The organism is Maricaulis salignorans (assembly GCF_900103475.1).
GTDB lineage: Bacteria > Pseudomonadota > Alphaproteobacteria > Caulobacterales > Maricaulaceae > Maricaulis > Maricaulis salignorans.
Genome location: NZ_FNHG01000016.1, coordinates 1 through 55,430, shown reverse-complemented (window position 1 = coordinate 55,430; position 55,430 = coordinate 1). Strand labels below are relative to the sequence as shown.

Sequence of the window (55,430 nt, the reverse complement as noted above, 5' to 3'; positions counted from 1 at the left end):
AAGCTCGGTGCCGCCGTCGGCGCCTCGCGCGCTGCGGTCGACGCCGGCTTCGTGCCGAATGATTACCAGGTCGGCCAGACCGGCAAGATCGTCGCGCCTGACCTTTATATCGCGGTCGGCATTTCCGGTGCGATCCAGCATCTCGCCGGCATGAAGGATTCCAAGGTCATTGTTGCCATCAACAAGGACGAGGAAGCCCCGATCTTCCAGGTTGCCGATTACGGCCTCGTCGCAGACCTGTTCGTGGCCCTGCCCGAGCTCGACGCGGCGCTGGGCTAGACCGACTTCGCATCGAAACGATCAAGGCCCGGCTGTTTCAGCCGGGCCTTTTTCTTGGCGGTTTACCGTCAGTGTATCGCCCGGGTGTGCTGTCCCAGACGCCACCAGGTGCGCAGTGATGAGGGGTGATGTCCCGCCTCTTCAAGGGCCGTCAGCGTGTCAAAATCAAGCCAGCGCCCATCGCGCATCACTGCGTCGATCTCGTAGAGCCATGCGATGTCCTGCGTTGGATCGCCTGCGACCAGGACAAGGTCGGCGGCGCAGCCCGGCGCCAGGCAACCGATCTGCCCGTCCAGCCCCAACACCTCCGCCCCGTTCAGCGTCGCGGCGCGGATCGCCTCGGACGGGGTCAGTCCGGCATCAACCAGTATCTCCATTTCGCGCACGGTCGAGATGCCGTGCGGCGTTGCCATGACACCGGAATCCGTCCCGACTGTCAGGCGCACACCGGCGGCGTGCAGGGCGCCGGTGACCTCGACATAGAAGGCCTGCATGCGGGAGCGGTCATCCGGCTGGTATTGCGACCAGAATTCGAAATTCTCCTGCTCATACCCGGCAATCACCGGATTATAGCTCGCCATGGCGGGGCGGGTGATATGAGCCCCCTCGGTCTCCACGATCCGCGCCAGGTTTTCATGCACCACCAATGTCGGATCGATCATCGTGCCTGAGGCAGCGATCTGCTCGGCAAGCTGTCGAACGCCCTCCGGCTCAGTCTCGTCATTCAACGCGTGCCAGACGATTGACTCGGTGTGTTCGAGCGTCTGGAAACCCGCATCCAGCGAGGCCGCGAAGTCGACCGGATCGGCCTGTGTGCCTTCGACCGGGTGTCCGCCCATCGTCATGCCCAGAACGGCCGCCTCGTCGCGGATTGCCGCGAAGCTTTCCCGGGAGAGGTTCGAGTAGAGTTTGAGATGGCGAAAACCGGCCGCGTATTGCCGGCGCACACTGGCCCGCGCCTCGTCCGCGCCGTCGACCGCTTCATGCAGGGCATTGCCATTGCGGCCACCAACCTCATTGAGGATCGGACCGGTCGTCAACAGGCGCGGCCCCAGTATTTCCCCGCGCTCAACTTGCGAGGCAAGCGGCAGGTGAAAGGGAAAGCCGCCCATATTGCGCACCGTCGTGACGCCGCGGGCCAGGCCCGCCGCCAGATCCGTCTCGTCGAAAACATGGACATGCACATCAATCAGGCCCGGCATCAGGACGCGCCCGCCTGCATCGATCTGCGCGATACCGCCGGGCCGTGCCGGCAGGGGCCCCGTCCCGACGAGATCGATCCGCCCGTCGATCACCATGACATGACCATTTGCCTGCACACTCCCTGCCGCGGGGTCGAGCAGGCTTGCATTGGTGATCAGATAGGATCGCGGCGCCTCACGATCCGGACGCATCACCGCCGGCAATTGATGCGCCCAAGCGACGAGCAACGCGGCGGCGATACTGACGAGAAGCCCGAAGGCCATAAAAAGTCGAAGCATGTCTGTCTCCCGATTGATGACGGGATGACAGGATCACAGGCATCCGGACGGATCGCCCGAGATCCGGATTCCGGACGTGCGGAATGCGTCAGCTGTCGGCCGAACCGGATTTCGCACCTGTTGGCGCGGCATCCCTGGCGGCCGCGAAGGCCGATGGCGTCAGGCCGGTCTCGCGCTTGAAGACCGCGTTGAAAACGGACTTGGAGCTGAAGCCGGCCGTGAAGGCGAGGTCAATCACACGCTGGCGCGTCCCCGTCCGGGCATCTTCCTGCATCATCGCGCAGACATCCTCGATCCGAAGCGAGTTGATATAGTCATTGAAATTCCGCCCCGTCGCCGACTTGATGGCCAGGGTCACGGCGCGTTCGGTCAGGCCGGAGGCCGCCGCGACCTCCTGCCGGGTCAGCCGGGGTTCGGTGTAGAGCGCCCCATCGCGGACTGCGGTCTCGACCCGCTTGAAATCCGCGATCGCAGCCGCGCCGGCAACGGCCGCGTCATCGGGCGATTGTGAAGCGGCACGCCCTTCGGCCCAGGCCTCCAGGACCCGGTCATCGAGGCCCGCAAACAGGCGGGTATGCTGGACGGCCAGAACGACCAGGACACCGACGAAAACCAGCGACACCGCGATCTGGAAAACATAGGCCGACGACGTGCCCAGCCAAGGCCAGTAGGAGTGCAGCCAGTGGGCATCCATACGCAAAATATCAAACACACCGTCCAGGACGTAGAAGGCGATCATCGCGACCATCCAGTTTAACTGGATGGTCCGCGCATCGGAGCGCATGTCCCGGGTCGCGTGGTGAAAACGACGGACCAGCAGGAGGGCGGCGGCGGAATAGGCAAACAGACTGATCCGGGCAGCGTGTTCGACCAGCTCGATCTGCGATGTCAGCGCGAGCGCGGCCAGGAATGGCAGGGCGTGTGGCCAGTCGCGCCAGCGCAGGGCCGGCCCGGCAATCATCACGCCGCGCACCAGCAGATAGACCAGAGGCGGATAGGCCAGTCGAAAAGCCGGCGTGACCAGCCATATCTGCCGGAAGCCGGATGTCTCTTCCAGAAAATTGAAGACCATCCAGATCGCCGACATGGCCAGCACGGCCGACACGGCCCGCAATCTCGGCTGGGTCACGGTCAGAGCGACACCCAGACCGGCCACCGCGATCAGGGCAAATTGCAGGAGATTGACAGCGAACAGGGTCATAACGAGAGACTAGCCGCCCCCGGAACGAAGGCAATCTCCGGCCATCAAACTTTCCAGCCCCGGAACTCGCGATACTCGCGGATCGCGGTGAGCGTTTGCGCTCTCGTGCGAGGGGTCCCGTCCTCCATCGCCGAGATGACCAGCCGAAAGAGGTGTTCCGGTGCCTCGCGCAGCGCATCGGCATCGGCCTGCGCCAGGCCCATGGTCTCGCCGTGCTCCGGTGTATCGGCCAGGGATTGCTCGATACGCCACAGACAGGCCTTTAGCCCGCTATCGCGCGAGCGATAGCGCAGGGCCAGGAAAACCAGGATCAGGACGAGGACGATCGGGACGAGCAAGGCCATCCCGACTGTCTAGTCCGCGATGGCACTCGCCTCAATCGCCGCGATCACAGACCGCGAATCAACAAACTTGAAACTCTGCCCGCCCGTATCGGTCTGATCATCCTGGACCATCAGGACATCCGCCGGGGCACCAGCTACCACGCCAGTCCGGCTGGATCTGGAATGCGGCGCCCGGCCTACGCTGCATCGTCGGATCCGGCGCATCGGACCTGACGTGACGGCCCCTATTTTGTCTGGATACGCCGCAAAAGCGTCGCACTGTCGTCATCAAACCGTCGTGCGCCGCGCCTAGTCAGGATCCCGAAACTATCCCTCCCCGGATCAGTCTCACTGCTCGGTATCCCTCCGGGCCAGATACACGACTCGGGCCGTCCTGCGGGGCGGCCCGTTTTTTTTAGCCGCGATTGATCGCCGCCTGCACAAGGCGGTGCGCGTCCTCACTGTCCCAGTCGGCCGGGGCCGGCATGCGGCCAATCTCGCGGCCCCGGGTGTCATAGAGGATCGACATGGGCAGGCCGAGCGCGCCAACCAGATTATGGCTGGTGAAGCTGGCATCGCGCAGGGCCGGCAAGGCATCGATTTCCTCACGCTCGAAGAATTCGATAATCGGGTCAAAGGACCGGTCGAAGCTGATGGTGACGACGTCAAAATCATCGCCTCCCATTTGCTGCTGCAGCCGGTTGAGCGCGGGCATTTCCTCGACGCAGGGCCCGCACCAGGTCGCCCACAGATTCAACAGGATCACCTTGCCGCGATAATTCGACAGCAAGTGCTCACCGCCATCCGGATCGGTATAGACCATCGCCGGTTGGGCCGGCGCATCATCCAGGGTGACGAATCCGCCCATCTCCCCGCGCGCATAGCTGTCCAGCGAGCCGGTTTCACTCTTGCCCGTGCCGGATATGAACACGTATAGAAACCCGACCAGTCCGATGACGAGCATGGCCGTGATACCGGCTTTGACGGGCGATATTTGCATTTCATTCTCCTGATCGGCGGGGCGCTCATGGCAGACGACACCAAAAAGACACCAACATCCAGTGCGAGCGCCATGTGGGGCGGCCGTTTTGCGGCCGGACCCTCGGCGGTGATGGAAGCGATCAATGCCTCGATCGATATCGATCAGCGCATGGCCGAAGAAGATATCGCCGGATCGCTGGCTCATGCCGCGATGTTGGCGGCGACCGGGGTGATATCAAGTGCCGATGCTGCGGAGATCACGCGCGGGCTGACACAAGTGCGTGAAGAGATCCGCGCCGGCAACTTTCCCTGGTCGGCCGCGCTTGAAGACGTGCACATGAATGTCGAATCCCGCCTGAAGGATATCATCGGCGAACCGGCGGGACGCCTGCACACGGCACGCTCGCGCAATGACCAGGTCGCGACCGATTTCCGCCTCTGGCTGCGCGCCGCCTGTGACCGCATTGATGCCGGGCTCGAGGCCTATCAGCGCGCACTCGTCGAACAGGCCGAAAAGCATATCGACCAGGTGATGCCCGGCTTTACGCATCTGCAGACCGCCCAGCCGGTCTCGCTGGCACATCATCTCCTGAGCTATGTCGAACTGGCGCAACGCGATCGCGGCCGCTTTGCCGACGCTCGCAAACGCCTCAATGAAAGTCCGCTTGGTTGCGCCGCCCTGGCCGGAACGGCCTTCCCGATCGACCGCGACATGACCGCCAGGGCACTCGGCTTTGACCGGCCGATGGCCAATTCGCTCGACGGTGTCGCGGCGCGTGATTTCGCGCTGGAGGTGATGGCAGCCGCCGCGATCTGTGCCGTGAACCTGTCCCGTTTTGCCGAAGAGATCGTGCTGTGGTGCACGCGCCGCTTCGGCTTCGCCACCCTGTCAGATGCCTGGTCGACCGGCTCCTCCATCATGCCGCAAAAACGCAATCCGGACGCTGCCGAACTCGTTCGCGCCAAGCCGGGCCGGATTATCGGTTCGCTGACCGGACTGCTGGTCGTGGTGAAGGGCCTGCCGCTGGCCTATTCCAAAGACCTGCAGGAAGACAAGGCGCCCGCCTTCCAGGCCGTCGATGATCTGGAACTGGCCCTGGCGGCCATGGCTGGCATGGCGGCCGATCTCACCTTCTATGGCGATGCGATGGAAGAAGCCGCGGGCGAAGCCTATTCCGATGCGACTGATCTGGCCGATTTCGTCGTGCGCGAACTGGGCAAGCCCTTCCGCGATGCCCATCACATCTCCGGATCGATTGTCCGCCTCGCCGAAGCGGCCGGCGTGCCACTGGCTGAACTGCCACTGGAGACCATGCAATCGGTCGAGCCCGGCCTCGACGAACGCATCTATTCAGTGTTGAGTGCACGCGCCTCGATGCAGAGCCGCACCAGCTTTGGCGGCACCTCGCCGGTGCGGGTGCGCGAGCAGGTCGAAGCCTGGAAAGCCCGCCTGTCGGCATAAAGGAAAGCATGATGAAACGCCTGTATAGCCTGATCCTGATCCTCCTCGGCACCGCATCGCTGGCGGCCTGCGGCCTGCGCGGCGATCTCGAACGGCCCGAGCCGATGTGGGGCCATCCGCAGGACGCGGAAACTGCGGCCGACACGCCGGATGACAGTGCCGGTCGATAACGCATTGCCCGCAGACGTCCCACTTCAACAAAACGTAATGCTTACCGCGCTATCCGGCGCGCCGCAGCGTGCTAGATTTGATCCATGCACCGTCGGTCCCTGATCGTCGCATGGTGCGCTCTGATGTGGGAGCGCGCTGTGCCTGTGGTCTGGCCAGGCCTTGCCTGGGCAGCGAGCTTTGCCGTGCTTGCCCTGCTGGGGCTGTGGGAAATGATCGGCGACCCCTGGCGCGCCATTTATGCACTCGCAACACTGGCCGGCGCCGTCTGGCTGACCCGCAAGGGCCTCAATGGTTTTGCCTGGCCGCAGGTTGAAGACCTCGCCCGCCGCGTTGAAGAAGATTCCGGTATCAGTGCCCGGCCGCACGAAGCCCTGCTTGATACCCCCCCCACCAATGATCCCGTCGCGCTCCAGGTCTGGCACGAACACCAGGCCCGTATGGCCCGGCGGCTGGACCTGGCCCGGGCTCGTCGGCCCAAGGCTGCCTGGGCGCAACAGGACCGCTGGGCGCTGCGCGGAAGCCTGACCCTGGCCCTGCTGGTCTCCTGGTTCATGGCCGGACCGGCAGCACAGGACCGTCTCGGCGAAGCCTTCAGCCTCGCGCCAATCCAGGTCGGCGGGCTGGATGTCAGCGTAGATGCCTGGATCGATCCGCCGGCCTATACCGGCCGCGCGCCGATCTTCCTGTCGGCGGAAACCCGCACGGTGGACGTCCCGGCCGGATCGAGCTTCATCGCCCGTATCGCCGGCAGCCGCCGCGCCCCGGTGCTGACGCGCCGCGACGACGCCGGTTCGGAACGTGCCACTGCCAGCGCGATCGGCGACAGCGTCTGGGATAGCCGCCTGGCGATTACCAATGATGCGACCATCCGGCTTGCCGCGGGCCCGACCCGCCAGAACTGGACCCTGACCGTCATCCCCGACCGCGCGCCCATTGTGCGCCTGCTCGCCGTGCCCGACGCCAATTCCAGCGGCGAGATCGACCTGCAATTCTCCGTCGTCGATGATTATGGCGCGACCGCCTATGCGCTGGAATTGCGGCCCGAGACCGAGCCCGACGCGCCCTGGGAACGCATCGAAGTTACCCCGGCCGGCATCACCAATCTCGACACGGAGAACGGCGTACGCACCCTGCTTGAAACCGCACAGCACAAACTGGCCGGCAGCCGGGTCACGATCCGCATCGCCGCCGATGATGCCGGCGGCAATACCGGCCGCTCGCCGGAACTGGGGATCACGCTCCCGTCGCGGGTATTCCTTGATGCACTCGCTCGCGCCGTTGCCGAACAACGCCGCAATGTCCTCATGGCCGATCAGGCCTATGCGCCGCTGCCGGTCCGGCCTGTGCTGTATCCCGAGGATATCGCACCGGGGATGGCCTATCTCGCCGACGAACCGGAGCGCCGTATTGAGCGTGCGCCGGAGGGCCTGCAATTCGCTGCCCGCGCGCTGGATGCCATCACCGATGCGCCGGCGCGCTTTTTTGAGGATGCCGTCGTCTATCTTGGCCTGCGCGCCAGCGTTCAACGGCTGCGGCGCTCGCGCCGGCAGGCAGACCTGACCGGGCTGGACGCCGATTTATGGCAGATCGCCCTGCGCGCCGAACTGGGCTCACTGGCCGATGCGGAGGCCGCCCTGCGCGCTGCCGAGCGTGCCCTGATGGAAGCGCTCGCGCGCGGCGCTGACGAGACCGAGCTGGCCGCCCTGTTCGACGCTTTCCAGGAAGCGATGGATAATTACATGGCGGCGATGGCCGCCGAAGCCGCACGGCGCGGCGAGAGTGACGATGCCGAAGGCCCGTCTCTCGACGACAGCGCGCTACAGGAGATGCTCGATGCCCTGCGCGAAGCCGCCGAGCTTGGCGACACCGCCGATGCCCGCCAGGCCTTGCAGCAATTAAGCGAATTGCTGCGCAATATGCAGATGCAAATGGGACAGGGCTCTGGCGAGGGCGAACAGAGCGATGCGGTTTCCGAGGCGATCCAGCAAGCGCTCGAGGAGCTTGGGGACGTCATCGGCAACCAGCGCGATTTGCAAGACCAGACTTTCGGGCTCAATCAGGAGCAGGAATCCGGTGGTGCCTCACAGCCCCAGTCGGGCGGCCAGACCGGTCAGCAGGACGGAAACATGCCGCAAAGCCTGGCGGAGAACCAGAATGGCGGCGGTGCCAGTGCGCAATCGCTCGGCGCCATGCAGGATGCGCTGGCCCAGCAGCTCGCCGAGGCCCAGCAAGCCCTGCCGGATGGCGGCAGCGATTCTCTCGCCCAGGCCGGAGACGCGATGCGGGCGGCGGCTGATGCACTCGGCGAAGGTGATGCGGCAGCCGCTCTGGAAGCCCAGGATGATGCCTTGGCCGATCTGCGCGCCGGGGCTGAACAATTGGCCGAGGAATTGCTCGAGCGTATGCAGGATGCCCAGGGCGAGGCTGGCGAAGGCGAGCAGGAACGCGACCCGCTCGGCCGTCCGTCGGAAGGCGCCTTTGCCGACGGTACCGGCGTTGAAATTCCCGAGGAAATGTCCCGGGCCCGTGCACGCAGCATTCTTGAGGAATTACGCCGCCGCGCAGCCGAAGCCGGCCGCCCCCAGGACGAGCTCGACTATATCGAACGCCTGCTCGACCGCTTCTAGCGTCGGCGAACGCATCCATTCACCAGAAATCAGTGGTGACCGGTGTCCGGTTCCGGCGCGTGACCGGCAGCGGGTGCCGCGTGCGTATCGCTGGCGGCAACCTGTTCGGGTGTATGCGCGCCCTCGGGGGTGGCGCGGTGAACCGGCATGGCATCCGCGACCAGCACAACCTCAACCTCAGCCGAGGCCGGCGGTGGGTCGCTCACCACGGTGCGGAATTCGCGGACCTGGCCGGCCGGGACAGCAGCGCCCTGCAGGCCCACACTCCATTCCAGCAGTGACTCGCTGTTTTCGTCCCGCAGTATGGCGCGCAGGGCGGGCAGCGCCCGCGACCGGCGGTCGAGATTGCTGATCGTGCCTTCAATCACCAGCAGCGGCACGCCATGGGCGTTGTCACGCGTGACGGTGAGCTCGCCGACGGTGAAGCCATAGGCATTCACTTCCGCGCCAATCGCGGCATAGGCAGAGGATGCGCGGGGCCACAGGGTGACGATATCAACGCGGAACATCCAGGACGCGGTCAGCAACAGGGCACAGGCAATGGCAAGTCCACCCCAGGCGCTGCCGGCAACGGCGGCCGACATGGTCCGGCGTTTCTTGGCCTGACGTTCACGAAAAGCTGTGTGCGGTTTGCTCTCGGCCGCGGGCTCGGCTTCTGGGGGTGCCGGTTGCAGTGTCGGCAGATCCGAGGGATCCTCGGCTTCGGCGGTCCAGACATGGGCGCAGGACGCGCAACGCACGCGGCGGCCATTCAGGCCAATCGCATGCGGATCGGCGCGATACCGCGTAGAACATGAAGGGCAGCTGAGTACTATGCTCATCTGAGTCGCTTACGCCTTATCCGGTTCATCCGCGCCCATGGAGACATTCCATCGACCCGAGCCTTGCACAATCGCCAAACAGCGCCGCAGAACCGGTAATCCGCTTCGACAATGTCGGAATGCGGTACGGGCACGGTCCCGAAGTGCTGCGTGATCTCTCATTTGATTTACCACGTGGTTCTTTCCAATTCCTCACCGGACCGTCCGGTGCCGGCAAGACATCGCTTTTGCGGCTGATCTATCTTGCCGCCAAACCATCGAGCGGCCGGATATCCTATTTCGGACGCGATGCGGCAGAGCTGACGCGCAAGGAAATGCCCCTCCTGCGGCGACGCATCGGCGTGGTCTTTCAGGAATTCCGGTTACTCAATCATCTCAGCGTGTTCGACAATGTCGCCCTGCCCCTGCGCATCGCCGGTCGACGGCGCCAGGACTATGCCGAGGACGTCGCCGAATTACTCGCCTGGGTCGGACTGGGCGAGAAAATGGATGTCGTGCCCGCCACATTGTCCGGCGGCGAACAACAGCGCGTCGCCATCGCCCGCGCCGTTGTCGGGCAACCGGAAATCCTCATCGCCGATGAACCGACCGGCAATGTCGATCCGGAAATGGGCATGCGGCTGCTGCGGCTGTTCGCCGAACTCAACAAGCTGGGTACCACCATCATCATCGCGACGCATGACCTCTCCCTGGTGCGCATGCTCGACGCGCCGGTAATGTCGCTGTCGAACGGGCACCTGCATATCCGCGCACCGCGCAGCCAGCGCCAGGCACAGGCCAATGCCGCCCCGGAAGAAGCTGCTGCCGAAACCGCGGCCATGGAGACGCCCGATGAGTAACCGGGTTCCACCACCGCCGGCCGGCGGCGCCGGGGCATTGCTGCCCCCCGATTCCGGACGTGACCGTCCGCTTTTCGTGGTTGCTGCCATCCTGGTCTTCCTGGCCTGTATTGCGGCCCTCGGCGCACGCGGCGCCTGGCTGCAGGCCCAGAACTGGACCTCGGATCTGGAGAGCAGCATCACCATCCAGATCCGGCCGGTCGAACTGCGCGACGCCCAGCTCGATGCCGAAGAAGCGGCCCGAATCGCCCTGACCGTGCCCGGCATTCTCAGCGCGACAGCGCATGATCGCGCTCATGCCGAGGCCTTGTTGGCGCCGTGGCTGGGCTCGGGAAACCTGCCCGACGACCTGCCCTTGCCGCTCATGGTCGAGGTCCAGCTGGACCCGCAATTGCCGCCGCCGGGCGATGCCCTCCAGGCGGCCCTCGACGCGGCCGGTCTGTCGGCATCGGTCGATGATAACAGCCGCTGGGCCGGCGCGGTCCGCCGTGCAGCGCGAACTGCGCAGACGCTTGGCCTCGCAATGATGTTCCTGCTGGCTGGCGCTGCCGCTGCGGTCGTCGCCTTTGCCGCCCGGGCGAGTCTGGCGGCCCGGATCAATGTGATCGATGCCCTGCATATCTGCGGCGCCGAGGACCGCTTCGTCGCCGGTCTGTTTGAGCGCCGTTTCTTCATGCTCGGGCTGAAGGCCGGCATCGCCGGAGCAGCCTGCGCCGGACTGGTCGCCGTGCTCGCGAGCCTTGGCCAGGGCCCGGCCGACATGGCTTTCTTCCTCCCCCATTGGGCGATGGACCCGTTCGAGCTTGCCCTGCTGCTGCTCGCGCCCGTCCTGGCCGGAGCCACAGCCGCTATTTCGGCCCGGCTTGCTGTTGCCTCGGACTTGCGGGGGCGGTGGTAATGGCCAAAATCGGCCTCAATCGCAGCAATAAATGGTCTGTCGATATTTACGACGGGTCAGGCATGTCAGCTCATGCCTTTACGCCAGAGCGAGTGAACGCATGACACAGGGCATCGGTATCTTTCGGGCCTTGGCCTTTGTGATCCTGGCAGCGAGCCTGATCGGCTTCGCGGCCTATGCCGGACTCGTCTCCAGCTATGCCCTGCCCGATGAAGACCTCAGCGCCGATGGCATTGTTGTGCTGACCGGCGACCAGGGCCGGCTGACGGCCGGCGCGCGATTGCTGCAGGACGGGCGCTCGGCGCATTTGCTGATTTCCGGCGTTCATGCCTCGGTGACGACCGAACAACTGCGCGCCCACACCACACTTTCAAACGAGCAATTCACCTGCTGCGTCGAGCTCGGCCGCCAGGCGAGCGACACGGTTGGCAATGCCCGCGAAACGGCGCAATGGGTGCGCACGAACGGCTATCGGCGCTTGATCATCGTGACCTCAGACTATCATCTGCCCCGCAGTCTGATCGAGATGGATATGGCCATGCCCGACGTTGAATTCATCGCCTATCCGGTCCGCACAACCCCGCCCTGGCGTAATCCCCGTTCGGCCCGGCTCTGGCTGCAGGAATACGCGAAATACGCGACGGTCCGGCTTGGCCGCATCCTGCTGCCGTCACAGGACACCGCATCATGACCGCCATCCGTTCGATTATCTTCCAGATCTACATGTATGGGCTGATGGCGATCATGGGCTTGGCGGGTACACCGCTTCTGCTCGGTCCGCGGCGCTGGGCGCGCAATTATCTACGGCTCTACCTCGCCATCATCTGGTTCGGCCTGCGCTGGATCTGCGGTGTCCGTTTCGAGGTTCGCGGCCGCGAACACCTGCCCGAGGGCGGCGCGCTGATTGCCTCGAAACATCAGAGCATGTGGGAGACGCTGGCCTTCTGGGGCATTCTCGATGATCCGGCGATCATCCTGAAGCGTTCGCTGATCTTCATGCCTTTCTTCGGCTGGTTCGCGGTCAAGCTGGGCAATATCAATGTGGATCGCACCGCCGGCTCAAAGGCGCTGCGCAAAATGCTGCGCGATGCGGCCACGCGCGGCAGCGAGGGCCGTCAGGTCCTGATCTTCCCGGAAGGCACGCGGGTCGATCCCGGTGAGCATCCCGATTTCAAGCCCGGCATTGCCGGTCTCTACGGGTCGATGAACCTGCCCTGCGTCCCGGTAGCGCTCAATTCCGGCGTCCATCTCCAACCCTATTGCGGGCTGAAAAAGCCGGGTCTGATCGTGGTCGAATTTCTCGAGCCGATCGCCCCCGGCCTCCCCAAGGCCCAATTCATGCAAACCCTGCATGAGCGTATCAATCTGGCTGCCGACGCCCTGCTCGAACAGCCAGAAGAGACTGCCGACCAGGAGAGCCTTGCGTGAGTATTCCAAAGCGTTTTTTGTTTCCGGTTCTCGGCATTCTGGTTGTTCTGGTCCTCTATACGGCCTACTGGCTGCACGCCAAGAGCACGATCGAGCGCGAAGTCGGCGTCTGGATCGCGCGCCAGGAAAGCGCCGGCTATCTCATCGAGCAGGAGCGGGTACGCGTCACCGGCTTCCCCTATCGCTTCCAGGTCGAACTGACGGCACCGCGCATGCAGGCGCCGCAAAGCGATGGCGGCTGGAATGCGCGGCTGGAAATGCTCAAGGCGCACGCCCTCTTCTACGACTTCCGTCACTGGATCATTGAATTCGACGGGCCACTCTGGCTGGAATACGACGCCGAAACGCCAACATCGCTGGAAATTGACGCGGAACTCGCGCTGGTCAGCCTCGCCAGCAATGACCGCGGCGTGACGGTCCGGATCGGGGCCGAATTCAACGATATGCGGATCGCGACCCGTTCGGGTCGGGCGCCCGGCCTCGAAGCCGTGGAGAGCCTGTTGTTTTCCGGCGTCGTCGCCGAGGATGACACATTGCGCCTCCGGCTCGAGGCCACAGGCCTGTCAGCCAGCCCGACCGTTATTTCGCCCGAGATCGAGCGCGCATTCGGGAATTCGGCCGACCTGGCGCGAATGGACCTGACCGTGACGCAATGGGCGACGCTGGCCATTGATGCCGATGCCGCCGCATGGAGCCGTGCCGGCGGGCAATTGCTGATCGCCGAATCGGCCCTGGAATGGGGTCCGGCTCAATTGTCGGGCGTTGGCGAATTCACCCTCGATGCGAGCGCAGAGCCCGATGGCCGCCTTTCCCTGCACATCACCGACCCGGACGCGCTCGCCGACGCCTTGGTACAGGCGCGTCTGGTGCCGACCGAGAATGAACAGGCGCTGCGCCTGGCGGCGATGATGGCACCGCGCGGCCCGGACGGCGTCGCCCTGCCCTTCCGTATTCGCGATGGCGGCGTCTATCTCGGACCGGTCAGGCTCGGCGATCTGGAGAATTGACGACTGGCGGTCTGGCCGCCGGCCGCAATCACTGCCCCATGAACTCGGTCAGCGCATCCACCAGCCGCCGGTTATCCGCTTCCTTGCCAACCGTGATGCGGAGCGCATCAGGCAGGCCATAGGGCGCGACACCGCGAACAATCAACCCGTTCCGGGTCAGGAAGGCATCGGCATCGGCGGCCGTCTTGCCAGCCGTTTGCGGGAAATGCACCAGTACGAAATTACACACGCTCGGCGTCACTTCCAGACCGAGTCCGCCAATCTGCTGGCGCAGGAAATCAACCCAGGTCGCGTTGTGCTGCGCGGAGCGCTGCATGAAATCGCGGTCCGCAATCGCCGCAGCCCCGGCTTCGATCGCCGGCAGATTGACGTTGAACGGGCCGCGCACACGGTTGAGCACGTCGATAATGGCCTTGGAGCCATAACCCCAGCCCAGGCGCAAACCGGCCAGACCATGAATCTTGGAGAAGGTTCGCGTCACGATGACATCGTCGCGCTCGCGCGCCAGCGCCATGCCGGAATCATAATCCTCGGCATCGACAAATTCCGTGTAGGCAGCGTCGATGACCAGCAAGGTGGTCGGCGGCAGTGCGTCACGCAAACGGCGGATTTCTGCGTCGGAGATATAGGTGCCGGTGGGGTTATTGGGATTTGCGATGAAGACGATGCGGGTGTCGTCCCCGGCCGCCGCGATGACCGCATCGACATCGGTCGTATAGCCACGCTCGGGAGCTGAAACGAGGCGGGCACAGCTTTGCATCGCGACGAGGCGGTAGACCAGGAAGCCGTATTGCGACTGCACGACCTTGTCGCCGGGATTGAGATAGGCGCGACCGAGCAATTGCAGGATCTCATCGGAGCCTGTGCCGCAGACGATATGGTCGGCATCAATCCCCTCTTCCCGGGCGATGGCATCGCGCAGACGGCTGGCGCCACCATCGGGATAGCGGTGCAGACGGGAGGCGGCGGTCTCGAAGGCCTTCACTGCCTTGAGCGAACAACCCAGCGCATTCTCGTTCGAGGAGAGTTTGGCCGGATTGGCCACACCGGGTGCATCAGCAGCGCCTGGCTTGTAGGGCTGGATGTCGAGAATGCCGGCGCGCGGTTCGATGGCCATGGGATTTCCTCAGCTGTCCGAAAGGTCGGAAGGGTTGTCGTGACGGGATAACGCGGGCCGGGTTCGTGCTTCAAGGGGTTTGGCGCGGACGGGCGCAGTTGCCGGACGCGGACGCAGTGCCATCGTGCGCTTCACGGCCTCGACCAGGACCACACCCCCCAGCGCTGGCCAGGCCCGCTCACCTGTCTCCTCCCACATCCGCGCGATACGCGTATGAGTGCTCCATTTCCAGGGCGGCGCATAAAGGGCCCGCGACCAGGCGGTCGGCTCGAACAAGGCGTCATCAAGCAATTGCGAGAGCTGGGCCCGGGAAAACGGCCGGCCATGGCCGAAGGGAGTCGAGTCCAGCCAGGCCCAGATGCCCGATCTCGCGGCGGTGACAATCACCACCCGGCCTTCCGGCGCCAGCACCCGCCAGATTTCGCGCAAGGTGGCCTGAAGGGAATCGGCCTCTTCCAGGGCGTGAACCAGCAGCACACGGTCAAACAGGGCCTCGGGAAAGGGCAGATGTGTCTCATCGCCCAGCGCGATGCCGGAACAGCCCGTATTGGCCACCACCGCGCCCTGGGAGGCCGGCATGAAGCAGACAGTGCGCCGGGCGGTGTCGCGATAGGCCTCCAGATACGGCGTCGCGAACCCGAGTCCGAGCATGTCGAGCCCCCTGGCATCGGGCCAGATCGCAGCCAGACGGCGGCCGATCATCTCGCGTGCCACCAGTCCCTGGCGGCTGCGATAGAAACGGTCCAGTTCAAGAGCTTCGCGACGCACCCTTCACACTCCACGGTTTTACCCCGATCATGGGGATTCCAGCGCAACACTAACCATAGCGGCGAAATCGACAATGAGCGAACTGAGCATCCGGCAATTTCCCTGCCTGTCCGACAATTACGGCTTTCTCATCCACGACGCGGCAAGCGGCGAAACCGCCACGATCGACACGCCGGACCCCGACCGCATCCTCGCCGAGGCGAAGGCGGCGGGTTGGACCATTACCCAGATCTGGAACACGCATCACCATTTCGACCATGCCGGCGGCAATGCCGCGATCAAGGCGGCGACCGGAGCCCGCATCGTGGCGCCTGCCTATGAGAGTGATCGCATCCCCGGTATTGATCAGCCGGTCTCGGACGGCGACAGTGTCTGGCTTGGAAAGACCGAGGCGAAAGTGATCTTCACACCCGGCCATACCAGCGGGCATATCGTCTACAACCTGCCAGGCGAGCAGGTCGCCTTTGTCGGCGACACCCTGTTCGCGCTGGGCTGTGGCCGCCTGTTCGAGGGCACACCGCAGCAGATGTGGACCAGCCTGTCACGGCTGGCGATGCTGCCGGACGACACGGTGATCTATTGCGCGCATGAATACACCCAGGCCAATGCCCGTTTCGCGCTGAGCGTCGATCCGGATAATCCCGCACTGCAGGCCTACGCCGCCACGGTCGAAGCCCGGCGGGCGCGCGGCGAAGCGACGGTGCCGACGACAATCGCGCATGAGAAGGCAGCCAATCCCTTCCTGCGTCCCGCTGACCGCGCCATCCGCGACCGGCTTGGCCTGGCCGATGCGAGCGATACCGATGTGTTTGCCGAAATACGACGCCGCAAGGATATATTCTGATGGCCGCGGCCAACGCCATCATCCAGGCGCTCGGCATGCAGCCCCACCCTGAAGGCGGCTGGTATGTCGAGACCTGGCGCGATGCGGCGGGGCCCGACGGGCGATCACGCGGCACGGCGATCTATTATCTGCTGGAAGCAGGCGACCGCTCACACTGGCACCGGGTCGATGCAACCGAGATCTGGCACTGGCATGCCGGAGCGGCCCTGCAGCTGGACCTCAGCACGGACGGCCTGCAGCAGACCGGTCTCACACTCGGGCCGGATATCGAAACGGGGCAGCGACCCCAGGCGCTGGTAATGCCACATGTCTGGCAGAGCGCGCATGCCCTCGGCGCGTGGAGTCTGGTCGGTTGCACAGTCACGCCGGGATTCGAGTTCTCGGGGTTTGAAATGGCCGCGCCGGGCTGGCAGCCCGGCAAGACGTCGACCTGATCAGGTCGGCCGGTCTTCGGCCAGCAAGGATCGCGCAATGAAGGCCGACGAAGAACGGCCGGCAAAGCCGAATTCCGGTGCGATCACGACGATCAGGCTGTTGCCGCGCCGATAGGCTGCGGGTTGCTCACCGATCGAGATCTCGACCCGGTCGATGCCGCGCAGGCGCCGGCGCTCATTGCGCAGCGAGCGAAAAGCCAGGGCAATCATGTGCAGGCTGTCGTGCTGGACGCCCAGCCCGGCGCGCGGTGCGGGGGCGTAACCAACAGAAATACTGCGGTCCAGCTCAGCCGTCAGCTCATTGGCCAGATCTTCCGCCCGCAACCGCACTTCCTCGGTCGAGCGCGGCGGCGGGGCAAGCCCGCCCGCCTCGCTGGCGAAATCGGCGATAACCCCGTTGGGCGCATCTGTGGGAAAATAGGTCGCGCCGCCCAATCCGGTCAGACGGACAACTTCGCGGCCGGTATCGGTCACATAGGCGGTGCCCCCGCCCGGTGCACGGTTGGCGAACAGAACCAGGACCTCGCCCGTCGGATCATCACGCTCACTCAGGAGGGCAACCGTATTCGACCGGTCGAACAGGAAGAACTCGCCGGTATCGGCGCGCTGATACCAACCCACGACTTCCTGGGCTCGTTCATTGCGAAGCAGGCGATCGCGCAACGGGTTCTGAAACCCGATGGCGGCACCCGCGCACAAGGCCGCGGTGAGTATTACAATCAGCAAACGGGTCATCGAGGTCAGCATTGACACTGGCAAGACGGCAATTTTTGGGCAGACGCCACATCAACTGTCATGCCATGTACTGCCCGCCATTGATCGTCAGCACCGATCCGGTCATGAAACCAGCGGCATCAGAGGCCAGATACGTCACCAGGCCACCGATTTCCGAGGCTTCACCGAGCCGGTTTACCGGAATGCCCGCGATGATGGATTGCAGCACATTGGCCGGCACTGCAGCGACCATCTCGGTATTGATATAACCCGGAGCGATGCAATTGACCGTGATACCCTTGCGGGCCGTCTCCTGTGCCAGAGCCTTGGTGAACCCGATCACTCCGGCCTTCGCCGCGGAGTAGTTGACCTGGCCCATCTGACCCTTCTGGCCATTGATCGAGGAGATATTGATGATGCGCCCGAACCCGCGCTCGCGCATGCCATCAATGACTGGTCGCGTCATGTTGAACATCGAGGTCAGATCGATCCGGATGACTTCATTCCAGTGCTCCGGCGTCATCTTGTGGAACATGCCGTCGCGCGTGATGCCGGCATTGTTGACAAGGATGTCAAAGGGCGCACCGGCTTTGGCTTCGGCCGCAGCAATGCCGTCGACACAGGACTGATAGTCGCCGACATCCCATTTGACGGCGCTGATTCCGGTTTCCGCGGTGAAGGATTTTGCCGCCTCTTCATTGCCGGCATAGTTCGCGACAACCGTATAACCTGCCGCCTTGAGCTCAAGACAAATGGCCGCCCCGATACCCCGGGTACCGCCTGTAACCAGCGCTGTGCGTGTCATATTCAATCCCCAAATTCTTGTTCTTGAGTTGAGCATTAAGTCTTCGCGCTTGCAGCAGACCACTTGCTGAGCGTAAACCCTAATGAAATAGGTGCGCGTCCGTGTCGAGCGAATATCGAGAGCGGAGCACGCATTCTACACGAATAGGGGAAGCGCTGTGAGTAAAACCAAAGGCAGCAAGTCGGAAATTATCATCAAGAAATACGCTAACCGGCGCTTGTATGACACCTCGACCAGCCAATACGTGACCCTCGACCATTTGCGGGACCTCGTGAAAAAGGGCGTCCATTTCCAGGTCATCGACGCGAAGAGCGGCGAAGACCTGACGCATGGTGTGCTGGCCCAGATCATCTTCGAGGAAGAATCGCGTGGCGCGAATCTTCTCCCGGTCGACTTTCTTCGGCAATTGATCGGGTTTTATGGCGACAGTCTGCAAACCGTCGTCCCCGGCTATCTGCAGATGTCGATGAATAATTTCACGCAGCAGCAGGAAGAATATCGCACCAAGGTCGGCGAGGCGATGATGTCGCCGCAAGCCACCATGGCGCTGATCGAGGAACAGACCCGGCGCAATATGGAAGCCTTCGGCAAGACCATGCGCATGTTCACGCCCTTTGTCCCGACCACAGGGCCGGAAGCGCATGAGGCTGACGCCCCCGCCGCAGCGGCGAGAGAGGGCGAAGACGATATCGCACGGATGCGCGACGAGCTCGACGATATGCGCGCCAAGCTCGACCAGATCCTCAAGGCCAAGGAATAGGCAACCGCCTCTTCCCGCTGATGCGGTGCCTCGCTGACACCGGCCCGGCCACCGCCGGGCCGCGTTAACACTTTCGTATCATTTCAGACCAGCGCACGGGCCAGATGGCCCCGATCCGGACGGAAAACTGTCATCCGGTTCGCTTTTACGACCAGAATCATGGTTAATGAGGCGTTAAAGTCTGGCATCACCCTTGCGAGGGTATTGATATGATCACGATCCGCAGCCCATATCCTGTCCCGACCCTGACCAGCCGGCGTATTGAGCCAGCTGGTTCGGCATGCGGGTCGAATGATCGCCAGCCGCGGCAGGACCGCGCCCACGCTCCTGTCCCGACCCCGCATTCTACTGCAGCCCAACCGCAGTCGTCTGTGAGGGCGCAGGTCGCCCCGGCTGAACTTATTGTCCAGATCATCGCCGGCACGCCGCGGCGTGGCATCCGCGCCGAGAACAGCGAGCAGGCCCGCTATCGCCGCGCCTATCATCAGGCGACACAAAAAAGCGCGCCGCCCCCGCAATGGGAGCGACGCGCCTGATGGTAACCGACGCAATCCTGCGCCGTCTTGGCTTCTGGTGCGACGCCGCCTTTGGCGCCGGCCTGGTCTTCGTGCTGTTCTAGCGCGTTCTCACTGACCTCAAGGTCAATGAAAACCCCCTAGGCTTCGCCGCCGACCGCCAGATCCCGCCGCGCGGCGATGATCGTGACCACAAAACCGGCAACCGTATCCATCAACGTCATCAGGGTGATCAGGAAGAAGGCCGAAGTGCCGAACTTCCCGACCAGCAAAAACAGCGTCATCGAAAGCACGAATACGGCCATGGAGAGGCCGTGATTAATGATCGTGGCTGTGCCCGAACCGGCCGATTTGATCAGCTCGACGAACAGGAAGAGCATGCCCAGAATGATCAGGAGATCACCGACCGGCAGCGCCCAGGGCCCTGAAACCATATCGATCTGAAAAACGGTCTGATCGAGCGCCAGCGCCATCGAAGCCTGGTCAGGACCGCCCAGTACAAAGGCGATCACGACATAGACGATGACCGGAATGATCATCAGTGGAAATACATTGAACATAGAACTCTTCCCCTTGGCAGAGCCGCCTCGCTGTGCGCGATTGGCAGCCATCATACCCAACATTACACCATTATCCCCGCCACCTGACATAATCAGATCCTCACTATAATTCGTCTGAACCACGCGGGTTCCGCGCTCGTGAATTTAACCACATCATTCCCATCATGTCTGTCAAAGAGGCGAAAAGACGACCAAAATTCGTATATTTCGACGCGCCAATGGTGCGATGACGATGGCTGACGGGGCGGAATTCACACAAATAGCCCTCGCGATTCATCAGGGCCGGCAGGAAACGATGCTGGTGATCGAAGAAGGGAAGTTCCAGATAAGCCTGTCGTTTGAAAGCCTTGAGACCACAGCCGGTATCATTGCAATTATCATTGAGCATGCGCTTGCGGATACCATTGCCAAAACGCGAGGCGAATTTCTTCCAGGCTGAATCCTGCCGGTTCTGACTGCGGTCGCCGCCGACCAGGGCGAGATTCTCCGGTGCATCGGCGCGCATCAGGGCCTCGATCACGATCGGCAGACCGTCGGGCGGGTTCTGGCCATCGCCGTCCAGCGTCGCGACAATCGCGCCGCGGGCCTGCATCACACCGGTCCGCACCGAGCGCGACTGACCGGCATTATGACGATGCCCGACCACCCGCAGCATCGGTAATTCTTCTTTTGCTGCAATCAGTTCTTCGCGGGTGCCATCGGTGGAGCAATCATCGACGAACAGGATTTCGAAATTGCGGCCCTCGAGTGCGGCAGCGATTTCGCGCGCCAGCGGCACAACATTGCCAGCCTCATTATAGGCGGGCACAACGACGGATATATCAGGGGTCTGACTCATAAGGGGTTCTGCTTGCGCTTGCGGAAAACGGGGTCTGCTTTACATACCGCGTCTAGCACATGACGCGAGGGGTTTCACAGCCCTGCGACCATTGGAGACTTTCATGGCCGAGCTAGCCAAGGGAATTCGCGCCTATATTATCATAGGCCTGCTGGCAGGACTGGCGGCCCTTGCGGGGATCTTCACCCTGCCGCCGCTCGACCGGGATGAGAGCCGTTTTGCCCAGGCGACGGCGCAGATGCTGGAGAGCGGCGACTACGTCTCGATCAATTTCCTGGACGAAGCCCGCAATAAAAAACCCGTTGGAATTCATTGGCTTCAGGCCGTCAGCGTCGCCGCATTCTCGAGCGCTGAAGCGCGTGAGATCTGGGCCTATCGCCTGCCCTCCATGTTCGGAGCCATCCTGGCGGCGCTGGCCTGTTTCTGGGCTGGACAAAGACTGGTCGGACGCAAGGCGGCCTTTGCCGGAGCGGCGCTTTTTGCGGTGACAGTGCTGCTCGGCATTGAGGGCGGGATCGCGAAAACCGATGCAATGTTGGTGGGTTGCACGACATTGGCGATGGCGGCCCTGGCGCAGTTGCGCGCCGGGAAGGGCAAGAAAACCGCCCTGCTCTTCTGGTTTGCCATCGGATTGGGGGCGCTGATCAAGGGACCGGTGACGCCGATGGTTGCGGGCCTGGCCATACTGGTGCTGGTGATTTGGGAGCGCAAGGCGAACTGGTTGAAACCCTTGGGCTTCTGGCCCGGACCACTGCTGGCCATTGCGATGATATTGCCCTGGTTGATCTCGATCCAGATCGCCACCGATGGTGGTTTCCTGCGCCAGGCGATCGGCGATGATCTGGCCCCCAAACTGGCCGGCGCGGCGGAGCGCCATGGTGGTCTGTTCGGCTACCACTTACTACTCGCTCCCCTATTGTTATTCCCCGCTACGCTGACCGTTATACCCGGGCTGGCCTGCCTGACGTCAGCCCTGCGTGGCCGGAGCGACGAGAAAACCGCCGGCGCGGCGCGTTTTCTCCTCGCCTGGGCGATTCCGGTCTGGCTCGTGTTCGAACTCCTGCCGACCAAACTCCCCCATTATGTCTTGCCCGCCTATCCCGCCCTGGCCCTGATTGCCGGCTGGGGGCTGATGCAGATGAACAAGGTCGCGGCCTGGCAAAAATGGACCAGCTGGGCCCTGTTCGCCTTCGCCGGCCTGGTGTTCGCGATTTTGATGCCGGTGCTGTTTGTCGTCTACGGCAATAATGCGAGCTGGGACGCGGTGCGGCTCTCCCTTGCGGGCTTCGAAGGCGGGTTCGAACTCGGTCTTGATCCGGCCATAGCAGCGATTGTTTTCCTGACCGCCGCACTATTCGCGATCCTGACCGGTGCAGCGCTGATGGCCGCGCGCGGACGCTCTGCGGTTATGGTGCTCTGCCTCGCGGTCGCGGCCGGGCTCGGCTGGCAGGTGATGGGGCGCGCAGCCGCGGCACCGAATGCCTATGCGGTTCGACTGGCCGATCAGGTGCGGGCGGCACGCAGCTATTCGCAGACGATTGCCGGTATCGCGCCGGAGGATATCGCCACCGCCTCCTCCTATACCGAGCCGAGCCTGGTCTTCTCGCTGGGTACCGACACAATGCTGGGCACGGCAGAGGAAGTGCTGGCCTTTGCGGAGAGCCGTTCGGACCCCATATTGATCGTGCTCGATCTGTCGCGCGACGCCGATCTGCGCGCGCTCTGGTTTGGCGACACAATTGCGGCGGACAGCGCCTGGCGTGAATATGAGTTTTTCGAACGCCTGCATGCCCTCGGCGAATGTCATCGCGGTCTGGCCTCGGGGACGAATTATTCACGCGGCGACGAAACCACACTGGTCCTGATGTTCACACGCTGCGGGACCGGCGCCGCCCGGGAAGGTATGGATCAATGACCCGCAAGATTGAAATCGTTGAAGTCGGGCCGCGCGACGGGCTCCAGAATGACCCGGTCCTGCTGTCGACCGAGATGAAGCTCGAATTCATCTCGCGGCTGATCGATGCCGGGGTCAACCGGATGGAGGCCGCGAGCTTTGTCCATCCAAAGCTGGTGCCGGCGATGGCCGACAGTGCCGAGGTGATGGCGCTGGCACCGAGGCTGGATGGCGTGAAATATATCGGGCTGGCGCTCAATGAACGCGGGCTGCGCCGCGCCCTCGAGGCGGGCTGCGACGAGATCAATTATGTGATGGTCGCCTCGCCCGGCTTTGGCCTCAAGAACCAGAATGCAACGCCAGAGCAGACCGCCGACCTGTTCGACAAGATCGCCATCCTCGCCCATGACGAGGCCGTGCCGATCTCGGTGACGGTCTCGGTGGCCTTTGGCGACCCCTTCGATGGCGAGGTTGATCCCAAGATTCTCGGCATGCTGGCCGCGCGGGCCAGAGCCGCCGGGGCCTGCGAGTTTGCGCTCGGTGATACGATCGGCGTCGCTGATCCGTGGCGCGTGCGCAAGGCGCTCGATATCGTCAGGGCGCAGAGCGGCGACATGCGGCTTCGGATGCATTTCCACAATACGCGCAACACCGCGATGGCGAATATCGCCGCGGCGGTTGATGCCGGGATTGATGTGATCGACGCCTCGTGCGGCGGAATTGGCGGCTGCCCGTTTGCGCCGGCGGCGACCGGCAATGTCGCCAGCGAAGACGTGATCTACATGCTTGAGCGCGGCGGTTTCGAGACCGGGATTGATCTGGGCCGAATGATCGCAACGGCGAAATGGCTTGAGGATGTGGCGTTGAAACATCCGGTGGACTCGGCACTCAAGCGCGCCGGTGGATTTCCCGCGCCCCAGGCCTGAGCGATCAGGCTAACGCCCGCGCAGCCATAGCCAGACCACACGCGCCCAGATCGCGCCATAGATCGGCGCGATCAGCAGGATGGTGGCCATGCGCTGGATGGGGCCGGGATAGAATTTCCAGAAATATTTGACGAAACCCGCCGCCTTGTGGGTCTCGACGCGCATCGGGCTGGACTTGCTGGTGCCGCCGAAATGCAGAATTTCCACCCGCGGCTCGAACCAGACCTGCCCGCCCGCCATGCGGACGCTGCGACAGATATCGATGTCCTCGACGTGCAGGAAATAGCTTTCGTCAAACCCGCCAATTTCAAGGAAATCATCACGGCGCATCATCATGGCCGCGCCCGAGACAGTGGGCACTTCAGTCATGTCGTCCGGGACGTCGTCGGCTTCCCAATGCAGGTTGCGCAGGCCCGGAAACAACCGGTCGAGGCGCAAAAAGCTGACCGCCGCACTGCGCGGCGTCAATTCACCGCGACGGCCGCCGGCCTGTTCGCTGCCATCCCGGTTGAGAATGCGCGCACCAATGATCCAGGGACGCGTCAGGGCCATCTGGGCCGATCGTTTGAGCTGCTCTCCGGCGCCCGGTGCCAGAATGGCGTCGGGGTTGAGGAAAAGTACCAGATCGCCACTCGCGGCGCGGGCGCCGATATTGCACCCTTTGGCGAAACCGAGATTGGCGTCAGTCTCGATCAGGACAAAATTGGCGTGGCTCGCTGCCAGTTCACGCAAGGCTGCGACGGCCGCGGGCGGGTTCTCGTGACTGACCATGACGAATTCATCGACGCCCGGCGCGGCCAGCACGGCAGCGACCGCATCCATCAGATGCGGCCCGGTCATCCAGGATACGGTTACGACGCTGAGACGCACTTCACTCATTGCGCTGGCTTTCGGGCGCCCAGGAACAGAACAGCCGTCACCGCGAGTGCCGCAGCGGCCTGATGCCACTCTTGCCAGACGCCATAGGAAAACAAAACCAGTGATACATAGCTGACCAGCACCCAGGATGTCGCCATGGCCTGATCCCGGGTCAATCGCGATGCACTGGCGATGCGCCCGCCGAGGAAGACCAGCGCACAGGTCAGCAGGGTCGCACCGATCAGACCGGTTTCCAGCCAGATCTGCAAACTGGCATTATGCGGGTGCATCGGCAGCATTTCGATCTGGTAGCCGGCAAGTTCCATTTCACCATTCAAGGGCCGTGATGCATCCAGGCCATAGCCGAAAAGCGGCTTGTCCTTGATCAGCTCACTGACATAGGTCCAGATCTCCAGCCGCCAGACCCAGGACAGGGGCAGGCTGTCGCGCAGGCCTTCCGGCATGACAGCAATCAGGCCCGGCAGGACCACCGGCACGACCAGCACACCGCCGGCAACCACGCCGAAAATGCCGGCAATCATCGGGCGGGGCCAGAATGCGGTCGAGATCGCCGCCAACAGTCCCAGCGTGAAGGCGACCGCATTGACTTCAGTGCCAAAGCTGAAGGCGGAAATCGCCGCCAGTACGATCACGGCGACACCGACGATCAGGCCGCCGGCGCGATAGGCGATCAGCGCTGCGGGACCGGCCAGCAGGATGAGCGGAACGGCGGCATGCCCCAGATTGCGATTGACGTAGATCATCACATCCGCCTCAGGCAGGGCGTCATAGCCCTCGACAGCGATCTTGAACGCATGGGTCATGGCGCCGCCGGTCAGCGTCTCGGCGAGCAGGTACAGACCCAGCGCCACGACGAGGAAGATCATGGACGCCTCGCAGCGGGTCCGCCAGCGCCCGTCCAGCCCGCCAACCCGGAGAGCCAGCAGGAGGTAGAGCGGCACGCCGATCAGGGTTTTGGGCAATTGTTCCGGATTATCATAGGGCGACCACAGATAGCTGATCCCGACCCAGGCCAGGAAAAGACCGCCGAGGGCCAGTGGCAGCGAGAACCCGCGAGGCCGCCAGAAGCGCGCATCAACGGGGAAGGCGGCCAGCGACATCAGCACCGCCATGGGCGGCAGCAGGCCGGCACCGGCGATGCACCAGGGCAGGGCAAAGGCAAAGGTTGTGACACCAACCCAACCAACCCTGTCTTGCCCCTGTGCCATCGTCAGTGCCGCCCGCTTCAGATCAGCCGCGTTTCAGGTCAGGTGCCCGGGCATCATCGCACAGGCGTGCGATGGCCTCGGCCAGCGGCAGGACTTCCTGCTTATTGCCTTCCTCGCCCAGGAAACGCAGGGCGAGCGTGCCCTCCTCCGCTTCCTTGCGTCCGATCACGGCAATAACCGGGATCTTGCCGACCGAATGTTCGCGGACCTTGTAGTTGATCTTCTCATTGCGAAGATCGGTCTCGGCATTCAGGCCGGCGGCCTTCATGGCGGCCAGGACCTGTTCGGCATAGGGATCGGCATCGGAGGTGATTGTCGCGATCACGACCTGGCGCGGCGCCAGCCAGAAGGGCAGTTTGCCGGAGTAGTTTTCCAGCAAGACGCCAAGGAAGCGTTCCAGCGAACCGAGAATGGCGCGGTGGAGCATGACCGGGCGATGCTTGTCATTATCGTCGCCGATATAATGGGCATCGAGACGTTCCGGCAGGTTGAAATCGCACTGGATCGTGCCCGTCTGCCATTCACGTCCGATCGCATCCTTGACGACGAAGTCGAGCTTGGGACCGTAAAAGGCGCCATCGCCGGGATTGTATTCGAAGTCGAGACCGGAGGCCTCGGCCGCCGTGCGCAATGCGGCCTCGGCCTTGTCCCAGACCTCGTCCGACCCGACGCGCTGTTCCGGACGGTCGGCGAATTTGACCCGCGGCTCCTCGAAGCCGAAATCGGCATAGACCGACTTGAGCAGTTCACAGAAGGCCTTCACCTCCTCGACGATCTGCTCGACCGTACAGAAGATATGGGCATCATCCTGCACGAAGCCGCGCACGCGCATCAGGCCATGCAGGGAGCCGGACGGCTCATAACGGTGGCAGGAGCCGAACTCGGCCAGGCGCAGTGGCAGGTCGCGATAGGATTTCTGGCCCTGGTTGAAGACCTGGACATGGCAGGGACAATTCATCGGCTTCACGGCCAGGATTTTTTCTTCCTGGTCGATCGAGGAGATGAACATGTTTTCGCGATATTTGTCCCAATGGCCCGAGGCTTCCCAGAATTTCCGGTCCATCAGCTGGGGCGTGCGGATTTCCTGATAGCCATTGGCTTCCAGACGCCGGCGCATATAGCTCGTCACCGTGCGGTAGAGACGCCAGCCGGCCGGATGCCAGAAGACCTGGCCCTGGGCTTCTTCCTGGAAATGGAACAATTCCATCTGGCGGCCGAGACGGCGGTGGTCGCGTTTCTCGGCTTCTTCGAGGCGGAAGAGATGCGCCTTGAGCTGTTTGTCATCGGCCCAGGCCGTGCCGTAGATACGCTGCAGCATGGCGTTGCGATGATCGCCACGCCAATAGGCACCGGCCACCTTCATCAGTTTGAACGCCTTGCCGATCTTGCCCGTCGAGGGCAGGTGCGGCCCGCGGCACAGATCGAACCATTCGCCCTGGCGATAGATCGTGATCGTTTCGCCCTCGGGCAGATCGCGGATCAGTTCGGCCTTGTAGCTCTCACCCATTTTCTCGAACATGGCGATGGCCGCATCGCGGTCCATTTCCTCGCGCTCGAAGGGCAGGTCGGCATCGACGATCTCGGCCATGCGCTTTTCGATCGCGGCGAAATCATCCGTCGAGAAGGGCTCGTCGCGGGCGAAATCATAATAGAAACCGTCCTCGATCGAGGGGCCGATCGTGACCTGCGTGCCGGGGAAAAGCTCCTGCACCGCCTGGGCGAGGATATGCGCCGTATCATGGCGGATGACCTCGAGGGCCTCCTCATCCTTGCGCGTCACCAGGGCAACGGAAGAATCGCCGGGAAGCGGCCGCATCAGATCCCAGTCATCGCCATTCACCTTGGCGATCATCGCCACCTTGGCGAGGGATTTCGAGATATTCTCGGCCAGGTCCATCGGCGTTGCGCCTTCGGGCAATTCGCGGATGGAACCATCGGGAAGCGTAATATTGATCATTGGTCTTCGTCCTTGTCGTCGGCGCGGCCTGCCGGCGGAAGCTTTTCCGAAGCGTCGAGGATGGGGCGGGATCTGAAACGCCAGACCGCCCACCAGGGCACTTGCGTGCGAATGATCGGGGCCGGGTCGAAGCCATGGCTTCCTCCCGGACGGCAACGTCCCAGCCGACCAAAGGTCAGCCAGAAGCCGCGCCAGCCACCCTGGGCGCGGATCGCCTCGATACCATAGGCCGAACAGGTCGGCTCATGGCGGCACCGCACGCCAAAGGCATAGAAAACCGGTGACAGGCTGTATTGATAGACGCGGATTGCGCCCACCATCAACCATCCCATCGGCCCCCTGGCCTGATTTATCCCGTCGCTCGAACGCATTTGGATTCAAGCCTTTTAACGCCGCACTGCGCCCTGTCCACCATGGAGATGAGACGGGCGAAGCCGGCCGCATGAAATTCGGATTGGGTTTGCTTCGTTTTACGGGCTGTCCGCGCCATCCTGCCGGCTGGGCAGGAGCGGACAACCCTAGCCGGTCAGCGGGGTGGCAAGTCGGGTCGTGCTCGCCTGGCCGACCGCCTCGACAGCGGCGTCGAAGGCCAGCAGGATCGACTGGTGGCGCGCCGGATAGGCGCGGGCGCTCTGCAGCAATTGCAACTCGGCGAAACGGCCCCGCGGCGCCGGGCCATTTTGCTTCAACATCGCCTTGAGACCATCGCGGGCCAGTTCCAGTTCGCGCAGCGAGGCGCCAATGGCGGCGCGGGCCAGGATTGCGGCCGAAGCCTGCCCCAGCGCGCAGGCCTTCACCCGCAAGGCGAGATCGGCGACATGGCCGGACTGGACGATGATATCGAGCTCGATTTCCGAGCCACACAGGCGCGAAACCTTGCGCACGGAGGCCTGCGGCCGCGCCAGGCGTCCGATGCGCGGAATATCCGCCGCGAGCCGCAGAACGGCGTTGGAGTAGAGATCGTCTGTCATGTCGCGGTGAATGTAAGCGGTTTTGCGCGCCAGCGCCAGATGCGGCGATGCCGCTCAGGCGGCCTGGCTATTCCTCGTCATCATCCGGGGCGAGTTCATCGGCTTCGTCGAGCTCATCCTCGTCGAGATAGGTCGGCTCGGTGCGGCCGAGCACTTCGGGGATATCGCCCAGATCGGCCGGGTCGACGCCCTCGGGACACCAGGCCTCGTCAATCTCGACATTCCAGAAGCCTTCCGCCTGCGCTGCGCCGGCGGCCAGCTTGCAGGCCTGGTCCTTGTCGGCGGCGACGACACCATAGGTGACGAAGCCCTCGCCGACCGCATCCTCGACCTGGACCAGAACGTTGAAGCCGGTGAGCGCCATCAGGCCTGTTCCAGCTTGCGCCAGGTCGAGCCCTCAGGCCCGTCATCGACCTGGACATTGAGCGCCGTCAGCTCGGCGCGCACCGCGTCGGCAGCGGCCCAGTCCTTGGTCTCACGGGCCACCTGGCGCTTGACGATGAGATCATCGATCGCGGCGCGCTCGGCAGCGTCGAGCTCATTGAGACCGAACCATTCGTCCGGATCGCCCTGGCCGATACCGAGCAGTGCGCCGGCAGCGAGCAATTCGCCCTTGGCGCGAGCCTTGGCTTCGTCGGTGTCGGCCTTGTTCGCCTCGCCGGCAATCTGGAACAATTCCGACAGCGCCTTGGGCGTGTTGAGATCGTCATACAGCGCTTCAAGGAAAGCTTCAGGCGCTTCGGTCTCGGCAGCCTCGACAGCGCCAAGCCGGCGCAGCACGCCATAGACACGGTCGAGGGCACGGCGGGTCTTGGTCAGAAGATCCGTCGTCCAGGTCAGCGGCGCGCGATAATGCGCTGTCAGCAGGGCATAGCGCAGCACCTCGCCGGAATAATGCTCCGTGAGATCATGGACGAGTTGAACATTGCCGAGGGATTTCGACATCTTGTCGGTGCCCATGGTGAGAAAGCCGTTATGGAGCCAGTAATTGGCCATCGGCGCACCGTCATGGGCGCAGACCGACTGGGCGATCTCGTTCTCATGGTGCGGGAAGACCAGGTCGACGCCGCCGCCATGAATGTCGATCGTGTCGCCGAGATGGGCCGCACTCATCGCCGAGCATTCCAGATGCCAGCCCGGACGGCCCCGGCCCCACTGGCTGTCCCAGCCCGGCTCGTCATCGGCGGCCGGCTTCCACAGCACGAAATCGGCCGGATTGCGCTTGTAGGCGGCCACTTCAACGCGGGCGCCGGCAATCATGTCTTCGAGATCGCGATTGGAGAGCTTGCCGTATTTCTCGAAGGAATCGACATCGAACAGGACATGCCCGTCAGCTTCATAGGCGTGACCGCCATAAACGAGCGACTGGATCATGCCGATCATCTGGCCGATATGCTCGGTCGCTTTCGGCGTGATGGTGGGCGGCAGGGCCCCCAGCGCGGCCATGTCGGCATTGTAGATCGCTGCGAATTTCTCGGTGATCTCGGACATCGGCTCGCCGAGCTCGCGCGCCGCAGCGATAATCTTGTCGTCGACATCGGTGATGTTGCGCGCATAGGTGACGTGATCCACGCCGAATTCCCGACGTAGAATACGGTACAGGACATCAAACACGACCACAGGCCGGGCATTGCCGATATGTGCGTAATTATAAACGGTTGGACCACAGACATACATCGTCACCCGGTCCGGATCGATCGGTTCGAACGGCCGTTTGTGACGGGCCATCGTGTCGAAAAGGGTGAGGGATGCCATGGGAATTTTCCGTTCGCTCAATAGGTCGGTGCTGAAAAAACTGTCGTTCGGATGCGGTCATATCATTGGAATTGCCGCAGGGAAGGCCTAAATGCTTCCCGACGCGCAAGCGTGGACACGGTGGGTATACGGATTTGGTTGCGAAAGCACCCACCGGACCATCCCCGATCCGGAAACCGGCACTACGGACTCTGCCCCGATGGCAGGGCCGACCCGACAACGAAAGGATCCATGGAGATGGACGCTGTGACTACAGATTCGACCCGCCTGACCGAAGCGAAACCCGCCCGCCCTTCGCGCCACGAAGCCGAGGAAGCCGTGCGCACGCTGATCGCCTGGGCCGGTGATGATCCGGCTCGTGAAGGCCTGCTCGACACCCCCAAGCGCGTCGCCAAGGCGTATGAGGAATGGTTCTCCGGCTATGGCGCCGACCCGGCTGCCGCCCTCGGCAAGACGTTTGAGGATGTGCAGGGCTATGACGACATGGTCATGCTGACCAATATCGATGTCGAGAGCCATTGCGAACACCATCTCGCGCCGATCATGGGCGTGGCGCATGTCGCCTATCTGCCTTCGGCCGCCGTCGTCGGAATTTCCAAGATTGCCCGCGTCGTCGAGATCTTCTGCAAGCGTATGCAGACGCAGGAGACGATGACCGCCCAGATCGCCGATGCGCTGATGGATGCGATGAACCCACGTGGCGTCGCGATCCTGATCGATGCCAAGCACCAGTGCATGACGACGCGCGGCGTGCATCACCCGAATGTGTCGACCATCACCTCGACCTTCACCGGCGAGTTCAAGACCGACGCCAATCTGCGCGACCGCTTCATGCGCCTGGCCGAAAAAGCCTGATCAACAAAGCTGCATATTTGACACATTAACCGGATCAACCCCGTTAATGCGTCAAATTTCACTCATTCGACACGTTGATTGAAGGCAGCATATTTGCTACATTATCGCGGCTAAGCGGCGTAATGTAGCAAATATGGTATATAAAAACGAGAACACCCAACCGATCGCCCGGATTGTCGAACAACTCGGCACCCGGCTAGAAGCCTACCGGATATCGCGCGGCATCAAGCAGGCGGATCTGGCAGCCAGGGCCGGGATCTCCCGCTCGACCCTGATGCGGCTCGAGGCCGGCAGCAGCGGCACGATCGACAGCCTGGTCCGCGTCCTGCAAGCACTCGATCTCACCGACCGTATCCTCGACCTCGTCCCCGATGCGGCGCTCAGCCCGCTCGACCCGATGAGCGAGACCGGCCAGCGCCGCATGCGCGTGCGCGACCGCAAATCTGATCAGCCAGCCTGGAGCTGGGGGGACGAACCCGGTCAATGAACGACACCCCCAACACACGCGCCCGGGTCAATCTCTGGGGCCGGATGATTGGCGCCATCGTCTGGGATGCCCGGCGCGATGTCGCCGTGTTCGAATACACCCCGGAATTTGCCGCCTCGCAGATCGAGGTCGCGCCACTGACCATGCCCTTGCGGCGCGGCGTCTATGATTTCCCCGCCCTGCCCCGCGAAACCTTCAAGGGCCTGCCCGGCCTGCTCGCCGACAGCCTGCCGGACAAGTTCGGCAATCTGTTAATCGACCGCTGGCTGGCCGAACAGGGCCGCACGCCTGACAGTTTCAACCCGGTCGAGCGGCTTTGCTATACGGGCACACGCGGCATGGGCGCGCTCGAATTCCAACCCTCGCGCGCGGCACCGGGCCAGGCCGGGCGCACACTGGATATCGCGCCCCTGGTCGAACTGGCCGCCCGCGTCATCCATGATCGCCAAGCCCTCGGCGGCACGCTTGAGGGCGATGATGATCGCGACGCCCTGCGCGACATATTGCGCGTCGGCACCTCGGCCGGCGGCGCCCGCGCCAAGGCGGTGCTGGCGTGGAATGAAGCCACCAGCGAATTCCATTCCGGCCAGGTCGAGACCGGATCCGGCTTCACCCACTGGCTAATGAAATTCGACGGTGTCAGCGGCAATGCCGACAAGGAAGTCGCCGACCCGCTCGGCTATGGCCGGCTGGAATATGCCTGTTATCGACTGGCGCGCGAGGCCGGCGTGGAGATGAGCCCGGCACGCCTGCACGAGGAAGGCGGCCGCGCCCACTTCATGACCCGGCGCTTTGATCGCACGGAGACGGGCGAGAAGCTGCATATGCAATCGCTTTGCGCGATGCGGCATTTCGATTTCAACCTGCCGCGCGCCTATTCCTATGAACAGGCAATCGAGACAATCCGCCTGCTCGGCCTTGGCCCGGATGCGATCGAACAACAAGTGCGCCGCGCCTTGCTCAACATCGTCATTCGCAACCAGGACGACCACGTCAAGAATATCGCCTATCTGATGGACAAGACCGGCCAGTGGCAGCTCTCGCCCGCCTTCGACCTTGTCTACGCCCACAATCCAGACGGCCAATGGACCCACCAGCATCAGATGTCCCTGGCCGGCAAGACCAAGGGCTTCGAGCTGGATGATCTGCTCCGCTTCGGCCGCTATGCGGATATCAAGCCAGCCCGGCTCAAGCGGATGCTGGGCGAGGTTCTCGCGGCGGCAGAAGACTGGAACAGGCATGCCCGGGCCGCCGGCGTGCCGGACGATCTCGCCGCCCGGGCCCGAGCCGGTTTCAGACTGATATTTTGACGCCCTAGCCGACCCGTTCGGCCATCGGCACCTCACCGCCTGACGCGCGGGCGATACGCCACTGGCTGTCGAGGCCGGCGCGATAGTCACGACTATCAAGGGTGGAGACGGTGACGTAGTCGGCCAGCGCCTCGTCGGGGGTCAGGGTCAGGCGGATATAGCCGTGATCGACCATATTGCACTGGGCGACCTCGCTATTGGCCTCGCGCATCATCTTGCCATAGTCGACTCCCGGCGCGGCGAAACCGGAAAAGGGCGAGGGACTGGAGACCGACGCCCCGACCAGTTCGGTGCCAATCCGGTGACCATCCTTGTCGAGCAGGTCATTGGCCCAGAAGGAGTGGACATCGCCGGTGACGGTGATGACATCCGCACCAACCTCGCGCAGGGCGGCATAAAGCCGGTCGCGCTCGGCGGGATAGCCATCCCACATGTCGAGATTGAACGGGATACCAAAGCGGGTACGCATGATCATCGAGCGCGCGAACTCGCTGTCACGCGTTGCATACCAGCGCAGCCAGGCCGGCATTTCGGTGGCGAAATTGGGGAAATTGACCCGCGCCATGATCACCTGATTGCCCAGAATGCGCCAAGGCTTGCCCGCCGCGAGCGAGGCCGCGCAGGCATCGCGAATACCGGCGATCTGTTCTTCACCGATCAGGCTGCGGCTCTCATCGCCGACCACATCGCGCTTCCAGGCGGCGACAGCGGCGAGAACTTCCGGATCGCTGTCGTCGGCGTCAGAGGCGACCGGGAAACTCTCGAGCGAGATTTGCTGGTCCCGGTCCGTCAGACGTGATTCCAGCATGACCAGGGTCGCCAGATCGCCGATTTCGTAATTGCCGAAGCGCTGGCGATTATCGCCTTCCGGTTCGCGCGTCGGTGTCCAGTCATACCAGGCGCGCAGGGCCGCTGTGCGGCGAGCCGCCCAGGGACCTTCATCCGCATCATGGTTCTCGGCGCCGTCGCGATAACTGTCATTGGCGGTCTCGTGATCGTCCCAGCTCATGATCCAGGGCGCCGCGGCATGCAGCGCCTGCAGGTCGGGATCGGTCTTGTACTGGGCGTGACGGGCAACATAATCGGCCGGCGAGACCATCTCATGGATGGGGTCGGGCACGCGGTTCAGCGCCTCGGCATTGCCGGTCGCATACTGGCCCATCGCATACTCATAGAGATAATCGCCGAGGTGAAGGACGAGATCGAGACCGCCATTCTCCGCTGCCTCGCGATAGACATTGAAATGCCCCGCCGGGAAATTGGAGCAGGACATGATCCCGATCGTATAGCTGTCCAGCGCCCCGGCCGGCAGGGTGCGGGTCACACCGGTGGGCGAATAGGTCTCGCCGAGGCGGAAGCGGTAGAAATAGGCGCGGCCCGGCTCCAGCCCGGTGGCCAGGATCTTCAATGTCCCCAGCGGCTGCATCATGACATAGCGAATGTCTTCGCCGCTCTCGAACACGATCGTCTCGAACGCCGCATCTGATGCAACCTCGACACCGCGATAGCCGCCACCATCATTGGTCAGGGCCGTCCACAGCATCACACTGGTCTGGTCCGGATCGCCGGAAGCGATGCCGTGGCGGAAGGGGCCATCATCGCTGGCGGGCCGGAATGCCTCGATCTGTGGCGCACAGGCACCGACAGTCAAAGACGCGCCCGCAGCGCCCATCAGCGCCGCGCGCCGTGTCAGATTGATCTTGTTCATCTTGCTCTCCCCAAAGCCCAAACCGGCATCGACGAAGCCGCTCTTGTGCATCCGCCATAGCGTGCGATTGTTGCGTGTTCGCGACAGCAAGGCTACTCGCTTGTGAATGAGCACTGAAAATCCCGATATCCGCACCCTCACCGCTGACGACGAACAGGTCAATCAGCGCATTGATCGCTGGCTGACCGACGCGCTGGAGGAGTTCTCGCGCTCGCGTCTGAAGGCCCTGATCGATAGCGGTCAGCTGACCTGCAATGGCGCCGTGCTGGCCGATTGCTCCGCCAAGGTTATCCCCGGCGCAGTCTATGCCCTGACCGTGCCACCGCCCGTCGCGGCCGATCCGGTGCCTGAAAAGATGGATCTCGACATCCTGTATGAGGATGATGACCTGGTCGTGCTGGTCAAACCGGTGGGTCTCGCCGTGCATCCGGCGCCGGGCAATTGGTCGGGCACGCTTGTCCATGGCCTGCTGCATCATTGCGCCGGCTCGCTGTCGGGCATTGGCGGCGTCGAACGGCCCGGCATTGTCCACCGCCTCGACAAGGATACGTCGGGCGTGATGGTGGCAGCGAAATCCGATGCGGCGCACAAGGGGATGACGATCCAGTTCTCGCGCCACACGGTCGAGCGCGCCTATATCGCCTTCACCCGGCATTCGCCCAATCCGAAGGATGGCCGCATCGAGACGCAATTGATGCGCTCCTCGCGTGACCGCACCAAGTTTGAAGTCCCGCACGACCCCAACAGCACGGCCGGCAAACACGCCATCACCAATTACGTCACCCTGGCGCGTTATGGCCAGGATCCGCACGCCTCGGTCGGCGCCGGGCTGGCGGCCAAGGTGGAATGCCGCCTCGAAACCGGTCGCACGCACCAGATTCGCGTCCACATGGCGCATATCGGCTGCCACATGCTCGGCGATCCGGTCTATGGCTCCAAGCGCGGCCGCCTGCTCGGCTCGGAGATATGCGACCCCTTCCTGCGCGATTTCCGCCGTCAGGCATTGCATGCCGCCGTGCTCGGTTTCAAACACCCGGTCACCGGCGTCGATCTGCGCTTCGAGAGCGAATTGCCCGACGATATGAAACAGCTCGAGAGCGTGCTCGAGCAACTCCCATACTGAGGAGACGGACCATGACTTCGATGATGACCAAAGGTATTGGCGGCTCGACCGCCGAAGCGGAACTTGCCCGTCTCAAGCCGATGCTGGGCGATTGCCAGCCGATCAGCCATGACGAGCACCGCAACCGGCTGGCCGGGCTGGCGCAGCGTATGGTGCAGGCCGGGCTGGATGCGGTCTGGCTCGATGCCGGCAGCAATCTGACCTATTATACCGGCATGAAATGGCGCGCCTCGGAGCGCCTGGTCGGCGCCCTGGTCGATGCGGACGCCGGCGTGACCTATGTCGGCCCTGCCTTCGAGGAAGGCACGCTCAAGCTCTATATGGGCGTCGAGGCACCGCTTCGCGGCTGGGAGGAGCATGAGAACCCCTATGCCTGTGTCGCGTCCCTCCTGGCGTCTGGTGCGAAGCTGGGGATTGATCCGGCAGCGCCCTATTTCACCATCACCGGTCTGAGCGAAGCCCTGAATGGCAGCGCCAGCAATGCCGGCGATGTCGTCCTGTTCGGCCGCGCCCGCAAATCACCGGCCGAGCTGGCGCTGATGCAGGCGACCAAAACCGCAACGATCGAAGTGCACAAGGCGGCCGCGGCCATCCTGCGACCCGGTATCACCACCGCCGAAGTGACCGAGTTCATCCATGCCGCCCACAAGAAGATCGGTTCACCCGGCGGCTCGACCTTCTGCATCGTGTTGTTCGGGCCCGACACCGCCTTCCCGCACGGTGTCGCCCGCCCCAAGACGCTCGATGAAGGCGATGTCGTGCTGATCGATACCGGTTGTGCCATGCATGGCTATCAATCCGACATCACGCGCACCTATGTGTTCGGCGCGCCGACGGCGCGGCAGCGCGAAGTCTGGGATGCGGAAAAGGCCTGCCAGATCGCCGCCCTTGAGGCGGCCCGGCTGGGCCAGACCTGCGCCAGCGTCGATGCGGCCGCGCGTGCCGAGGCCGAACGCCGCGGCTTCGGGCCGGGCTATCAACTGCCCGGCATCCCGCACCGCACCGGGCACGGCATCGGGCTCGACATTCACGAAGCGCCCTATCTGGTCGGCGGCGACGAGACGCTGCTCGACATTGGGATGTGTTTTTCCAACGAGCCGATGATCTGTGTGCCGGGCGAATTCGGCATCCGGCTGGAGGATCATTTCTACATGACCGCCGATGGCCCGCGCTGGTTTACCGAGCCGTCGAAATCAATCGAGGATCCGTTCGGCTAGTGTGAGCTGTCGCCGCTGAGCCGAAGGCCCAATATCCCGACCATGATCAGGGTCAGGAACAGGATGCGGGCAATCGTCACCGGCTCCTTGAACACGAGAATGCCGATGGTGGCGACGCCAAGCGTGCCGATCCCGGTCCACACCGCATAGGCGGTGCCGGCGGGCAGATGCTTCATCGCGGCAAACAACAGCACCATGGAGGCCGCCAGGGCGGCGAGTACCGCAGCGTGCTGCCAGAGCGGCGCCTGGCGGTCGACATATTTGAAGCCGAGCGCCCAGGCCATCTCGAAGACCCCGCCCATGACCAGCAGCGACCAGGGGCCTGTGAGAAACGCCATCATGCCTGCACCTCAAGATCAAAATTACGGCGCCAGACGTCGCGGATCACCGGATGCTTCTCGGTCGCCCGGACAGCCCCGGCCAGATTGGGGCAATGCTCGAGGAACCAGCCACCGCACGGCGACCAATGGCTCATCATCGCGACATAGACATCGAGCAGGCTCATTGTCTCCCCGAGCAGATAGGGCCGCGTCGCGCCCTTGAAGGCTGTGTCGATAATACGCCACATCTGTTTGCGACGCTCGACAGCCTGGTGCAGCAGGGTTTTATGGGTCGCCGGATCGGGATGGAAGCGGGCCGGTCCGTCGGTGATGGTGAGGGTCGAATAGAAGCTCGATGACATGAAAATCATCCAGCGCAGATACTCGGCGCGCTCGGGTGCATCGGGGCGTGGGGCCCAGCGATACTGGCCGTCGAGATCACCCAGCCAGATCAGGATCGCGGCGCTTTCGGTCATGACATCATCATTGGGCAGGATCAGCGCCGGCACCTGGCCAAGCGGATTAACCGATTTGACCCGGGCGAGGCCCGCGGCCCCATCAAGCGGGTCGGCTTCCTCGAAATCATAATCGATGCCGTGCAGCTCCAGCGCCGCCTCGACACAGGTCGAGCCGAAGCCTTGCTGGCCGTAGAGCGTATAGCTCATGCCCTGCCCTCACGAATGGCCGCCTGGACCTTGAGTGCCTGCAGCGTCATACGGATATCATGGACGCGCACCATGGACGCACCCGCCTGGGCGGCGCGCAGGGCGGCGGCAAGCGAGCCGCCAAGCCGCTCGGTCTCGGCTGCGCCCTCATCAATGGCGGCGATGAAGCGTTTGCGCGATGCGCCGAACAGAACCGGATAACCCAGCGCTATCACCTGATCGAGATCATGCATCAGGGCCAGATTGTGATCGAGCGACTTGCCGAAACCGATCCCTGGATCGAGCCAGATACTGCCGGCATCGACACCGCCCGCCATGGCAATATCAGCGCGCTCGGTGAGGAAATCACACACGTCGCTGACGACATCGTCATAGCGCGGCGCCTGCTGCATGGTTGTGGGTGTGCCCGCCATATGCATCAGAATGACCGGGACGCCGAGTTCCGCCGCAGCCTCGATCGCGCCCTCGGCTCGCAGCGCCATGACGTCATTCCAGATATCGGCTCCGGCCCCGATCGCCGCGCGGGCCACCTCCGGCTTGCAGGTGTCGATCGAGATCCGCGCCGCCGTCTGTTCGCGCAGGGCCTTGATGACCGGAATGACGCGGCGCATCTCCTCGGCCGCATCGACCGGAGCGGCGCCGGGCCGGGTCGACTCGCCACCGATATCGATGACATCGGCGCCATTGCCGAGCATTTCCAGCCCGCGCGCGACCGCTGCCTGCTGGTCGATGAAATCACCGCCATCGGAAAAACTGTCCGGCGTGACGTTGAGAACGCCCATGATGAAGGGGATGCCGGGCTGGCGGCGGGATCGATGATTGCGCATCCAACCCTGCTAAGCCGCCCGGATCGGAATGGCAAGACGCAGGGCAAGCGCGGCACTATCGCCGCCAAAACAAAACCCCCGGTGCGCCGCACCGGGGGTTTGTCATGTCTCAGTCCCAGGCCCGGATCAGGCGCCTTGCGGCTCCGGATCAGTGGCCGGGCCGTCATCGGTTGTCGGCACCGCGCTGGTTGGCGGCGGCGAGCTGGGCAGGTCCGGCTCGTCGGGACGCGTCGGGCGCTTGCCTTCAAGCAGGTCGCGGACTTCCTGACCCGTCAGGACCTCGAATTCAAGCAGGCCCTCGGCCAGAACATCGAGTTGCTTGCGTTGCTCGGTGAGGATGCGGCGCGCCGTGGTCTCGGCTTCCTCGATCAAGGAACGCACTTCCTTGTCGATCAATTCGGCCGTATCGGGCGAAATCTGCGGGGCTTCATAGGACTGGTTCTGATAGCGCACGCGGCCGAGTTTTTCGGACATGCCCCATTCCATCACCATGGCCCGGGCCATGCGGGTCGCCTGCTGGATATCGCTCGTCGCACCATTGGTCACGTTTTCCGGACCAAAGGCGATCACCTCGGCTTCCCGCCCGCCGAACAGCGAGGCGAGATTGGAAACACAATACTGGCGCGTATAGCTCAGCCGGTCGGATTCCGGCAGCGAGAAGGTAACGCCCAGGGCACGGCCGCGCGGAATGATCGTCACCTTATGCAGCGGATCATGTTGCGGCATGTTGAGACCGACAATGGCGTGACCGGCCTCGTGATAGGCGGTCAGCTTCTTTTCGGCATCGGTCATCACCATGGAGCGGCGTTCCGGCCCCATCATGACCTTGTCCTTGGCGTCCTCGAATTCAGCCATCGAGACGACGCGCTTGTTGCGGCGCGCGGCCAGCAAGGCAGCCTCATTGACCAGATTGGCGAGATCGGCACCGGAGAAGCCCGGCGTGCCGCGCGCAATCACGCGCGGGTCGACGTCGGTCGACAGCGGAACATCGCGCATGTGGACCTTGAGGATCTTCTCGCGGCCGATAATGTCGGGATTGCCGACCACAACTTCGCGGTCGAAACGGCCCGGACGCATCAGCGCCGGATCGAGCACATCGGGCCGGTTGGTCGCGGCGATCAGGATCACGCCCTCATTGGCCTCGAACCCGTCCATCTCGACGAGAAGCTGGTTCAGCGTCTGTTCGCGCTCATCATTGCCACCACCGATACCGGCGCCGCGCGAGCGGCCGACGGCATCGATTTCGTCGATGAAGATAATGCAGGGTGCGTTCTTCTTGGCCTGCTCAAACATGTCGCGGACGCGCGACGCGCCAACGCCGACGAACATTTCAACGAAGTCGGAGCCGGAAATCGTGAAGAAGGGCACATTGGCTTCGCCGGCGACGGCGCGGGCCAGCAGCGTCTTGCCGGTACCCGGAGGACCAACGAGCAGCACGCCTTTGGGGATTTTCCCGCCGAGGCGCTGGAACTTGCTCGGATCCCGGAGGAATTCGACGACTTCCTGCAGCTCTTCCTTGGCCTCATCGACACCGGCCACGTCTTCAAACGTCTTGCGGCCATGGGTCTCGGTCAGCAGGCGGGCCTTGGATTTACCGAAGCCCATCGCGCCGCCGCGTCCGCCGCCCTGCATCTGGCGCATGAAGAAGATCCATACCCCGATCAACAGCAGGAAGGGGAAGTAGTTGATCAGGATATTGACGAAGAAATTGCCATCCGTATCGACCGGCTCGACATCGATATTGACGCCGGCTTCGCGCAGGATCTCAACCGTCTGGTTGTCCTGGGGCGGCATCATCGCCTCGATCACCTGACCGGTACCGCCCTGGGCGCGGATAATATCGCCCTGGATCGTTGCCGAGGAGATCTCATTGCGCTCGACCCGGCCGAGAAATTCCGAATAGGTCACCTGGCTGGTCGGGGCGACGGTTTCGCCGGAACGGCTGACAAGCTGCACGAGTGCGAGAAGCAGCACGAACACCACGGCCCAAATCAGGATATTTCTCATTTGCATGCGGATCATCCGTTCAATCTAGCGGTCATCTTGGACCAGATATGGGCATTCCTTGCCGCAAGTGCGAGTCACAGGCGCAGCCCGCAAGCCCTGTCAGGCCGGAGCGGGCTGGCCCAAACCCGGCTTGAAGGCCGGATCACACAGCAACCGGCTATGAAATCTCTGCTCCATCAATGGCACAATCCCGACATCAGGATGGTGCCGCACACCGGCAATCGCCAACACCTCGCCCTCGCAGCGCAGCGTCAGCAGACCGGTTCGCGCCGGGCCCGGGATTGTCTCCAGGTCGCGCCGCACTCCAATCCCCTTATACCCCTTGCCCAAGGGTTCGGCGATGATATTCACGATGGAGGTTTCAATCTCGTAACGACCATCCCAGACTTGCGCAGTGTCTGGCTTCAAATCCAGCGACTTGCCACCGGGGCGGTCGACCCGTCCGAGCACAGCGCCCGGATCCCGGAACATCCAGCTGCCACCGCGCCAGCGTGTCGATTGCACACCGGCGGCGCTGCCGGACCCGCCACTCAGCACCTGCTCTACCAGACCATCAAGCCCCGACTGACGCGCCGTGACGGCCCGGCCGGAGATTGCCAGGGCGAGCGTTTCGACCAGGCGCCGGCGGATCACCGGCGCCGCCAGCATCAAGCGGTCAATATCCAGCTGCGCCCCACCCCAGGAGTGAAACCGCACAGCCTCCCGGGCGGCGGCCGCAACCGCCAGCCGCTCGCTTCGCTCGATCGCGCCCAGATCCCGGGCCAGTTCATTCAACCGCCCCGGCACAAAGCCCGCGGCTTCGAGGGCTTCGAGACGTTGCCGGATTCGAATGCGCGTATAATGGGTGTCCTGGTTGGACGGGTCCTCGATCCAGCGTTCGCCGGAGACTGTCAGATACTCGCGCAACTCGGCCCGCCGGGCATCGAGCAGGGGGCGAAGGATCTCGACGCCCCGCCCCTGGGGCCAGACCGGCGACGCCACCCGCTCAGCCATGCTGGCACAGCCGCGCCAGCCGGCGCCGGCCTGCAGGCGCATCCACACCGTCTCCGCCTGGTCATCGCCCGTATGGGCCAGCAATAATTGATCAATACCACGCGCCCTGCAGGCCTGCGCCAGCAGGACATGGCGTGCCTGACGTGCAGCGGCCTGGAGGCCGGTCACAGGTTTGTCGCCGCTCCAGCGCAGGATCTGCGGCGCGGCTCCCAGCCGCCGTGCGGCCACCATCGCCTGGCGGGCCTCGGCAGCGCTCTGCGGCCGCAGCCCATGATCAACGATCAGAGCATGCAAAACGATGCCGCGCGCGCGCGCCCAATTGGCGGTCAAGCAAAGCAAGGCATGAGAATCGCCACCACCGGAATAGCCCAGGGCGATCGGCTCCGGGCCGGGATGATGGCGATCAAGCCAGGCGTTCAGGCGCGCAGGAAAATCTGCGCCCGCCCTCACTGGCAGCCGGCGCGGGCCGATTCCCGGGCAGCCCGGTCACGCGATGCGGCCGAGGCATTGGGAAACTGACCGCCGAAGCGGGCCAGGGTAGCGCAGGCCTCGCGGGTCTGCCCGAGCCCGTGCAGGGAGGCGGCCAGACGCACCAGGGCGTCAGGGGCGCGCTCACCGGCAGGCTGGGCGCGCAATGAGGCGATATAGGCGTCGGCGGACTCGGCGTGATGGCCGCGCACGAAAAAGGTCTCTCCAAGCCAATACCAGGCTTCACCGGCACGCGGGTCATCGCCATGCTCGGCGACAAAACGCTCGAATCCGGCCTCGGCGCCGTCAAAGTCACCGTCGAGCAGACGCCCGCGGGCGTCTTCATAAAGCACCGCCGGATCGCTCGCCGGCAGGGCTGACGCGCCCGGCGCCCCGCCCAGTACACCGGTCGCTGCGGCACGCTGAGGCGCAAAGGGGTCGTCAGGATTGACGATGGCCGGACCGGTGGCGGTGTCCGCATCGCCGGCCTCGCCGATCCCGTCCTGCATCCAGGCCGCGGCAGCGTCATCAGCGGGCAAATTGGCTGTCGGCGCGGCCGCACGTGCGGCGCGCTGCTGACGTTCGGCCTGCTCGATCTGCTGGCGCAGCTGGCGATTTTCAAACGACAGGCGTTCGATTTCACCGGTCATTTCGCGCACCTGGTAATCCAGCGCATCGAGGCGCTGCATCAATGTATCGGCAACCGGGTCACCGGCCATGAAGCGTTCTTCCAGCCGGCCTATGCGCACTTCAGTAGCATCGATGCGCTCGGTCATTTCACGGCGGGACTGGGCAGGAGCCGGTGCGGTCGCGAACATCGCGAGGGCAAGAACGGTAAGACAAACAGATCGGATCATGATGCACACCTAATGCAAGAGGACGGCAAAAATACGGCATTCGGCCTATTTCAGCGACACGCGTCTATCAAAGGAAAACGCCCGCGACATCACGGTCACGGGCGCTCCTTTATTCCAGACTTCGACGCATGATCAGTTGGTGTAACCACCGGTGATCGTGGTTGTCGCATTCCGGTTCACGGCCCAGCAGGCCTCTCCGGAATCGCGGCATGCCGGGCGTTCCTTGCCGTAGGACACGGTGGAAATGCGCGACGGGTCAACACCCTGGCTGACCAGATAGTCACGCGCGGCGTTGGCGCGGCGGGCACCAAGCGCCAGATTGTATTCGCGCGTACCGCGCTCATCGCAATTGCCGGCGACCAGAATGCGGGTACCGCTGTAGCTGGCAAGCCAGGCGGCCTGGCGGCGCAGGGTTTCGCGAGCTTCAGGGGTCAGGTCGTGACGGTCATAGCCGTAGAATACCCGGTCGCCAGCATTCTGGACGAAATCAGCGATCGAACCGGCGACTGGGCCGGTTGGTTCGTGAGGCTGGGCCGTCGGCTGAGCCGGCGGCCGCGCGATCGGGGCAGCTTCCTGCACCGGCGGCGTCGATGCACACGCCGTGGCGAATGCGCCCAGCGCTGCGATAACTAACAACTTCATTTTCATAACGGTACACCCTCATCCGACCAAGCCCATGATGGCGCTTGGTGTCCTCCCCTGCACACACAACACGTCGCGATCAGGATGAAATCCCGCCAGCGCCATACTGCGGTCGAAACGTTACGCAGAAAATCTCTATTCAATCAAGGGCGACCACGCCGGATCGGACGCCATTCCGCCCGTGGCCAGCCGCCGCAGGTTGAATCCTGCCAGATCAATGCTCCAGATTTCATAGCGCGTGCCATTGGACCGCCCTTCGCCGCGCGTGAACAGAAGCACGCGTCCATTGGGCGACCAGGCCGGCGTATCGACATAATAACCCTCATAGAGGATGCGCTCGATGCCGGAGCCGTCGGCCCGCACCACACCAAGCGAGAACTGGTTGCCGCTCTGTTTGGTAAACGCGATCAGATCGCCCCGCGGGGACCAGACCGGCGTTGTGTAGCGGCCGTCACCAAAGCTGACACGATGCACATCGGTCCCGTCGGCATTCATGACATATAATTGCGAACCGCCACCACGCGCCGAGGAAAACACGATTTGTTGACCGTCAGGCGAAAAAGACGGCTCGACATCATCGGCCGGGTGATCAGTCAGCCGGACGAGATTGCGCGTGCGCAGGTCGAACAGGTGGACGTCATGGCCGCCACGGGTCTCGATGGAGACTGCGAGCTGCGACCCATCAGGCGAGAAACGCGCCGACAGGCTTTGCCCCTCGGGATTCACCTGGGAGGCCGCACCACGGCCGTTGGAGGCAAACAAGGCTTCCTGGCGCCCGGTCTGAAGGTCGTAAAGATAGGTCGTCGCCTGGCCTTCGATGAAGGAGACATAAGTGATCTCCTGGGTGGTCGGCGAGTAATTCGGCAACAGGGCCATATAAGACCGATCCGTCAGGAAAGACGGGTTGGCGCCATCCTGGTCCATCATCGCCAGCTGACGCACAGGCTCGTCTTCGGTGCCGCGCCCTTCAGAGACATAGACGATCCGCGTATCAAAATAGCCGGCTTCCCCGGTCAGGCGCTGATAGACGGCATCAGCAACCTTGTGGGCCACGCGGCGCCAGTTTTCCGGCGCGGTGACGAATTGCAGACCCAGCAGCTGGTCTTCAAGCCGGGTGTCCCAGAGCCGGAAGGCGACCAGAAGGCGGCCATCCTCCTGGATGGTGACGCGGCCGGCCAGCAGAGCCGAGGCATTGATGACACGCCAGTCGGAGAAGCGCGGACGCAGATCGATATTCTCGATCGCCTCAATATAGGCGGCCGGATCAACCGGGGCGAACAGGCCCGAACTGGCCAGGTCATTGGTGATGACCCGGGTGATGTCACTACCGCGGGTCGCAGCCTCGTCGCTGGCACCGATGAAATCGGGCAGCGCCACCGGCAGCGGATCGAGATTGCCTTGCGTGACGTCGACGCGCAGCGGTTCCTGGGCAGTTGCCGCGGTCGCGAACGCGAGGCTCACGAGGAGGGCGGAAAGGGCTCGGAATAGTCGGGTCATGATCTCAAACTCCAGGACTGCGGATCAACCGGCCGCAAGATCGACGTGAAAATTGACTTCTATAAGGCGCCACTGTGAATAACGTCCGGCGGGCAGGCTGTAAGGAGCGCAATCGAGCACGGCGGTCTGCGCCCGCTCGGCCGCGGTCAGCCAGAATGAATTGCCGGACGCCTGGATGCGGCCCAGATCCTTGACCCGCGGCGGGCCGGACAGGCTGCCATCGCGATTGAGGCGCACCTCGACGATGACGCCGAGATTTTCCGGATTTGGCATGTCGGCAACCGTACGCCAGCAACGATAGGTCTGCGAGCGGATCAGGGTTGCCAGGTCGGCGGTATCGGTCGCGCCGCTGCCGACCGCATCACGTTCGGCGCCCTGGTCGGGCGCACCGGCGTCCTGCCGCGCATCCGCAACCTGCCGTTCCAGATCGCCTAGCAAATCTGCAAGGGAAGGCTCGGCCGGGCGCGTCGGCGGTGGCTGTACGGTGCGTTGTGGCGGCTGGCGTACCGGCGCCAGCTCGGGTTCCGGCTCGGGCTCCGGTTCAGGCGCCACCGGTTCGGGCACGCTCTGCGGTGTCTCGTCAATGATTTCAGGTGCCTGTTCCGGCTCAACTTCAGGCTCGGGCGCGGGCGGCGGCGCGGCGATTTCGTCCTCAATTCTGGCTTCCTCAACCGCCTCTTCCGGCACCGGCACCGGTTCGGGAGCCCGTGCGCGCACGCTCGTCAGTTCGCCCACCGTCACGATATCAACCGGAATGATCGGCGCGATGTCGAACATCTGCGCGGCGCGGGGCAGATAGATCATGCCCGCGGCGATAATGCCGGCATGAACAAAGAGGGAGAGGATGAAACCACGCACGCGCCGGCCGCTATCGCTCTATCGGGTCCGTGACGAGACCCAGATTGGTGAAGCCCGCCGCATTGACCCGCGCCATGACGCGGGCGACATCGCCATAGGGTGCGCCGTCATCAGCCCGGATATAGATCCGGCTGGTATAGCCCGTGCCCGCGATTGCCGTCAGTCGCGGTGCCAGCTCCGCCAGCGTCACCACGGTTTCCTGCAGATAGATCTCGCCATCCAGCGTGATGGAGATCGTCAACGGCTCTTCGCCGGCCGGCAGATTGCGCGCTTCAGTACGCGGCAGATCGACGGGCACACCGACGGTCAGCAGGGGCGCTGTGATCATGAAGACGATCAGCAGGACGAGCATCACGTCGACGAAGGGGGTGACGTTGATTTCCGCCTTCGGCTTCCATTTGGCGCGTCCGCGACCGGAACGCCCACTATCGAGAGAAGCAGCCATCGCTCAATGCTCGTCGCGGTCGGCCAGCGCCGACAATTCATCGACATAGCCGTCGAGGCGCGCTGCATATTTGGCCACATTGGCCGACAGCGTGTTGAAGAAGATCACGGCCGGAATAGCGGCCAGCAGGCCCAGCGCGGTGGCGAACAGGGCTTCGGCGATACCGGGCGCGACAACGGCGAGATTGGTGTCCTGGGAGGCAGCGATGGCCCGGAAGGCATTCATGATGCCCCAGACCGTACCAAACAGACCGACGAAAGGTGCCGAGGAGGCAATCGTCGCGAGCACGCCGAGGCCGCTCTCAGTGTCTGTCAGCTGGCGCCCGGCTTCGGCACCCGCGGCCTTGGCGACGCGGCCGCCCGGATGGGCACCCTTCCATTCGCGCAGCCCGGCGGCAAAAACGCGGCTGAACGGTTCGCGAGCATTTTTCGCAAACTGATCCGCCAGCGCGTCCAGCGAGCGCCCCGACCAGAATTCCCGTTCGAAATTCTTCGCCTTGGCATGGAGGCCACGCAATTGCAGCGACTTGTCGATCGCAATCGCCCAGGACCAGACCGACATGAAGGCCAGGATGCACATCACGCCCTTCACGACCCAGTCGGCGCGCAGGAACAGGGCGAGGAAGCTGAAGCCCTCGACCGCCTGAGCCACGTCTACAGCAGTTGCATCCATGAATTTTCCCTCGACTTGCGTCCCGGCACGACACGCCGGGCGATTGGCTTTCGCGTCACTATTCACATTGCAGGCCAAGCGACGCTGGGTCATCCGGTGCAATAGGAGCGCTATGGCTCGCGATTGCGGCAAATTTCAGATGATCACGCGTCCCTGCCGTCAATTTCGCAGCAGACCCTCACCGCAGAACGCCGCCAATTCAAGCCTTTCGGGGACGCAAACTTGAAAATCACTGATTTAATTCTGCAGCCGGCCGGCTCAGTTCTCGGCCATCACATAGGGCAGCCAGGCCTGCGCCATGGATTTGGGCGGGCGTTTGGCGCGCCCGGACGGGTCCATGCACACGGCCTGGACAGCGGCCGTGGCGATTATTTCGCCATCGCGGCGCAAGATCTGGTCGAGCATCAGCCGGGCGCCCTGCTGCGGCCGATAGATGGTCTCGACCACGAGTGCATCATCGACCTTGGCCGCCCGCACGAATTCGACATTCATCCGCCGCACGGCCAGCGCGATGGGATCGGCCTGGGTGGCAAGCTCGGTATGACTGATACCGAGACAGCGCAGGCTGTCGGTGCGGCCACGCTCGAAGAAATGCAGATAGCGCGCGTGATAGACGACGCCGGAAAAGTCGGTGTCCTCGTAATAGACACGCACCGGCAGGCGATGGATGCGGTCAGCACCGAAAGCACCGGAGGTGGGCAGCAATTCGTCGTTCACGGCCTCATTTCCCGAACAGGCTGACCGGACCGGTCGCCGGCGCGACTGGTGGCGTCAGGCCGAGATGCTCCCAGGCGCGCGCGGTCGCGACGCGGCCGCGCGGCGTGCGTTGCAGGAAGCCTTGCTGGATGAGGAAGGGTTCGACGACGTCCTCGAGCGCATCGCGGGCCTCTGCCAATGCGGCGGCGAGGGTTTCAACGCCGACCGGGCCGCCGGCAAAGCTCACCATCAAGGCCTTGAGGTAGCGCCGGTCGAGACTGTCGAGCCCGAGCGCATCGACTTCGAGCCTTCTCAGGGCGTTGTCGGCGGTTGCGGCCGTGATTTCATTGCTGCCATCGGCCTCGACGAAATCGCGCACCCGGCGCAAGAGCCGCCCGGCCACGCGCGGCGTGCCGCGGGCACGGCGGGCGATTTCGCGGGCACCGTCGGGACTGGCATTGATCCCGAGCTTGTTGGCGGCGCGGCTGACGATCAGGCCGAGCTCGGCCTCGTCATAGAATTCCAGCCGCACGGGCACGCCGAACCGGTCGCGCAGCGGGTTGGCCAGCAGTCCGGCGCGCGTGGTGGCGCCAACCAGGGTGAAGGGCGGTAATTCGATCCGCACCGTACGCGCCGAAGGCCCCTCGCCGATCACCAGATCGAGGCAGTAATCCTCCATCGCCGGATAGAGGATTTCCTCGACGATGGGCGGCAAGCGGTGGATCTCGTCGATGAAGAGCACATCGCGCGGTTCCAGATTGGTCAGGATGGCGGCGAGATCGCCGGCCTTGGCGATCACCGGCCCGGAGGTGGCGCGGAAGCCGACCCCCATCTCGCGGGCAACGATCTGCGCCAGCGTCGTCTTGCCCAGGCCCGGTGGCCCCGACAACAGAACATGGTCGAGCGCTTCCTCGCGGCGGCGGGCGGCGTCGACGAAGACTTTCAGATTGGCGATCGAGGCTTTCTGACCCACGAAATCATCGAAGGAGAGCGGACGCAGGGCCTTATCACGACTATCGCCCGGCTGCGGGGCGTGGTCGACGAGACGGTCGTCAGTGGGTTCGCTGAAGGCGTCAGTCATGATGAACCGGGTTTAGCCTGATCCGGACAGATCCAGCAATGACGCGGTGCGCGCGGCTCATGGCGCCAGCACGCGCAGGGACAGCCGGATCAGATCCGAGAGGGGTGCGTCACTGCCAGCATCGCGCATCACTGTGGCGACGGCCTGGCGGGCAATGCTTTCCGGATAACCGAGATTGAGCAGGGCCGAGACCGCATCATCGCGCGCGGCTCCGGCCGAGGGCGGCAGGGCGACCGGCGCGGCGGCATCAATGCCTGGCTTGTCATCGCCATGAACGGGCAGCCCGATCGAGAAACTACGGCCCAGCGGCGGCGCCTTGTCCTTGAGCTCGGTCGCGATCCGCGTGGCGAGTTTGGGGCCGACCCCCTTGGCGCGAGCAAAGGCGGCCTTGTCTCCCAGCGCCGTCGCATTGGCCAGTTCGTGCGGTGGCAGCACATCAAGGATGGAGAGCGCCGCCTTGGCGCCGACACCCTGGATTTCCTGCAGCCGGACGAACCAGGCCCGGTCGAGATCTTCGGTGAAGCCATAGAGTTTGAACGCGTCTTCGCGAACATGGGTCTCGATGTGAAGCACGACCGCCTGCCCCGGCTCCAGACGCGAGAGGGTGCGCGTACCCGCGCCGACCAGGTAGCCGACGCCATTGACGTCGATCACCGCCTCCTCAGCGCCGATGGCCTCGACGATCCCCTTCAACATGCCGATCATGCGATGCTCCCAATGCTTCGTGCCCGGCGATGATGGGCGTGACAGATCGCAATGGCCAGCGCGTCAGCCGCATCGGCGGTGGCTTTTGTACCCGGCAGGAGCACGCCGACCATCGCCGCAACCTGCGCCTTGTCGGCGGCACCCGTGCCAACCACCGACTTCTTGACCAGCCTGGCCGCGTATTCGGCAACCGGCAGACCCGCCTGCGCCGGAGCCAGCAGGGCGGCGGCGCGGGCATGGCCCAGCTTGAGCGCCGAGGATGCGTTATTCGCCATAAAGGCCTCCTCGATCGCCGACTCATCGGGCTGATGGATGCGGACCAGCTCGCTGACGGCATCAAATATGTGATTGAGACGCATTGCGAGGGGCGCGTCGGTCGGCGGCGTCACAACCCCGTGCGCGACGGCCACGAGACGGCTCCCATCGACAGTGATAACGCCCCAGCCCATCCGGCGCAGGCCAGGGTCAATTCCAAGGATTCTGGTCACAGCCACGATAACGCCCGCCTTTGATCAAGGAGTTAGCACTAGTCCGATAAAAAGAACAAGAGGTGAACGCATTTTCCGCGCCCGGGAATGCCCGTAGAGCGCGCATAATACCGAAGCTCTCGTTTGAGAGCGCCTCTCAGTCTCATTGCGGGTGCGAATTGTTCGCAAAAATGAGCCATAAGACATTGAAATAACGGTCATTTTAATTTCGCGGTATCGTTTGACGACCTTCCGTTAGCCCGGCTAGGATGACCCTTGAATAAGCATTCGTGCGAACGCTGGGTTCGCCGCGCTATTAGGGGAATAATTTCATGGCTAAAAAAGGCAAGATGAGCCGTCGCTCGTTTCTGACCCGCGTTGCTGGTGGCACGATCGCCGTTGGTGCTGTTGGCGCCGTCGCCGGAGCGACCATGCTCCAGCGCACGACCGATGCTGACCCATCCGACAGCGCCGGCAATGCCCGCACGGCGATCACAGACAGCGATTCCGGCAGCTACGCCGATCAGGCCGGCCATGGCACGGGCAGCACCGGCTATACCGATGCTGACAGCGGCGCCTGCGCCGATACTGGCGGCCACGGTCGCGGCAATACCGGCTACACCGATGCGGACCGGGGCAGCTGCTCCGATCCAGCCGGTCGTGGACGCGGCGGCTAAACCAGACAGTTATAGGGTTCGGGCGGTGCTCCGTCCGAACCCGTTCATCTTGTGAGGGATGACATGCCGGCCCCTGGGGAGGCGTCGGATTAGTTCTCAAAGGAAAATGGCATGGCTAAAAAGGGAAAGCTCAGCCGCCGTTCGTTTCTGACGAGCGTTGCGGGTGCAGCAGTCGCAACCGGCGCCGCCGCTGTTGTGACGGGCGGTTCGGAGGCCCAGCGCTATACCGGCCGCACGGACAGCGATACGGGGAATTACTCCGACCGCGCCGGATACGGGCGCACCGGCCTGACCGACAGCGATAGCGGTTCGAACGCGGATCGCGGCGGGTATGGACGCGGCAGCACCGGCTACACTGATAATGACACCGGCAATTGGGCTGACCCTGCCGGACGTGGCCGCGGCAGCACCGGCGTCACCGACAGTGATACAGGCAGCTATGCTGATCCAGCCAATCGCGGACGCGGTGGACGGACCGGCGTGACCGACGGCGACAGCGGCAGTTACGCCGATCCTGCCGGCCGTGGTCGCGGCGGCAACAGAACCGGCCTCACCGACTCCGATCCAAACGACCCGGTCGGAAACGGACGCGGTTCGCAGAACTTTACCGATAGCGATACCGGCGGCTGCGCCGATCCGGGTGGACGCGGCCGTGGCCCTGTTCGCCAGGGGACTTCCGACAGTGATTCCGGCGGATGCTCGGATCCGGGCGGACGTGGACGTCCTGGCTATTAGAGCCTTTGCTCGCGACTGAATTTGCGGGCGAGCCGCACCACGCGGCTCGCCCGAATTTCTTGACGCCAAACCTTCTGATGAGGGAGATCTTGCAATGGCCAAACGTGGTAAACTGAGCAGACGATCCTTCCTGACCCGTGTTGCCGGGGCTTCACTGACGGTCGGCGCGACCGGCGTGGTCTCGGCCTGCACGACGACAGGGTATACAGACGCAGACCCCTACGATCCCGTTGGCGGCGGAGGCGGCGGTTATCGTGGTGCCGGCGGCGTCACGGACAGCGATTCAGGCCGCTATGCCGACCAGGCCGGCTATGGCCGTGGTGGCGGCGTAACCGATGCCGACACTGGCAGCTATTCCGACCCCGTCGGACGTGGGCGCGGCGGCGGCGTCACCGACAGCGACACAGGCAATTATGCCGATCCCGTCGGTCGTGGACGTGGAAGTAGCGGCATCACCGATAGCGATACCGGCAATTATTCCGACCCGGTCGGACGCGGCCGCGGTGGTAGCGGCGGCAGCCGTATCACTGACAGTGATTCAGGCCGTTACGCCGACCCGCCAGGGCGCGGGCGCGGCAATACCGGCGGTGGCATCACCGACAGCGATACCGGTGCCTATTCCGATCCGGTTGGACGCGGTCGCGGCGGCGGCATCACCGACAATGACAGCGGCAGCTATGCCGACCCGGTTGGCCGTGGACGTGGTCGCAGCGGTCGCGGTCGCAATGTCACCGACAGTGATACCGGCTCCTACGCCGATCCGATCGGTCGAGGTCGCGGAAACTGACTTCAATCAGCCAGCACAGCCGGCGAACGGGCCGCACGCCCGTTCGCCGCGCCTGCACCGATCAGCCTGCATGATCACCCGGTGAGCACGCAGGCCCACCAGAACATCTAGAAACCCGCTGCGATCTGCGATGCGGGAATAAGCGGGGACCAATGAGCGACCAACAGTGGATGCAGGATGTACTCGGATACCTGCTGGATCCGATGAAACCAGAAGAATTCCTGGCCGACTATCACGAGAAGAAGGCCTTTATCGCTCACCGCAAAGACCCGGAACGTTACCGCCCCCTCCTCTCGATCCAGCGGATTGATGACCTGATTTCCGGTATGGATTTCCAGCCCGGCATGCTCGACATGGCGCGCTCGGATCCACCGATTTCCCGCCCGGACTACAGCTTTGAAAGCGGCATGATCGATCGCGGTGCCGTGGCGCGGAATTTCCAGCAAGGCGCAACCATCGTCCTGCCTCAGCTCCACCAGGTCGACCCGACCCTCGCCGGCTTCACCCGTTCGATCGAGTCCCTGCTCTCCTGCCATGTCCAGACCAATATCTACCTGACCCCGCCCGAGGCCCAGGGCTTCAAAACGCATTATGATGACCATGATGTCTTTGTGCTTCAGGTCGAAGGTTCGAAATCCTGGCGCCTGTACGACACGCCTGTCCAGAACCCGTATCGCGGCGAAGGCTTCCAGCCTGGCGCACACGAGGTCGGCGAGCCCGTTCAGGAATTCGTCCTGCACGCCGGCGAATGCGCCTATGTACCGCGCGGTCTGATGCATGATGCCTCGACCCATGGTCATGATGTTTCCCTGCACATCACCGTCGGTCTCATCGTCAAGACCTGGGCCGACCTGATGCTCGAAGTGGTCTCCGACGTCGCCCTGCGACGGCCGGAATTCCGCCATGCCCTTCCGGTCGGCTTTGCGCGTCCGGACTTTGATCGCACCCAGAGCGCGATCCACTTCAAGACATTGATGGCAGCGATCAATAGCGAGGCCGATCTCGACTCCTCCTATGATATCTTCGTCGATAATTTCATCCGGTCCCGGACCCCGAACACGCACGGCACGATCGTGAATCTCGACACGCCGAACAAGGCCGGCCAGCGTTATCGTCTTCGCCCCCTTGTGCCCTGGCGTCTGGCCGAGGATGGTGACGAGGTCGTCATCATCACCGCGGGCGGCGAAGTGCGCTTCCCTGCAGCCGCCGAGCCCGGACTTCACATTTTGCTCGATGGAGGCGAGATCTCGGAAAGCAGCTTTGCCGATCTCGACGAAGACCAGAGGCGCGAGACAGTGAAGAAGCTGTTCGCCTTCGGACTCTGCACGCCAGCAGAATAGTCGCCGGCGATGCCGGTCCATCATCAGCTCATGTCATGGAGATGACTCACACCGCATGATTTTGAGATATCTCGCCATCCCCTGCGGGCTCGGATTGACCTTCTTGATCCTCTGGTTGATGTGGCCGTCGCCCATCGATCCGATCCGCTGGGACGAACCGGCAGCCCCGGCCTTGTCGGGCCCAACCGCACCCGATGACGATCTTGCCGCTGCGACGCTCTACCCGGTTGGCGATCCGGGCACTGCGCGCAGCGTCGCCGTGTCAACCGATGGCATGGTCTATTTCGGCAGTGTGGACGGCGATATCATGCGCCTTCGAGCCGGGATTGCGGAGAATGGCATCCAGCCCGAACATCTCGCTCACATCACCGATGAACCCATCTACGGCCTGGCCTGGATCGATGAATCGACGTTGGCGATTGCGGCCGCCAGCAGCCTCCATTCGCTCAATCTGACCACCCTCGAAGTCCGCACGCTCAGCTCGGGAAGCACGTCCCAATCCTTCGGCCACCTGACCAATCTGGCCGTTGCAGAGGACGGGACAATCTATTTCACCGATTCTTCGACGCGGTGGGATCATGCGTCTCGCCGGCCGGGCTACTATTATGACATGCTGGAGAACCGGCCAAACGGGCTGGTCTACGCCTGGGACCCGCAATCGCGTGAGGCGATCCAGATTCGTGACCGGCTCTACTACCCCAACGGAATCGCCATTGCGTCGGATGGACAGTCCCTGTTCGTCAGTGAAAGCTTCCGCTACATGATCCAGCGGATCTGGATCGCCGGGCCACGGCGCGGGGAGATCGAGGTTTTCGCCAAGAACCTGCCCGGCATGCCTACCGGCCTCAGCGTCGACGGCAAGGGCAATGTGATCGTGGCGATGGCAACGCGGCGTTCACGCCTGCTCGCCACCGCCCACCGCAATCCGGGCCTGACGCAAGTCCTGATCAAATTGCCACAATGGTTGCGCCCGACAGATTCGCGGCCACGCGGCTTCGTCCTGCGTATCAATGAGAGCGACGGCCAGATCCGTGACGCCTTCCACGATCCGGACAGCGCGCTGAACTATCTCTCCAGCGTCACGGTGGGGCCGGGCGGCGTATTATGGCTGGGCTCGGCCTTTGGCGGAATTATCGGCCGCTTCGACCCGGCCGAGCTGGACGATGAGCCCGCACAGCCCTAATACCGATACCGCGCTTGCCTAGGGCGTGGACTCAATTGCGCGCATCCAAATTCGGGCTGAGGCGAGCGCGAGGGCGGCCATGAAATTGTCGGCGTGTTTTTCGAAGCGTGTGGCGATGCGGCGGAACTGTTTGAGTTTGCAGAAGAAGCGCTCGACCAGATTGCGCTGACGGTAAAGGCTCGGAGGGACGCTGCGCTGGATGCGAACCCGGCTCTGGGTGGGGATATGCGCCTCGCCGCCGCGGTCCCGGACAAAATTCACGAGCGCCATGCTGTCATAACCTCGGTCGGCGATCACACATCCGGGCGGCAAGGCACCGAGGAGTTGGGGCGCAATCGTTTTGTC

59 protein-coding genes (1 of these 59 running past the window's edge) are annotated in these 55,430 nt (G+C 63.5%); 24 read left to right on the top strand and 35 right to left on the bottom strand.

Annotation, left to right across the window (positions count from 1 at the left end; genetic code table 11):
• Positions 1 to 279, top strand: the 3' portion of a protein-coding gene (locus BLT42_RS11900) for an electron transfer flavoprotein subunit alpha/FixB family protein (protein WP_091771066.1). 651 nt of this gene lie to the left of the window's left edge; only the last 279 of its 930 coding nucleotides appear in the window; its start codon lies off the left edge, out of view; the stop codon is at positions 277 to 279.
• Between the two features lie 68 nt (positions 280 to 347).
• Here BLT42_RS11900 and BLT42_RS11895 read toward each other — a convergent pair whose 3' ends face one another.
• The 4 genes from BLT42_RS11895 to BLT42_RS11880 all read right to left on the bottom strand — a co-directional run bounded on the left by BLT42_RS11895 (position 348) and on the right by BLT42_RS11880 (position 4,284).
• Positions 348 to 1,760 carry an amidohydrolase family protein gene (locus tag BLT42_RS11895; RefSeq protein ID WP_091771064.1) on the bottom strand — a complete coding sequence of 471 codons (1,413 nt, stop codon included), beginning with the start codon at positions 1,758 to 1,760 and terminating at the stop codon, positions 348 to 350.
• A gap of 88 nt (positions 1,761 to 1,848) precedes the next feature.
• On the bottom strand, positions 1,849 to 2,961 hold the full coding sequence (locus tag BLT42_RS11890) for a helix-turn-helix transcriptional regulator (protein ID WP_091771062.1): 1,113 nt from the start codon (positions 2,959 to 2,961) through the stop codon (positions 1,849 to 1,851).
• A gap of 44 nt (positions 2,962 to 3,005) precedes the next feature.
• Entirely contained in the window at positions 3,006 to 3,305 is a 300-nt protein-coding gene (locus BLT42_RS11885) for a hypothetical protein (RefSeq protein WP_091771060.1), read from the bottom strand.
• A gap of 394 nt (positions 3,306 to 3,699) precedes the next feature.
• Positions 3,700 to 4,284, bottom strand: coding sequence for a TlpA family protein disulfide reductase (locus BLT42_RS11880; RefSeq protein WP_091771058.1), 585 nt, complete (start codon positions 4,282 to 4,284; stop codon positions 3,700 to 3,702).
• A 27-nt stretch (positions 4,285 to 4,311) separates the two neighbouring features.
• Between BLT42_RS11880 and argH the strand changes: the two genes are divergently transcribed.
• The 3 genes from argH to BLT42_RS11870 all read left to right on the top strand — a co-directional run bounded on the left by argH (position 4,312) and on the right by BLT42_RS11870 (position 8,525).
• Complete coding sequence (gene argH / locus BLT42_RS11875; RefSeq protein ID WP_091771110.1) at positions 4,312 to 5,727, top strand: argininosuccinate lyase; 1,416 nt, start codon at positions 4,312 to 4,314, stop codon at positions 5,725 to 5,727.
• A gap of 11 nt (positions 5,728 to 5,738) precedes the next feature.
• Positions 5,739 to 5,897 carry an LPS translocon maturation chaperone LptM gene (gene lptM, locus BLT42_RS15020; protein WP_143024131.1) on the top strand — a complete coding sequence of 53 codons (159 nt, stop codon included), beginning with the start codon at positions 5,739 to 5,741 and terminating at the stop codon, positions 5,895 to 5,897.
• A gap of 84 nt (positions 5,898 to 5,981) precedes the next feature.
• Entirely contained in the window at positions 5,982 to 8,525 is a 2,544-nt protein-coding gene (locus BLT42_RS11870) for a DUF4175 domain-containing protein (RefSeq protein ID WP_091771056.1), read from the top strand.
• A gap of 29 nt (positions 8,526 to 8,554) precedes the next feature.
• On the opposite strand, the gene BLT42_RS11865 is transcribed toward BLT42_RS11870, so the two are convergent.
• Complete coding sequence (locus BLT42_RS11865; RefSeq protein ID WP_091771054.1) at positions 8,555 to 9,346, bottom strand: MJ0042-type zinc finger domain-containing protein; 792 nt, start codon at positions 9,344 to 9,346, stop codon at positions 8,555 to 8,557.
• 50 nt (positions 9,347 to 9,396) lie between these two features.
• Here BLT42_RS11865 and ftsE point away from each other — a divergent pair, with 50 nt between their 5' ends.
• The 5 genes from ftsE to BLT42_RS11840 all read left to right on the top strand — a co-directional run bounded on the left by ftsE (position 9,397) and on the right by BLT42_RS11840 (position 13,518).
• Positions 9,397 to 10,185, top strand: a complete 789-nt coding sequence (gene ftsE / locus BLT42_RS11860) for a cell division ATP-binding protein FtsE (protein WP_267887703.1) — start codon at positions 9,397 to 9,399, stop codon at positions 10,183 to 10,185.
• Complete coding sequence (locus tag BLT42_RS11855) at positions 10,178 to 11,083, top strand: cell division protein FtsX (RefSeq protein ID WP_091771050.1); 906 nt, start codon at positions 10,178 to 10,180, stop codon at positions 11,081 to 11,083. Before ftsE ends, BLT42_RS11855 begins: the two co-directional genes overlap by 8 nt.
• A 100-nt stretch (positions 11,084 to 11,183) precedes the next feature.
• Positions 11,184 to 11,774, top strand: coding sequence for a YdcF family protein (locus tag BLT42_RS11850; RefSeq protein WP_176780348.1), 591 nt, complete (start codon positions 11,184 to 11,186; stop codon positions 11,772 to 11,774).
• On the top strand, positions 11,771 to 12,511 hold the full coding sequence (locus BLT42_RS11845) for a lysophospholipid acyltransferase family protein (RefSeq protein ID WP_091771046.1): 741 nt from the start codon (positions 11,771 to 11,773) through the stop codon (positions 12,509 to 12,511). Before BLT42_RS11850 ends, BLT42_RS11845 begins: the two co-directional genes overlap by 4 nt.
• Positions 12,508 to 13,518, top strand: a complete 1,011-nt coding sequence (locus BLT42_RS11840) for a DUF2125 domain-containing protein (protein WP_091771044.1) — start codon at positions 12,508 to 12,510, stop codon at positions 13,516 to 13,518. Before BLT42_RS11845 ends, BLT42_RS11840 begins: the two co-directional genes overlap by 4 nt.
• 28 nt (positions 13,519 to 13,546) lie before the next feature.
• Here BLT42_RS11840 and hisC read toward each other — a convergent pair whose 3' ends face one another.
• Positions 13,547 to 14,635 (bottom strand): histidinol-phosphate transaminase, encoded by a 1,089-nt coding sequence (gene hisC / locus BLT42_RS11835; RefSeq protein WP_091771042.1) that lies wholly within the window; start codon positions 14,633 to 14,635, stop codon positions 13,547 to 13,549.
• Between the two features lie 9 nt (positions 14,636 to 14,644).
• Entirely contained in the window at positions 14,645 to 15,403 is a 759-nt protein-coding gene (locus BLT42_RS11830) for a class I SAM-dependent methyltransferase (RefSeq protein WP_091771040.1), read from the bottom strand.
• A 73-nt stretch (positions 15,404 to 15,476) separates the two neighbouring features.
• Here BLT42_RS11830 and gloB point away from each other — a divergent pair, with 73 nt between their 5' ends.
• Together gloB and BLT42_RS11820 are read left to right on the top strand one after the other, a co-directional pair.
• Positions 15,477 to 16,247: a hydroxyacylglutathione hydrolase gene (gloB, locus tag BLT42_RS11825; protein ID WP_091771038.1), complete on the top strand. Its 771-nt coding sequence runs from the start codon at positions 15,477 to 15,479 to the stop codon at positions 16,245 to 16,247.
• Positions 16,247 to 16,681 (top strand): cupin domain-containing protein, encoded by a 435-nt coding sequence (locus BLT42_RS11820; protein ID WP_091771036.1) that lies wholly within the window; start codon positions 16,247 to 16,249, stop codon positions 16,679 to 16,681. Before gloB ends, BLT42_RS11820 begins: the two co-directional genes overlap by 1 nt.
• Here BLT42_RS11820 and BLT42_RS11815 read toward each other — a convergent pair whose 3' ends face one another.
• Together BLT42_RS11815 and phbB are read right to left on the bottom strand one after the other, a co-directional pair.
• The gene (locus BLT42_RS11815) at positions 16,682 to 17,416 is read right to left on the bottom strand and encodes a DUF4908 domain-containing protein (protein ID WP_176780347.1); all 735 of its coding nucleotides are present in this window, start codon (positions 17,414 to 17,416) and stop codon (positions 16,682 to 16,684) included.
• Between the two features lie 58 nt (positions 17,417 to 17,474).
• On the bottom strand, positions 17,475 to 18,200 hold the full coding sequence (gene phbB / locus BLT42_RS11810; protein ID WP_091771108.1) for an acetoacetyl-CoA reductase: 726 nt from the start codon (positions 18,198 to 18,200) through the stop codon (positions 17,475 to 17,477).
• 157 nt (positions 18,201 to 18,357) lie between these two features.
• Here phbB and phaR point away from each other — a divergent pair, with 157 nt between their 5' ends.
• Positions 18,358 to 18,960, top strand: coding sequence for a polyhydroxyalkanoate synthesis repressor PhaR (gene phaR / locus BLT42_RS11805; RefSeq protein ID WP_091771032.1), 603 nt, complete (start codon positions 18,358 to 18,360; stop codon positions 18,958 to 18,960).
• Positions 18,961 to 19,615: 655 nt separating this feature from the next.
• On the opposite strand, the gene BLT42_RS11800 is transcribed toward phaR, so the two are convergent.
• Together BLT42_RS11800 and BLT42_RS11795 are read right to left on the bottom strand one after the other, a co-directional pair.
• A complete protein-coding gene (locus tag BLT42_RS11800; protein WP_233342461.1) occupies positions 19,616 to 20,035 on the bottom strand; it encodes a hypothetical protein in 420 nt (139 codons plus the stop codon).
• Between the two features lie 103 nt (positions 20,036 to 20,138).
• Positions 20,139 to 20,873 carry a glycosyltransferase family 2 protein gene (locus BLT42_RS11795; RefSeq protein WP_091771028.1) on the bottom strand — a complete coding sequence of 245 codons (735 nt, stop codon included), beginning with the start codon at positions 20,871 to 20,873 and terminating at the stop codon, positions 20,139 to 20,141.
• A gap of 103 nt (positions 20,874 to 20,976) precedes the next feature.
• On the opposite strand from BLT42_RS11795, the gene BLT42_RS11790 reads away from it, so the two are divergent.
• Both BLT42_RS11790 and BLT42_RS11785 read left to right on the top strand, forming a co-directional pair.
• Complete coding sequence (locus BLT42_RS11790) at positions 20,977 to 22,788, top strand: ArnT family glycosyltransferase (RefSeq protein WP_091771026.1); 1,812 nt, start codon at positions 20,977 to 20,979, stop codon at positions 22,786 to 22,788.
• Positions 22,785 to 23,693, top strand: a complete 909-nt coding sequence (locus BLT42_RS11785; RefSeq protein WP_091771024.1) for a hydroxymethylglutaryl-CoA lyase — start codon at positions 22,785 to 22,787, stop codon at positions 23,691 to 23,693. Before BLT42_RS11790 ends, BLT42_RS11785 begins: the two co-directional genes overlap by 4 nt.
• A gap of 9 nt (positions 23,694 to 23,702) precedes the next feature.
• Here the strand turns inward: BLT42_RS11785 and BLT42_RS11780 are convergent, their stop codons facing one another.
• From BLT42_RS11780 to cysS, 7 genes are all read right to left on the bottom strand, one after another.
• Positions 23,703 to 24,572, bottom strand: coding sequence for a glycosyltransferase family 2 protein (locus tag BLT42_RS11780; protein WP_091771021.1), 870 nt, complete (start codon positions 24,570 to 24,572; stop codon positions 23,703 to 23,705).
• Positions 24,569 to 25,780 carry an O-antigen ligase family protein gene (locus tag BLT42_RS11775; protein ID WP_091771018.1) on the bottom strand — a complete coding sequence of 404 codons (1,212 nt, stop codon included), beginning with the start codon at positions 25,778 to 25,780 and terminating at the stop codon, positions 24,569 to 24,571. The genes BLT42_RS11780 and BLT42_RS11775 overlap by 4 nt, the downstream gene beginning before the upstream one ends.
• A gap of 22 nt (positions 25,781 to 25,802) precedes the next feature.
• Entirely contained in the window at positions 25,803 to 27,737 is a 1,935-nt protein-coding gene (gene thrS, locus BLT42_RS11770; RefSeq protein ID WP_091771016.1) for a threonine--tRNA ligase, read from the bottom strand.
• The gene (gene yidD / locus BLT42_RS11765; RefSeq protein ID WP_233342460.1) at positions 27,734 to 28,057 is read right to left on the bottom strand and encodes a membrane protein insertion efficiency factor YidD; all 324 of its coding nucleotides are present in this window, start codon (positions 28,055 to 28,057) and stop codon (positions 27,734 to 27,736) included. The genes thrS and yidD overlap by 4 nt, the downstream gene beginning before the upstream one ends.
• A gap of 198 nt (positions 28,058 to 28,255) precedes the next feature.
• Positions 28,256 to 28,708, bottom strand: a complete 453-nt coding sequence (locus tag BLT42_RS11760; RefSeq protein WP_091771012.1) for an iron-sulfur cluster assembly scaffold protein — start codon at positions 28,706 to 28,708, stop codon at positions 28,256 to 28,258.
• Positions 28,709 to 28,775: 67 nt separating this feature from the next.
• Complete coding sequence (locus BLT42_RS11755) at positions 28,776 to 29,072, bottom strand: hypothetical protein (RefSeq protein WP_091771010.1); 297 nt, start codon at positions 29,070 to 29,072, stop codon at positions 28,776 to 28,778.
• The gene (gene cysS / locus BLT42_RS11750; protein WP_091771008.1) at positions 29,072 to 30,463 is read right to left on the bottom strand and encodes a cysteine--tRNA ligase; all 1,392 of its coding nucleotides are present in this window, start codon (positions 30,461 to 30,463) and stop codon (positions 29,072 to 29,074) included. Before cysS ends, BLT42_RS11755 begins: the two co-directional genes overlap by 1 nt.
• A 237-nt stretch (positions 30,464 to 30,700) precedes the next feature.
• On the opposite strand from cysS, the gene folE reads away from it, so the two are divergent.
• The 3 genes from folE (at position 30,701) to BLT42_RS11735 (ending at position 33,115) form a co-directional block, all read left to right on the top strand.
• On the top strand, positions 30,701 to 31,318 hold the full coding sequence (gene folE, locus BLT42_RS11745; protein WP_091771106.1) for a GTP cyclohydrolase I FolE: 618 nt from the start codon (positions 30,701 to 30,703) through the stop codon (positions 31,316 to 31,318).
• 133 nt (positions 31,319 to 31,451) lie between these two features.
• Positions 31,452 to 31,805, top strand: a complete 354-nt coding sequence (locus BLT42_RS11740; RefSeq protein WP_091771006.1) for a helix-turn-helix domain-containing protein — start codon at positions 31,452 to 31,454, stop codon at positions 31,803 to 31,805.
• A complete protein-coding gene (locus tag BLT42_RS11735; protein ID WP_091771004.1) occupies positions 31,802 to 33,115 on the top strand; it encodes a type II toxin-antitoxin system HipA family toxin in 1,314 nt (437 codons plus the stop codon). The genes BLT42_RS11740 and BLT42_RS11735 overlap by 4 nt, the downstream gene beginning before the upstream one ends.
• Positions 33,116 to 33,119: 4 nt before the next feature.
• Here the strand turns inward: BLT42_RS11735 and BLT42_RS11730 are convergent, their stop codons facing one another.
• Positions 33,120 to 34,823, bottom strand: coding sequence for an alkaline phosphatase D family protein (locus tag BLT42_RS11730; RefSeq protein ID WP_091771105.1), 1,704 nt, complete (start codon positions 34,821 to 34,823; stop codon positions 33,120 to 33,122).
• A gap of 106 nt (positions 34,824 to 34,929) precedes the next feature.
• On the opposite strand from BLT42_RS11730, the gene BLT42_RS11725 reads away from it, so the two are divergent.
• Positions 34,930 to 35,946 carry an RluA family pseudouridine synthase gene (locus BLT42_RS11725; RefSeq protein ID WP_091771002.1) on the top strand — a complete coding sequence of 339 codons (1,017 nt, stop codon included), beginning with the start codon at positions 34,930 to 34,932 and terminating at the stop codon, positions 35,944 to 35,946.
• Between the two features lie 23 nt (positions 35,947 to 35,969).
• Entirely contained in the window at positions 35,970 to 37,163 is a 1,194-nt protein-coding gene (locus BLT42_RS11720; RefSeq protein ID WP_091771103.1) for a M24 family metallopeptidase, read from the top strand.
• Here the strand turns inward: BLT42_RS11720 and BLT42_RS11715 are convergent.
• The 15 genes from BLT42_RS11715 to ruvC form a co-directional block, all read right to left on the bottom strand.
• Positions 37,160 to 37,501 carry a DMT family transporter gene (locus BLT42_RS11715; RefSeq protein WP_091771101.1) on the bottom strand — a complete coding sequence of 114 codons (342 nt, stop codon included), beginning with the start codon at positions 37,499 to 37,501 and terminating at the stop codon, positions 37,160 to 37,162. The two genes, BLT42_RS11720 and BLT42_RS11715, sit on opposite strands and share 4 nt — an antisense overlap.
• On the bottom strand, positions 37,501 to 38,148 hold the full coding sequence (locus BLT42_RS11710; RefSeq protein ID WP_091771000.1) for a glutathione S-transferase family protein: 648 nt from the start codon (positions 38,146 to 38,148) through the stop codon (positions 37,501 to 37,503). The genes BLT42_RS11715 and BLT42_RS11710 overlap by 1 nt, the downstream gene beginning before the upstream one ends.
• Positions 38,145 to 38,975, bottom strand: a complete 831-nt coding sequence (gene folP, locus BLT42_RS11705; RefSeq protein ID WP_091770998.1) for a dihydropteroate synthase — start codon at positions 38,973 to 38,975, stop codon at positions 38,145 to 38,147. The genes BLT42_RS11710 and folP overlap by 4 nt, the downstream gene beginning before the upstream one ends.
• Positions 38,976 to 39,101: 126 nt before the next feature.
• On the bottom strand, positions 39,102 to 40,988 hold the full coding sequence (gene ftsH / locus BLT42_RS11700) for an ATP-dependent zinc metalloprotease FtsH (protein ID WP_176780346.1): 1,887 nt from the start codon (positions 40,986 to 40,988) through the stop codon (positions 39,102 to 39,104).
• Positions 40,989 to 41,081: 93 nt separating this feature from the next.
• Entirely contained in the window at positions 41,082 to 42,425 is a 1,344-nt protein-coding gene (gene tilS / locus BLT42_RS11695) for a tRNA lysidine(34) synthetase TilS (RefSeq protein WP_233342458.1), read from the bottom strand.
• Positions 42,422 to 43,300: a tol-pal system protein YbgF gene (gene ybgF / locus BLT42_RS11690; RefSeq protein WP_091770994.1), complete on the bottom strand. Its 879-nt coding sequence runs from the start codon at positions 43,298 to 43,300 to the stop codon at positions 42,422 to 42,424. Before ybgF ends, tilS begins: the two co-directional genes overlap by 4 nt.
• 132 nt (positions 43,301 to 43,432) lie before the next feature.
• Entirely contained in the window at positions 43,433 to 43,948 is a 516-nt protein-coding gene (gene pal / locus BLT42_RS11685) for a peptidoglycan-associated lipoprotein Pal (RefSeq protein WP_091770992.1), read from the bottom strand.
• 129 nt (positions 43,949 to 44,077) lie between these two features.
• On the bottom strand, positions 44,078 to 45,439 hold the full coding sequence (gene tolB, locus BLT42_RS11680; protein ID WP_091770990.1) for a Tol-Pal system beta propeller repeat protein TolB: 1,362 nt from the start codon (positions 45,437 to 45,439) through the stop codon (positions 44,078 to 44,080).
• Between the two features lie 24 nt (positions 45,440 to 45,463).
• Positions 45,464 to 46,297 (bottom strand): hypothetical protein, encoded by an 834-nt coding sequence (locus BLT42_RS11675; protein WP_091770988.1) that lies wholly within the window; start codon positions 46,295 to 46,297, stop codon positions 45,464 to 45,466.
• Positions 46,298 to 46,307: 10 nt separating this feature from the next.
• Entirely contained in the window at positions 46,308 to 46,742 is a 435-nt protein-coding gene (locus BLT42_RS11670; protein ID WP_091770986.1) for an ExbD/TolR family protein, read from the bottom strand.
• 3 nt (positions 46,743 to 46,745) lie between these two features.
• A complete protein-coding gene (gene tolQ, locus BLT42_RS11665; protein ID WP_091771098.1) occupies positions 46,746 to 47,414 on the bottom strand; it encodes a protein TolQ in 669 nt (222 codons plus the stop codon).
• Between the two features lie 258 nt (positions 47,415 to 47,672).
• Positions 47,673 to 48,131 carry a YbgC/FadM family acyl-CoA thioesterase gene (locus tag BLT42_RS11660; RefSeq protein WP_091770984.1) on the bottom strand — a complete coding sequence of 153 codons (459 nt, stop codon included), beginning with the start codon at positions 48,129 to 48,131 and terminating at the stop codon, positions 47,673 to 47,675.
• Between the two features lie 4 nt (positions 48,132 to 48,135).
• Positions 48,136 to 49,191, bottom strand: a complete 1,056-nt coding sequence (ruvB, locus tag BLT42_RS11655; RefSeq protein ID WP_091770982.1) for a Holliday junction branch migration DNA helicase RuvB — start codon at positions 49,189 to 49,191, stop codon at positions 48,136 to 48,138.
• A 57-nt stretch (positions 49,192 to 49,248) separates the two neighbouring features.
• Positions 49,249 to 49,896 carry a Holliday junction branch migration protein RuvA gene (gene ruvA, locus BLT42_RS11650; RefSeq protein ID WP_091770980.1) on the bottom strand — a complete coding sequence of 216 codons (648 nt, stop codon included), beginning with the start codon at positions 49,894 to 49,896 and terminating at the stop codon, positions 49,249 to 49,251.
• Positions 49,893 to 50,393, bottom strand: a complete 501-nt coding sequence (gene ruvC, locus BLT42_RS11645) for a crossover junction endodeoxyribonuclease RuvC (RefSeq protein WP_091770978.1) — start codon at positions 50,391 to 50,393, stop codon at positions 49,893 to 49,895. The genes ruvA and ruvC overlap by 4 nt, the downstream gene beginning before the upstream one ends.
• Positions 50,394 to 50,713: 320 nt before the next feature.
• Between ruvC and BLT42_RS11640 the strand changes: the two genes are divergently transcribed.
• From BLT42_RS11640 to BLT42_RS11620, 5 genes are all read left to right on the top strand, one after another.
• Entirely contained in the window at positions 50,714 to 51,040 is a 327-nt protein-coding gene (locus BLT42_RS11640; RefSeq protein ID WP_091770976.1) for a hypothetical protein, read from the top strand.
• 111 nt (positions 51,041 to 51,151) lie between these two features.
• The gene (locus BLT42_RS11635; protein ID WP_176780344.1) at positions 51,152 to 51,775 is read left to right on the top strand and encodes a hypothetical protein; all 624 of its coding nucleotides are present in this window, start codon (positions 51,152 to 51,154) and stop codon (positions 51,773 to 51,775) included.
• A 94-nt stretch (positions 51,776 to 51,869) separates the two neighbouring features.
• Complete coding sequence (locus BLT42_RS11630) at positions 51,870 to 52,562, top strand: hypothetical protein (RefSeq protein ID WP_091770974.1); 693 nt, start codon at positions 51,870 to 51,872, stop codon at positions 52,560 to 52,562.
• Between the two features lie 152 nt (positions 52,563 to 52,714).
• A complete protein-coding gene (locus BLT42_RS11625) occupies positions 52,715 to 53,902 on the top strand; it encodes a cupin domain-containing protein (RefSeq protein ID WP_091770972.1) in 1,188 nt (395 codons plus the stop codon).
• A gap of 103 nt (positions 53,903 to 54,005) precedes the next feature.
• Positions 54,006 to 55,085: an SMP-30/gluconolactonase/LRE family protein gene (locus tag BLT42_RS11620; RefSeq protein WP_233342456.1), complete on the top strand. Its 1,080-nt coding sequence runs from the start codon at positions 54,006 to 54,008 to the stop codon at positions 55,083 to 55,085.
• Between the two features lie 18 nt (positions 55,086 to 55,103).
• Here BLT42_RS11620 and BLT42_RS11615 read toward each other — a convergent pair whose 3' ends face one another.
• Positions 55,104 to 55,382, bottom strand: a complete 279-nt coding sequence (locus BLT42_RS11615; RefSeq protein ID WP_233342462.1) for a transposase — start codon at positions 55,380 to 55,382, stop codon at positions 55,104 to 55,106.
• Positions 55,383 to 55,430: the final 48 nt, after the last annotated feature.

Excerpts from the sequence above, each read along its gene's own strand:
- BLT42_RS11845 (WP_091771046.1), top strand. The coding sequence starts at position 11,771 with ATGACCGCCATCCGTTCGATTATCTTCCAGATCTACATGTATGGGCTG.
- ybgF (WP_091770994.1), bottom strand. The coding sequence starts at position 43,300 with ATGATCCGATCTGTTTGTCTTACCGTTCTTGCCCTCGCGATGTTCGCG.
- BLT42_RS11635 (WP_176780344.1), top strand. The coding sequence starts at position 51,152 with ATGGCTAAAAAGGGAAAGCTCAGCCGCCGTTCGTTTCTGACGAGCGTT.
- BLT42_RS11710 (WP_091771000.1), bottom strand. The coding sequence starts at position 38,148 with ATGAGCTATACGCTCTACGGCCAGCAAGGCTTCGGCTCGACCTGTGTC.
- ruvA (WP_091770980.1), bottom strand. The coding sequence starts at position 49,896 with ATGATCGGCATGTTGAAGGGGATCGTCGAGGCCATCGGCGCTGAGGAG.
- BLT42_RS11795 (WP_091771028.1), bottom strand. The coding sequence starts at position 20,873 with ATGAGTCAGACCCCTGATATATCCGTCGTTGTGCCCGCCTATAATGAG.
- BLT42_RS11870 (WP_091771056.1), top strand. The coding sequence starts at position 5,982 with ATGCACCGTCGGTCCCTGATCGTCGCATGGTGCGCTCTGATGTGGGAG.
- BLT42_RS11780 (WP_091771021.1), bottom strand. The coding sequence starts at position 24,572 with ATGAGTGAAGTGCGTCTCAGCGTCGTAACCGTATCCTGGATGACCGGG.
- BLT42_RS11725 (WP_091771002.1), top strand. The coding sequence starts at position 34,930 with ATGAGCACTGAAAATCCCGATATCCGCACCCTCACCGCTGACGACGAA.
- BLT42_RS11885 (WP_091771060.1), bottom strand. The coding sequence starts at position 3,305 with ATGGCCTTGCTCGTCCCGATCGTCCTCGTCCTGATCCTGGTTTTCCTG.
- BLT42_RS11720 (WP_091771103.1), top strand. The coding sequence starts at position 35,970 with ATGACCAAAGGTATTGGCGGCTCGACCGCCGAAGCGGAACTTGCCCGT.
- BLT42_RS11850 (WP_176780348.1), top strand. The coding sequence starts at position 11,184 with ATGACACAGGGCATCGGTATCTTTCGGGCCTTGGCCTTTGTGATCCTG.
- argH (WP_091771110.1), top strand. The coding sequence starts at position 4,312 with ATGGCAGACGACACCAAAAAGACACCAACATCCAGTGCGAGCGCCATG.
- BLT42_RS11790 (WP_091771026.1), top strand. The coding sequence starts at position 20,977 with ATGGCCGAGCTAGCCAAGGGAATTCGCGCCTATATTATCATAGGCCTG.
- BLT42_RS11730 (WP_091771105.1), bottom strand. The coding sequence starts at position 34,823 with ATGAACAAGATCAATCTGACACGGCGCGCGGCGCTGATGGGCGCTGCG.
- BLT42_RS11625 (WP_091770972.1), top strand. The coding sequence starts at position 52,715 with ATGAGCGACCAACAGTGGATGCAGGATGTACTCGGATACCTGCTGGAT.
- BLT42_RS11855 (WP_091771050.1), top strand. The coding sequence starts at position 10,178 with ATGAGTAACCGGGTTCCACCACCGCCGGCCGGCGGCGCCGGGGCATTG.
- BLT42_RS11775 (WP_091771018.1), bottom strand. The coding sequence starts at position 25,780 with ATGGCACAGGGGCAAGACAGGGTTGGTTGGGTTGGTGTCACAACCTTT.
- thrS (WP_091771016.1), bottom strand. The coding sequence starts at position 27,737 with ATGATCAATATTACGCTTCCCGATGGTTCCATCCGCGAATTGCCCGAA.
- tolB (WP_091770990.1), bottom strand. The coding sequence starts at position 45,439 with ATGACCCGACTATTCCGAGCCCTTTCCGCCCTCCTCGTGAGCCTCGCG.
- BLT42_RS11735 (WP_091771004.1), top strand. The coding sequence starts at position 31,802 with ATGAACGACACCCCCAACACACGCGCCCGGGTCAATCTCTGGGGCCGG.
- BLT42_RS11800 (WP_233342461.1), bottom strand. The coding sequence starts at position 20,035 with ATGTTCAATGTATTTCCACTGATGATCATTCCGGTCATCGTCTATGTC.
- folP (WP_091770998.1), bottom strand. The coding sequence starts at position 38,975 with ATGCGCAATCATCGATCCCGCCGCCAGCCCGGCATCCCCTTCATCATG.
- phbB (WP_091771108.1), bottom strand. The coding sequence starts at position 18,200 with ATGACACGCACAGCGCTGGTTACAGGCGGTACCCGGGGTATCGGGGCG.
- BLT42_RS11815 (WP_176780347.1), bottom strand. The coding sequence starts at position 17,416 with ATGACCCGTTTGCTGATTGTAATACTCACCGCGGCCTTGTGCGCGGGT.
- lptM (WP_143024131.1), top strand. The coding sequence starts at position 5,739 with ATGAAACGCCTGTATAGCCTGATCCTGATCCTCCTCGGCACCGCATCG.
- cysS (WP_091771008.1), bottom strand. The coding sequence starts at position 30,463 with ATGGCATCCCTCACCCTTTTCGACACGATGGCCCGTCACAAACGGCCG.
- BLT42_RS11755 (WP_091771010.1), bottom strand. The coding sequence starts at position 29,072 with ATGGCGCTCACCGGCTTCAACGTTCTGGTCCAGGTCGAGGATGCGGTC.
- BLT42_RS11715 (WP_091771101.1), bottom strand. The coding sequence starts at position 37,501 with ATGGCGTTTCTCACAGGCCCCTGGTCGCTGCTGGTCATGGGCGGGGTC.
- yidD (WP_233342460.1), bottom strand. The coding sequence starts at position 28,057 with ATGGTGGGCGCAATCCGCGTCTATCAATACAGCCTGTCACCGGTTTTC.
- ruvB (WP_091770982.1), bottom strand. The coding sequence starts at position 49,191 with ATGACTGACGCCTTCAGCGAACCCACTGACGACCGTCTCGTCGACCAC.
- BLT42_RS11820 (WP_091771036.1), top strand. The coding sequence starts at position 16,247 with ATGGCCGCGGCCAACGCCATCATCCAGGCGCTCGGCATGCAGCCCCAC.
- ftsH (WP_176780346.1), bottom strand. The coding sequence starts at position 40,988 with ATGCAAATGAGAAATATCCTGATTTGGGCCGTGGTGTTCGTGCTGCTT.
- BLT42_RS11890 (WP_091771062.1), bottom strand. The coding sequence starts at position 2,961 with ATGACCCTGTTCGCTGTCAATCTCCTGCAATTTGCCCTGATCGCGGTG.
- BLT42_RS11760 (WP_091771012.1), bottom strand. The coding sequence starts at position 28,708 with ATGACAGACGATCTCTACTCCAACGCCGTTCTGCGGCTCGCGGCGGAT.
- BLT42_RS11740 (WP_091771006.1), top strand. The coding sequence starts at position 31,452 with ATGGTATATAAAAACGAGAACACCCAACCGATCGCCCGGATTGTCGAA.
- BLT42_RS11630 (WP_091770974.1), top strand. The coding sequence starts at position 51,870 with ATGGCCAAACGTGGTAAACTGAGCAGACGATCCTTCCTGACCCGTGTT.
- BLT42_RS11785 (WP_091771024.1), top strand. The coding sequence starts at position 22,785 with ATGACCCGCAAGATTGAAATCGTTGAAGTCGGGCCGCGCGACGGGCTC.
- BLT42_RS11865 (WP_091771054.1), bottom strand. The coding sequence starts at position 9,346 with ATGAGCATAGTACTCAGCTGCCCTTCATGTTCTACGCGGTATCGCGCC.
- BLT42_RS11670 (WP_091770986.1), bottom strand. The coding sequence starts at position 46,742 with ATGGCTGCTTCTCTCGATAGTGGGCGTTCCGGTCGCGGACGCGCCAAA.
- BLT42_RS11895 (WP_091771064.1), bottom strand. The coding sequence starts at position 1,760 with ATGCTTCGACTTTTTATGGCCTTCGGGCTTCTCGTCAGTATCGCCGCC.
- BLT42_RS11640 (WP_091770976.1), top strand. The coding sequence starts at position 50,714 with ATGAGCCGTCGCTCGTTTCTGACCCGCGTTGCTGGTGGCACGATCGCC.
- pal (WP_091770992.1), bottom strand. The coding sequence starts at position 43,948 with ATGAAAATGAAGTTGTTAGTTATCGCAGCGCTGGGCGCATTCGCCACG.
- BLT42_RS11880 (WP_091771058.1), bottom strand. The coding sequence starts at position 4,284 with ATGCAAATATCGCCCGTCAAAGCCGGTATCACGGCCATGCTCGTCATC.
- tolQ (WP_091771098.1), bottom strand. The coding sequence starts at position 47,414 with ATGGATGCAACTGCTGTAGACGTGGCTCAGGCGGTCGAGGGCTTCAGC.
- hisC (WP_091771042.1), bottom strand. The coding sequence starts at position 14,635 with ATGGCCATCGAACCGCGCGCCGGCATTCTCGACATCCAGCCCTACAAG.
- folE (WP_091771106.1), top strand. The coding sequence starts at position 30,701 with ATGGACGCTGTGACTACAGATTCGACCCGCCTGACCGAAGCGAAACCC.
- gloB (WP_091771038.1), top strand. The coding sequence starts at position 15,477 with ATGAGCGAACTGAGCATCCGGCAATTTCCCTGCCTGTCCGACAATTAC.